This is a genomic window from Mesorhizobium sp. WSM4815, from assembly GCF_055811575.1.
Map to the genome: position 1 here is coordinate 666,339 of NZ_JBVVQS010000102.1, position 57,048 is coordinate 723,386.

Below are 57,048 nucleotides of genomic sequence, written 5' to 3' on the forward strand. Positions count from 1 at the left end.
GACCAAGCATATGGTCGCCCGGCCGATTGACTGATTCGATGCCGAGCAGACGATTTCCGGCATAGTGATAGATGGAGAACCGGTTCTCGTTGACGTCGCCCAGCACGACATGGCTGTCGCCGCCCGAAATCAGGCCGACCATCTGCAGCTTGATGTCACCGATATCGGACCAGAACCACGGCACCGCCGCAAAGGCGTCGGCGTGACCGAGGATGGTGCGCGCGGCGAGGCGCGCCTGGTCGGTGGCATTCTGCACCGATTCCAGCCGCACATCGCCGCCGGTGAGCCAGTGTCGGTAGGAGGCGGCGTCGCCGATGGCGAGGATTTCGGGCACCGACGTGCGCATCTGCTGGTCGACGCGGATGCCGTTGGCGATAGTGATGCCGGCGGCTTGCGCCAGTTCGACATTCGGCACGACGCCGATGCCGATGATGACCATCTGCGCCGGCAGCCGCTCGCCGGATGCGGTGATTGCCGCCGAGACATGGCCGTTCTCGCCTTCGAGCCGCGCAATCGTGGTGCCGGTGAGAATGCGCACGCCAGTCGCTTCCAGCCGCTGCCGCACGTGGCGCGCGATGATCGGCGCCACCGCCCGGCCGAGCAGCCGGTCGACCGCCTCGACCACGATGACCTTGCGGCCGGCCGCTGTGAGCGTCGCGGCGATCTCCAGCCCGATGAAGCCGCCGCCGAGGATGACGACATCCTCGCTCTGCGCGCTCAATTCGCGGATCAGGCGCGCGTCGGCGAGCGAGCGCAGCGACACCACGCCCGAAAAATCCGAACCCGGCAGCGACAGCATGCGCGGCCGCGAACCGGTCGCCAGGATCAGCCGGTCGAACGGCAGTGTGCCGCCATCCGATAGCTCCAGCCTGCGGCCGCCGACATCGATGCGATCGATGCGGACGCCCGGCCGGTAGTCGATCGCGCTGCCGGTATAAAAAGCCTCGCCGCGCAGCGGCTGCGGTCTGGCCTCCTGATCCTTGATGAAGGTCTTCGACAGCGGCGGCTTGTGGTAGGGCAGTTCGTCCTCATCGCTGATGAGGATCACGGGGCCGTCGTAGCCGTCCTCGCGCAGGCTGGCGGCCGCTTGCACGCCCGCATGACCCGCACCGACAATGACCACACCGTTTTTCATCGCAGCCCCAATTCCTCATCTCTCCTAGGCGTTATCCAAGTCTAGGACGTCTCGCCAAGTGGCGATTGTCTGACGCCGCCGCAAGACCACCCTTGCGGGTCGCACCCGGAATGGCGGTCTGTCAATCGTTCGTTCGACGGCGGCGCGGCAAATACGGCTAAAGTTGATACTTGCAGTTTAGAATAATTCTAAACTGTTGTTTCAATTGGCTTTTCTCTCTGAAATTGATTGACTTCCGGCACCTTCATCGCTTTATGGAAGCGTGCGCGTCAAGCGCATCCCTTTGATGTCTGGGCCTTGAACCCTTTCGATTGGAGGCATTTCGATGTCTTTCTTCCGCAAACCGCGCTATGCCGCGGCCTGTATCTCGCCCAATGGCATGGACCTGCCTTGGCGCCGATTGCCTGCCGACGCGCCTTTGGCGCCGGCATTTTCACTGAATTCCCGAGGGAGATGACAATCATGAGAGCGATGATCACGGCGCGATATGGCAGCAGGCTTGCAGCGATCGGCGCCACGGCGGCATTGACGGCGGCGATATTCGTGCTGCCGGCCAAGGCGGAAATCGATGCCAAGGCGGTCATCAAGACCTATTCCGATATTGCGCTCGCCAAATATGAGGATTCGCTGACCACGGCGCAGGCGCTCGACAAGGCCGTCGACGCGCTGCTCGCCAAGCCTTCGGTGGAAACGCTGACTGCCGCCCGCGAGGCCTGGAAGGCATCGCGCGTTCCCTATCAGCAGACCGAAGTCTATCGCTTCGGCAACGCCATCGTCGACGACTGGGAAGGCAAGGTGAACGCCTGGCCGCTGGACGAAGGCCTGATCGACTATGTCGCCGAGAACTACGGCACCGAGTCGGACGCGAATGCGCTGTACACCGCCAATGTGATCGCCAACAAGTCGATCGAGATCGACGGCAAGAAGATCGACGCCACCAATTTTACTCCCGAGTTCCTCTCCGGCACGCTGCAGGAAGCCGGCGGCATCGAGGCCAATGTGGCGACCGGTTATCACGCCATCGAATTCCTGCTGTGGGGCCAGGACCTGCACGGCACCGGCCCGGGCGCTGGCGAACGGCCCTATACCGACTACGACCTCGCCAACTGCACCGGCGGCAATTGCGATCGTCGGGCGCAGTACCTGAAGTCGGCGAGCGAGCTTCTGGTTTCCGATCTGCAGGACATGGTCAACGACTGGAAGGAAGGCGGCGCCGCCCGCAAGAACCTTGCAGATGGCGAGCCGAAAGCCGGCATCTCGACCATCCTCACCGGCATGGGCTCGCTGTCCTATGGCGAACTCGCTGGCGAGCGCATGAAGCTCGGCCTGCTGCTGCACGACCCGGAAGAGGAGCATGACTGCTTCTCCGACAACACCTACGATTCCCATCTCTACGATGCCGTCGGCATTCGCGCCGCCTATAAGGGCAGCTACACCCGCCTCGACGGCACCGTCGTCGAAGGACCGTCGGTATCCGACATGGTCAAGGAGGCCGATCCGGCGGTCGACAAGGAACTGTCGGACAAGCTAGATGGCACCGTCGCCAAGATGGAAGCCATCAAGGCGCGGGCGCTTGGCGGCGAGGCCTATGACCAGCAGATCGGCGAAGGCAATACGCAAGGCAACGCCACCGTGCAGGCGGCGATCGACGCGCTGGTCGATCAGACCAAGTCGATCGAGCGCGCCGTCGGCACCCTGAAACTCAATGCAATCGCCTTCGAGGGCTCGGACAGCCTCGATGAGCCGGACAAGGTGTTTCAGTAAGGCCTCCGGAGCCCGAACCGAAAGCCCAGGCTCCACCAAGAAAAATAAGCCACATGGCGCCGAGCACGCGCCGTCAGCCACACAGAGCAAATAATGCTGATCTGCCATTGCAACATCATCACCGAGAAGGAGATTGAGCAGACGATCGTCGGGCTGCTGGATCAGGATCCCTGGCAGCTTATCGTGCCGGCGAAGATCTATCATGCCATGCAGAAGCGTGGTCGCTGTTGCGGCTGCTTCCCAAATGTGGTCGAAACGATCATTCGGGTAACCGAAAATTACCACGCCCGCTCGGAGGCGAGCGGCGTGGATGTCGTTTCACACCTGGATCGCGTCAGAGGCCTGCGCGTCCAATACGGGAGCAGAACCCATGAAAGGCGAACAACAGATCATAGAGCGGCTTAACGAAGCTCTGTTTCTGGAACTTGGAGCAGTCAATCAGTACTGGGTGCATTTCCGGCTGCTGGAGGACTGGGGATACGCCAAGCTGGCAAAGAAGGAACGCGCGGAATCGATCGAGGAGATGCACCATGCCGACCGGCTCGTGGCCCGTATCATCTTCCTTGAAGGCCATCCGAACCTGCAGTCGGTAGCGCCGCTGCGCATCGGACAGAATGTCAAGGAAGTGCTCGAATCGGATCTTGCCGGCGAATATGACGCGCGCACTGCCTACAAACGGTCGCGCGAGATTTGTGACGAAGCAGGTGACTATGTGACGATGAAGCTGTTCGAGGATTTGTTGTCCGACGAGGAAGATCACATCGACTTCCTCGAGACGCAACTCGACCTGCTCGCCTCGATCGGCGAGGAAAAATACGGCCAGCTCAACGCAGCATCGGCCGACGAGGCGGATTAGGGACATGCGGGAATGCGGCGCCGCTTAGACTACTTGCGCCGCTTGCGGCGGGCCGAGGATTGCGGCCTGCCGCCCCAGCACAACCCGCGATACGGCTGGCTTCGCCGGCTTTCGCCTGCCGTGGTGGTCGCGCTGACCGCCTCGGCACTGGCCGGCGCGCCCGAACCGGCGGGTCTCGCCACCAGCCGTGCCGATCTGACGCCGAAGGATCTTTCGCGCGTCATTGCCATCACCAGGCCGACCCGGGATTTCTCCAAGCCCGAGCAGTTCGAGCCGATGCCGGGCGGCGCCGGCACGTCGCGGAAAGGCGCCAACAAGGACGCTTTCTCGCAATCTTCCGCCAATATCACTTTCGAGGAACAAGGCACCTTCAAACTCGGCAATGCTCTTTTCCGCAAGAACTGGGTGTCTTCGCCCTCGTCGACGCAGGCATCGGACGGGCTTGGTCCGCTGTTCAACGAGCGGGCGTGCCAGAATTGCCATCTGAAGGACGGTCGCGGTCATCCGCCGCAAGCCGACAGCGGCACCACCTCGATGTTCCTGCGGCTGGCGCGGCAGGCGAGCACCGAGGAGGAGAAAGCAGCGCTCGCCGCCCGCAAGGTGCTCAACTTCCCCGATCCGGTCTACGGCTCGCAATTGCAGGAACTGGCCGTTCCGGGTCTTCGCGGCGAAGGCAGGATGCGTGTCGTCTATCAGGAACAAAAAGTCACGCTGCCGGACGGCACCGTGGTTTGGCTGCGCAAGCCGAGCTATTCGGTCGATGATCTTGCCAACAGGCCGCTCGATCCGCACACCACGCTTTCACCGCGCTTGACGCCGCCGATGATCGGCCTCGGCCTGGTCGAGCAAATCGCGCCGGCCGACATTCTCGCCAGTGCCGATCCGGACGATCGCAACAGTGACGGCATCTCCGGCAAGCCCAACATCGTGCGCGACGGCCAGAGCGGCGAGCCGACGCTCGGCCGCTTCGGCTGGAAGGCGCAGACCCCTTCGATCCGCCAGCAGGCGGCGGACGCGTTCGCCGGCGATATCGGCATTTCGACGCCGGAAGTGCCGAACCACTGGGGCGATTGCACCGCGGCCGAAAAGAACTGCCTTGCCATGGCCAACGGCGTGCAGGGGCGCCTCGGCCCGGTCGAGGCGCCGCCGCCGGTTATGGACCTGGTCACCTTCTATTCTCAAAACCTCGCCGTGCCGGCGCGGCGCGATCTCGACAAGCCCGATGTGCTGGCCGGCAAGAAGCTGTTCTACGACATGGGCTGCATTTCCTGCCATACGCCGAAATTCGTCACCCGCCGCGGCACGCCCAACAAGGCACAGGCCTTCCAGCTGATCTGGCCCTATTCCGATTTTCTGCTGCACGACATGGGGCCGGGCCTCGCCGACGGGCAGGCGGTGGGCGATGCTACCGGGAGCGAATGGCGCACGCCGCCGCTGTGGGGCATCGGTCTTACCCAGACCGTCAACGGCAACAACTTCTTCCTGCACGACGGGCGGGCGCGCACGCTGACCGAGGCGATCCTGTGGCATGGCGGCGAGGGGCACAAGGCGCGCGACCGCTTTGCCGCCGCCGCCGCGCCCGATCGCGCCGCACTGATCAAATTCCTGGAGTCTTTGTGATGTCGAAGCGTCTGGCGTTTGTCCTGGTTCTCCCGCTGGTCCTCGCCGGCGCATTGCCGGCGTCCGCAGCGGTGAAGGCTTCCGACGTGATCCAGCGAGCGATCGACGGCTTTGTCCGCCCGGCCTATGCACGCCTGCAAGACCATGCCGACAGCCTGAGCAAGGCAGTGCGCACGCTGTGCGACGCGCCTTCGCAGGACCATCTCGATGCGGCGCGCGCCGAATTCTCCGGGACCGTGGATGCCTGGTCGGTCGTCGAGATCATCCGCATCGGACCGATCACGCAGAACAACCGGCTGGAACGCATGCTGTTTTGGCCGGATCGCAAGAGCATCGGCCTGAGGCAGGTGCAGGCGGCGTTGGCCAGTAAAGACCGGACCGCCGCCGATCCGGCCCATCTGGCGACAAAGAGCGTCGCCATGCAAGGGCTCGGCGCGCTGGAATTCGTGCTTTACGGCGATGGCGCCGAGCGGCTCGCCGGCAAGGACGATCCCTATCGCTGCGCTTACGGCGCGGCCGTCGCCGGCAACATCGAAACGATTGCCGCCGAGGTCAGCGACGCCTGGAACAAGCCCGACGGCTTTGCAGCACTTTGGGCCAATCCGGGGCCGCAAAACGCACTCTATCGCGACGGCACCGAAGCGGTGACCGAATTGGTCGGCGTCTTCATCAACGAACTGGAGATGGTCCGTGACGTGCGCCTGAAAGGTTTTCTGGGCAGTAGCCCGCAGGCCGACAAGCCGAAACAGGCGATCTACTGGCGTTCACAAAACACCGCGCGTTCGCTGACCGGAAATCTTTCGGGCATGGACGCTCTGTTCCAGGCTTCGCAGCTTGGCGACGCGCTGTCGCCCGATGCGCGCTGGATGGCGGAATCGATCCACATCCAGCTCGTCAACGGCGCCGCCGACGCCACCGCCATCAGAGGCCCGATCGACAAGGCGCTTGCCGATCCGGCGCTGCGCCAGAAGCTCGACCACTTCTCGCTTGTGACATCCAGCCTGTCGACCCTCATCGGCACCAGGCTAACCGCCGAATTCGGCCTGACCGCCGGGTTCTCGTCGCTCGACGGAGACTGATTCTGAAAACGTCGCTGATCGACCGCCGCGACTTCCTGAGGGCTGCCGGGGCAGGCTTTGTTGCGGCGATGGCGCCGTCGGCATGGGCGAAGACGCTTAGCACGGACGCCGTCTTCGCCACCGCTTTCGTCAAGCGCGACGGCAGCTATGGCGCGGCGATCCTGTCCGAGGCCGGCAAGGTGCTGCATGCCATCGACCTGCCCGCCCGCGGTCACGACGTCACCTTCGATCCGCTGTCGAAACGCTCGGTGGTCTTTGCCAGGCAGCCCGGCACTTTCGCGGTTGTGTTCGACCATACCGGCCGCGACGAGCCGCTGACCATTGCCAGCATCAGTGGCCGGCATTTCTTCGGCCACGGCGTGTTTTCGACCGACGGTGCGCTGCTCTACGCCACCGAGAACGATTTCGACAATGCCGCCGGCGTGGTCGGCGTCTATGACACGCGTGCGAAATTCAAGCGCGTTGGCGAGTTCCCGACCTATGGCATGGGTCCGCACGAGCTGCTGCTGCTCGGCGATGGCAGGACGATTGCCGTCGCCAATGGCGGAATCGAGACGCATCCCGATTATGGCCGCGCCGAGCTCAACATCGCGACGATGAAGCCATCTTATGTGCTGGTCGACCGCCTTACCGGCGACCTTGTCGAAAAGCACGAATTGCCGCCGGCGCTGCACCAGCTTTCGGTCCGGCATATGGATACCGACAAATCCGGCGCGGTCTGGTTCGGCTGCCAGTACAGGGGGCCGGGCGGCGATCGTCCGTTGCTGGTCGGCCGCGCCGCGCGCGGCAAGGCTCTGCAACTGCTCGACATGCCGCAGGACGTGCTGTCCGGCTTCAGGAATTACATCGGCTCGGTCGCCGCCAACCCTGCTGCCGGTACCGTCGCGGTGTCCTCGCCGGAAGGCAACTCGCTTGCCATCATCGATGCGGCCAGCGGCCGGATCGTCGCCACCAGCGCACTGGCCGAGGTCTGCGCCGTGGCGCCCGACGGGGCGAGCTTCATGGCGACGACCGGCACGGGGCAGATAGCCCAAGCCGGCGGCGCGACACGGTCCGAGCCGGACTATGTCTGGGACAATCACATGCTGCGCATCGACCAGGCCGCATAGTGCGGCACTGGTTCATTGACGGTTGTGGTCGCCGAGAGTTACCTCTTTTTGGGCGAGGTCGAAGCGAAGCCGCCAAACGATTTATGCATTATCCCCTTGCAGGGACGAGCCATGGCAGGCACAGGGAAATTGTCTTTCGAACCCCCTGTGCCCCAAGCGGGCGCTGCCAACCGGCCGTCTCATGAAGTTGCTTGCCATCGATTGTGCCGCCAATCTCTGCGCCGCCTGTGTCTACGACGCGGCGGCCGGGAAGGAACTCGGCCGCTCGGTGCTCGATCTCGGCAAGGGCCATGCCGAACATCTGATGGCTGTGATCGAAGAGGCGTTGACGACCGGCGGCACCGACTATGCCGGTCTTGGCGCCATCGCTGTCTCCACCGGCCCGGGCTCCTTCACCGGCCTGCGCGTCGGCGTCTCGGCGGCGCGGGGCCTGGCGCTGGCGCTGAAGATCCCGGCAATCGGGGTGACGACGCTGGAAGCGCTGGCGGCGCAGGCGAAAGAGACATTTCCCGGCCGCGCCGTGCTGGCCGCGCTCGACGCCGGCCGCGAGGAGACCCATGCAGCGCTTTACGACGAAGCATCCGTTTTGATTTATGGTCCCGCGGTGGCCACGCTTTCGCAAGCTGCCGCCATGGCGGTTGATGGGTTTCCGGTTCTGGCCGGCACCGCGGCCACGCAAATTGCTGCATCGGCGGGGCGCGCCTTCGACGTCGGCCCGACAAGCGCCACTACGGATATCGCAATCTATGCCCGGCTGGCCGCTGCCAAGGGTGAAGGCGAAAAGCCGAAACCGCTTTATCTGCGCGGAGCTGACGCCAAGCCGCAGGCCGGGTTTATCCTGTCCAGGAAGAAAGCCGGGAAGATAAACTGATGCGCATTCCTTTCCTCCAGCCGCGCCGCAGGGACTTTGCGCTCGAGCCGCTGACGGTCGCCGACAGTGCGGCCCTGTCGGTGCTGCATCGCGAGGATTTCGTCCGGCCGTGGAGTGATGACGAATTCGCCGCGCTGATCGAGCAGGACACGGTGTTCGGCTATGCCGCGCGCGAGACCGGCCAGGGTGCCAAGCCGCCGGTCGGTTTCGTGCTGGCGCGCCTGGCGGCCGGCGAAGGCGAGGTCCTGACTGTCGCGGTGGCGCGCTCCCATCGCCGCCAGGGCCTTGGCTGGCAACTGATGGATGCGGTGCTGCGCGAACTGCATGCGCAACGCGCCGAGGCGCTTTTCCTCGAGGTCGACGAGACCAACGTCGCCGCGATCGCGCTCTATCGGCGGCTGGGATTCCGCGAGGTCGGCAAACGTGCCAACTACTACAGATCGCCCGAGCACGGCCCGACCGGAGCGCTTGTCATGCGCCGCGATCTTCGCTAGCGCATCGGCCCGCAAATCGGAACCGATTCTCGGAAAGCACGATGCGCAGGTTGAGATGCGCAGATTAAAAAGCGCTAGAGCGTGCTTGGACGTCCAGTTGGACGCGTCGCTCTAGCCAGAACTCGGGACAGGGCCAAGAGCGGATGATCGGAAAAATCAGGATTTTCCTGGCGCTGGGCCTCGTTGTCGCAGGCTCGTTGATCCTCGTGCCGTTGCAGATCCTGTCGATGAAGACCGGCCTGTGGCGCGAGACGTTCATCCTGAAGATCTGGCACCGGCTCATCATCCGGGCGCTCGGCATGCGCATCCACGTCAAGGGGACCTTGTCCAATCAGCGCCCGTTACTGGTTGCGTCGAACCACGTTTCATGGACCGACATCATGGTGCTGGGGTCGATGGCCGACGTGACGTTCATCGCCAGGGCCGACATGGCCGGCTGGCCGTTGATCGGCATGTTGTCGAAGCTGCAGCGCACCGTTTTCATCGAGCGCGAGCGCAAACGTTCGTCGGGCGACCAGGCGAGCGAGATCGCCAGCCGCATGGCCAAGGGCGACGCCATGGTGCTGTTTGCCGAAGGTTCGACCAGCGACGGCAACATGATTTTGCCGTTCAAGAGCACGCTGTTCGGCGCCGCCTCGATGGCGATTTCGGAAGGGGCGGCCGAAACGGTCTTCATCCAGCCGGTGGCGATCGTCTATACGCGCCTGCACGGCGTGCCGCTCGGCCGCAGGCACCGGCCGATTGCCGCCTGGATCGGCGACGAGGATTTGATGCCGCATCTCAAGGTGCTGATGGCGGAGGGCGGGCTCGATGTCGAAGTGCATTTCGGCGAGCCGGTCGCCTTCTCCAAGGGCTCCAGGCGCAAGGAAACGGCCAGGCTGATGGAAAGTCAGGTGCGTGATATGGTGCAGGCGGCGCTCGCCGATCCGCGCCCGAGCCGGTAAGCCGGAAAAGCTCCAGCGCTTTGCGCGTCCAAAGGAGGCGCGGCGCTGTAAGGCAGAATCGTCTGTTTTTTGTCGGGGAAAGGCGTTAGAAGCCGCCAGATGGAATTGAACACGATCGAACGGGACGACATCGATACTGCGACCGAAACTGCGGTCGCGCCGCCTGCCGCGAGCCGGAAGGTCTTCGTCAAGACCTATGGCTGCCAGATGAACGTCTACGATTCGCAGCGCATGACCGACGCGCTGGCCGCCGACGGATATACTGCGACGGATGCGATCGGCGAGGCCGATCTGGTGCTGCTCAACACCTGCCATATCCGCGAGAAAGCCGCCGAAAAGGTCTATTCCGAACTCGGCCGCATTCGTGAGATGAAGGCCGAACGGGCTCGGGCCGGCCGCGAGATGCTGGTCGGCGTCGCCGGCTGCGTGGCACAGGCCGAGGGCTCCGAGATCATCCGCCGCTCGCCTTCTGTCGATCTGGTCATCGGCCCGCAGACCTATCATCGGCTGCCCGACGTGCTGGCACGGGTGCGCGGCGGCGAAAAGATCGTCGAGACGGACTACGCCATCGAAGACAAGTTCGAGCATCTGCCGCAGCCGAAGCGCGCCGAGATCATCAGGCGAGGCGTCACCGCGTTCCTGACCGTGCAGGAAGGCTGCGACAAGTTCTGCACCTTCTGCGTGGTGCCGTATACAAGAGGCTCGGAAGTGTCGCGGCCGGTGGCGCAGATCGTCGCCGAGGCCGAGCGGCTGGCGCAAGCCGGCGTGCGCGAGGTGACGCTGCTTGGACAGAACGTCAATGCCTGGCACGGCGAAGGCGAAGCCAAAGGGGGCAAGACCGAGGAATGGGGTCTTGGCCGCCTGCTGTTCCGGCTGGCCGAGATTCCCGGGCTGGCGCGGTTGCGCTACACCACCAGCCACCCGCGCGACATGGACGACGAATTGATCGCCGCTCACCGTGACTTGCCGGCGCTGATGCCCTATCTGCATTTGCCTGTGCAATCCGGCTCCGACCGCATCCTCAAGGCGATGAACCGCAGGCATACGGCAAAAGATTATTTGACGCTGCTCGACCGGATTCGCGCCGCACGGAGCGATATCGCGCTTTCGGGCGACTTCATTGTCGGCTTTCCCGGCGAGACGGATGCGGATTTCGAGGCGACGATGGACCTTGTCCGCCAGGTGAACTATGCCTCGGCCTTCTCGTTCAAATATTCGCCGCGCCCCGGCACGCCGGGCGCGGAAATGGCCGATCATGTGCCGGAAGCGGTGAAGGACGAGCGCCTGCAGCGACTGCAGGCGCTGTTGCTGACCCAGCAGCAGGAGTTCGGCGCCAGCCTGGTCGGCAGCACCATTGACACGCTGATCGAGAAGCCGGGCCGCCAGGCTGGCCAGAAGGTCGGCCGCTCACCGTGGCTGCAGCCGGTTATTGTTGATGAAAAGTCCGGCGAAATCGGTGAGATTATCCAGGTACGAATCACGAAGACGGGTTACAACAGCCTGTTCGCCGAATTGGCCTGAAGGTCTCGGCAGATGAGGAGAGACGGTTGAGCGCTGCGGAAGTGAAGAACCTGCCCCAGAACCTACCATCGGGGGCTTCGGATATGGCGCACATCGTTCTGACTTTCGACAACAACAAGCTTGCCAGCGCCCTTTATGGCCAGTTCGACGAGAATCTGGCCAGGCTCGAGCAGAAGCTTGGCGTCGATATCCGCTCGCGCGGCAACCAGCTGACCATCAAGGGCTCCGCCTCGGCCGCCGAGCAGGCGCGCCGCGCCCTGGATAATCTCTACGGCATTCTCCAGAAAGGCGCTGACATCGGCCAGTCGGACGTCGACGGCGCCGTGCGCATGGCGATCGCCGCCGACGACCAGCTGACGCTGCCGACGCTGGAGCGCAAGGGCAAGGTGTCAGCCGCCCAGATATCGACGCGCAAGAAGACGATCTATGCCCGCTCGCTCAACCAGGACGCCTATATGCGCGCGCTGGAGCGGTCCGAGCTCGTCTTCGGCATCGGCCCGGCTGGCACTGGAAAAACCTTCCTGGCGGTGGCGCATGCGGCGATGCTGCTCGAACGTGGCATGGTCGAGCGCATCGTGCTGTCGCGGCCTGCCGTCGAGGCCGGCGAGCGGCTCGGCTTCCTGCCCGGCGACATGAAGGAGAAAGTCGATCCCTATCTGCGGCCGCTCTATGACGCGCTTTACGAGATGATGCCGGCCGACAAGGTCGAGCGGGCGATTGCCGCCGAGGTGATCGAGATCGCGCCGCTGGCCTTCATGCGCGGCCGCACGCTGGCGCACTCCGCCGTCATCCTCGACGAGGCGCAGAACACCACGCCGATGCAGATGAAGATGTTCCTGACCCGTCTCGGCGAGAATTCGCGCATGATCGTCACCGGCGATCCGACACAGATCGACCTGCCGCAAAACACGAAATCCGGTCTGGTCGAGGCGCTCAGGATCCTCGATGGCGTCACCGGCATGGTGACGGTGCGCTTCAACGAAGGCGACGTCGTCAGGCATCCGCTGGTCGCCGAGATCGTCAAGGCCTACGACCGCGACGGCAAGCTGGCCCGGGGCCTGGGCGCCGAAGGCTGAAGATGCAGCCTTATGGCTGAGGACAAAAAATCTGTAGGCGGGGATCTTCCGGTCCCCGTCGACATCGATATAGCAGTCGAAGCGGGCGACTGGCCCGATGAGGCCGCGCTGACGCGGCTGGTCGATCGCGCCGTTGCCGCCGCGTTTGCCGAAACCGGCGCGGCCGGCCGTTCCGAGCTCAGCATCGTTTTTTCTGACGATGCCCACATCCGCAGTCTCAATGCGGGATGGCGCGGCAAGGACAAACCGACCAACGTCCTGTCTTTCCCGGCTTTTCCGCTCGCCAAGGGCCGTCCGCTGCCGCCCATGCTCGGCGACATTGTGCTGGCCTCCGAGACGGTCGCGCGGGAAGCCGCACTGGAAGACAAGCCTGTCGACAACCATATCACCCATCTCGTCATCCATGGCCTGCTGCATTTGCTGGGCTACGATCACGAGACCGACGCCGAGGCCGAAGAAATGGAAGCCGTCGAACGCGCAGCACTTGCAAGGCTTGCCATTCCCGATCCCTACGCGTAACTAAAAAGATCAAATGACCGGACGACGATGAACGACAAACCAGAGACTGCCGCCCACCCAGACGCCGGCAGTGCGACCAAGCCATCCGAACAGACGGAAGAGGACTCTAGTCCGAGTACCACGACCGGCAGCTTCGCCAGCGAGCCATCGCCTGCCGGTCCTTCCCTGTTCGATCGCGTGCTCGGGCTGTTCAGGCAGCGCAACGGCACCAGCCTGCGCGAGGAGATCGCCGACGCGCTTGCCGAAACGGCGAGCGATGCCGGCGCCTTTTCGCCCGGCGAACGGGCCATGCTCAACAACATTCTGCGCCTGCGCGAGGTTCGCGTCGAGGATGTCATGGTGCCGCGCGCCGACATCGAGGCGGTCGAGATCACGACGAACCTGGGCGATCTTCTGGGGCTGTTCGAGCAGTCCGGCCATTCCCGCATGCCGGTCTATTCGGAGACGCTCGACGACCCGCGTGGCATGGTCCACATCCGCGACGTGCTCGCTCACATCACCAAGCTGGCCCGCGTCAGAAAGAGCAGGACGACCAGGAAAGCCGCCCCTGCCACGCTTCTCGATCTCGCCAAGGTCGATCTCACGCGCACCATCGGCGACCTGACCCTGATCCGCCCGGTGCTTTTCGTGCCGCCGTCGATGCTCGCCTCCGATCTTATGGGGCGGATGCAGGCGATGCGCACTCAGATGGCGCTGGTCATCGACGAGTATGGCGGCACCGATGGTCTGGTCTCGCTCGAGGATATCGTCGAGATGGTGGTCGGCGACATCGAGGACGAGCACGACGAGGACGAGCCGATGATCACCCAGACCGGCGAGGGCGTGTTCGTCGTCGACGGCAAGGCCGAGATCGACGATGTCGCCAAGATGATCGGCGAGGATTTCGCCGCCGGCGAGCATGGCGAATATGTCGACACGATCGGCGGCATGATCTTCAACACGCTTGGCCGGGTCCCGGCCCGCGGCGAAGTGGTGCAGGCCATCCCGGGCTTCGAATTCCACGTGCTCGACGCCGATCCACGCCGCGTCAAGCGTGTGCGCATCGTGGAGACCCAGAAAGGTGAGCGCCGGCGGCGCGCCGTCCGCGCCGAGCAGGCTTGAAAGACGCCGCTCGCCAAGAGCCGGCTGACCAGTTTTACGGTGAACGGCAGTACAGGGCGCGATCCTGAAGGTCACGCCTGGACATTTTCCCAGACCGTACGCTCGGTTCCACGCGAGGGGGCTGAGCGGCTGGGCCGATCTGCAGATTGAAGGCTGGCACCGATAGTATCCTAGGTCTGAATTTCAGCAATGGGTGGGGAGCGGTCTCAAACTACATGGTTTGCGAACCAATTCGTCTGGACGCTGTCCTGAGTGCTAGGAGAATGTCTGATGTCGTGGAAACTCGATGAGACCGTGGAAACATCCGCGGGCGCTGTGGCAGCGGGTCAATTTGGTGGTGGACCCGCGCTTGTGCTGGCTCACGGCTGGCCGTGGTCTTCGTTCTCATGGCATCGGATTATTCCAGGCCTTGCAAGGCGGTATCGTGTCCACTGGTACGATATGCCCGGATACGGGCGATCCGAGAAAGGCGCGGAGCAGCGCACCTCACTCGATGTGCAAGGAGAAGTATTCGCCGAGATGCTCGGGCATTGGGACCTTGAGGAGCCCATCGTTGTTGCCCATGATTTCGGCGGAGCGACGACGCTACGGGCGCATTTGCTGCATGGCTGCGACTTCGAGCGGTATGTCCTGATGAATGTCGTCGCCATGCGCCCTTGGGGATCGGAGTTCTTCGATCATGTCGGTCGCCATGTGGATGCCTTTCTGGGCCTGCCGCCGCATATCCACAGAGCGGTCGTGGAAGCATATATCAAGGGGGCGATCGTAAATGACATCGCGCCCGGAGATTTCGAGAAACTTGTCGAGCCGTGGCTTGCCGAGGAGGGACGAGGAAGTTTCTATCGGCAATTCGCGCAAGCCGACGAAAAATATACTGCCGAGGTCGAGCCGGCGTTCGGTGATATCAGGTGTCCGGTAAAGATAATTTGGGGCAAGGACGATCCATGGATCCCGCTGGAGCGAGGCAAAGCGCTTCATGCTCTGATCCCTCAGGCATCCTTCGAAACATTACCTGGCGTCGGTCACTTGCCTCAGCTCGAAGCCCCGGATCTCGTGCTGGAGCGGCTGAACGCATTTCTATCACGCGCATTATAGTGATACACCGGCACGTGCGGTCTGCGCGACAATTCACATGCGACAATTATCTTGCCGGCGTCAGTCGCCCCACCTATCCAGCAGACCTAATCCGGCACGCTGGCTGAAGCATGGCCGTTTGGAGCGCGGACCGTGGCCTGATAAATCTTGCTCCGTGATTCGCACGACTCGGAAGCATTGATGAAGCGCCTGGCCGGCCGGATAATTCTGCTGTGGGGCTGGCGCCGCGCGCTTGTGGCGTTTCTTGCCGGTGCGCTGGCGGTTCTTGCCCAGGCGCCTTACGATTTCTTCGCCGTCTGTTTCGTTTCGTTTCCGCTGCTGGTCTGGCTCCTCGACGGCGCAACCGGCGAAGCCTCCGATGGCTGGTTCCGGCATTTGCGGCCGGCCTTCGCCGTCGGCTGGTGGTTCGGCTTCGGCTATTTTCTCGCCGGCCTATGGTGGATCGGCTCAGCACTTCTGGTCGAGGCCGACAGTTTCGCCTGGGCGCTTCCCTTCGCAGTGGTCGGAATTCCGCTGGCGCTCGCTTTTTTCTATGGCTTCGCGACAGCGGTTGCCCGGCTGCTGTGGAGCAACGACATCGGCCGCATCGCCGCCCTTGCCTTCGGCTTCGGCCTGGCGGAATGGCTGCGCGACTTTCTGTTCACCGGCTTTCCCTGGAATGCCGTCGGTTACGCGGCGATGCCGGTGCCCTTGCTTATGCAGAGCGTGTCGGTGACCGGCATGGTCGGCATCAACGCGCTGGCGGTCTTCGTCTTTGCCTTGCCGGCCCTGCTTGCGGCGCGCCGGCATGTCCGCCTGGGGGGTGCACTGGCTGCCGTTCTCGTCGCGGCCCATGCCGGCTTCGGCTATGTCAGGCTTGCTGCCAAGGTCGAACCCGCAACCCGCGCAATCGACGTCCGCATCGTGCAGCCGGCCGTCGACCTCAGCGAAAAGTGGGACCCTTCAGTGCCCGACCGGATCTTCGCCACGCTGCTGGGGCTTTCGGCCAAGGCGCCAGAGACTGGTCATGCCAAGCCGCAATTGATCCTGTGGCCGGAAACCTCCGTGCCGTTTTTTTTCGCCGAACGTCCCGATGCGCTGACCGCGCTGGGAGAGATGCTTGGCGACGGCCAGACGCTGATCGCCGGCGTCGTCCGGGAGGAAGGCGGGTCGGCGGAAGATGCCGACAGGCGGTACTACAATTCGGTGGTGGCAATCGACGACAAGGGTCAAATCGCCGATGCAGTCGACAAGGTTCATCTGGTGCCCTTTGGCGAATATCTGCCTTTTGCCGACCTGCTTGGCCGCTTGGGGCTCAAACAACTCGTCGCCGGGCCGACAACCTACGCGGCGGGCAATGAGCGGCACCCGATCGCGTTGCCCGGCGGCATCCGCGTGCTTCCGTTCATTTGCTACGAAGTCATTTTTCCCGATCTGGTGGCGGTTGACGCAACGTCAGCTGAGCTTATTGTGAATGTCACGAACGACGCGTGGTTCGGTGACACGCCGGGTCCGTACCAGCATTTCAGGCAGGCGCAGATTCGTGCGGTGGAGAACGGGGTGCCATTGTTGCGTGCAGCCAATAACGGCATTTCCGCTGTCGTCGATCCGCGCGGACACATCCTCGACGCGCTGGCAATCGACGCCCGCGGAGCCATCGATGTCCACGTGCCGATTTCCAATCGAGCCATCGTTTCTTCCAGCCAAAGACGCATTAATGGACTGATGATCATGTTGCTGTTCGCTCTCGCCGCTTTCACAATGAATGTAAGGCAACGGCTACGGGCGAATTGACAGTCGACACATTAGAAACTCATACTGTAACCGCCTGAAATTTCTCGAAGTCAGCACGTCGGTTCTGTTGGGGCACTGGCCGCCGGCTTCGTTTTGGGCAGAAAAAACACAAAAAGCCGGAAAAATTCGGCGAGGAAAAAATGGCAGAAGAAAACAAGAAGAAGCCGAATCCTATCGACATCCATGTCGGAAGTCGCATCAGGCTTCGTCGCAATATGTTGGGAATGAGCCAGGAAAAGCTGGGCGAGAACCTCGGTATAACGTTTCAGCAGATACAGAAATACGAAAAGGGTACCAATCGCGTTGGCGCCAGCCGTTTGCAGGCAATCGCCTCGATACTGGGTGTGCCTGTCGCCTTCTTTTTCGAGGACGCGCCGGGCCAGGAGGCCGTGGGCAACCGCGGATTTGCCGAGGATGCATCAATGGCTTCTGCCGTCGAATTCTGCGGCAGTGCTGAAGGTCTTCAACTCAACCGGGCCTTCGTCAAGATCACCGACGTGAAGATACGCCGCAAGGTTATCGAGCTTGTGAAGGCCCTTTCCTCCGACGCAGTCGATTGATTACGCAGATTGGTCTGGGTCGATTGATTGGCAGCCGTTGAAAAGTCGAAGATAGCGAAGCCGTCATTGCGGGCATGCAAATTCTTGCGACCTCGCGCATCGTGGAATTTACATCCCGCAGGTATGCCGGAGAGCGGATCGATTTTGCTCGACAGCCATGCTTAAAGTCTTTCTCATCAACGTGTTGAAGCTAAAGCACGTGCTGGAGCCAGGCAGGCTGGCGGCATCCTGCCGGCGGTCAAAGTGGTACAAGATAATGGCACCCACCGCTTGACGAGCGCTGCTCGGCACAGCTAACACGTGGCGCGCCAATCGGCAGCGTGCCGATGATTTTTCAAGAGGGGACACCCGTGACGCGGCAAAATTATCTATTCACCTCGGAATCCGTTGCCGAGGGTCATCCCGACAAGGTCTGCGACCGTATCTCCGACGAGATCGTCGATCTGGTCTATCGCGAGGCCAGAAAGACCGGCATGGACCCCTGGAAGGTCCGCGTCGCCTGCGAAACGCTGGCGACCACGAATCGCGTCGTCATCGCTGGCGAGGTGCGCGTCCCCGAGACCCTGCTCAAGAAGGACAAGGCCGGCAACATCCTGATGGATGCCGCCGGTCATCCGCTCGTCAATCCGGCGAAGTTCAAGTCGGCCGCCCGCAAGGCGATCCGCGAAATCGGCTATGAACAGGCCGGTTTCCACTGGAAGACGGCAAAGATCGAGGTTCTGCTGCACGGCCAGTCACCGGATATCGGCCAGGGCGTCGACAATGCCTCCGACCGGCAAGGCGAGGAAGGGGCTGGCGACCAGGGCATCATGTTCGGCTATGCCTGCCGCGAGACCCCGGATCTGATGCCAGCGCCGATCTACTACAGCCACAAGATCCTCGAACTGCTGGCCGCCGCGCGCCATGAAGGCAACGGCGATGCCGGCCGGCTCGGGCCGGACGCCAAGAGCCAGGTCACCGTCCGCTATATCGACGGCAAGGCGGCGGAAGTGACGCAGATCGTGCTGTCCACCCAGCATCTCGACGCCAACTGGGATTCGAAGAAGGTCCGCAACGTCGTCGAACCCTATATTCGCGAGGCGCTGGGCGACCTTAAGATCGCCGACAGCTGCAACTGGTACATCAACCCGACAGGCAAGTTCGTCATCGGCGGGCCCGACGGCGACGCCGGCCTGACCGGGCGCAAGATCATCGTCGACACTTACGGCGGTGCTGCGCCTCATGGCGGCGGGGCTTTTTCCGGCAAGGACACCACCAAGGTCGACCGTTCCGCAGCCTATGCGGCCCGCTACCTCGCCAAGAACGTGGTGGCGGCGAAGCTCGCCGATCGCTGCACCATCCAGCTTTCCTATGCCATTGGCGTGGCCCAGCCGCTGTCGGTCTATGTCGACCTGCACGGCACCGGCAGGGTCGATGAGGCAAAGCTCGAGCAGGCGCTGCGCACCGTGATGGATCTGTCGCCGTCCGGCATCCGCCGCCATCTCGATCTCAACAAGCCGATTTATGCCAAGACGTCGTCTTATGGTCATTTCGGCCGCAAGGCCGGCCGCGACGGGTCCTTCTCCTGGGAAAAGACCGACCTCGCCAAGGCTCTCAAGGACGCACTCGCCGAAGCGCCTGCCGAAGCAGTCGCGGCCTAGCCGCGGCGTCCATAGATCCGGAAGACATGGATCCGAAAGACCGGCCAAGCCGTGCGACCGAAGCATTTTTCGGTCGCCGGCGCGGCAAGGCCATCCGTCCGCAGCAGGCAGCGGCACTGGAAAGCGGTTTTAGCACTTACCGGCTTGATCTGACGGCCGGATCGCCGGCCGACTTGCGCAGCCTGTTCGAAGCCGATGTCCGCGCCATTCATCTCGAAATTGGTTTTGGTGGCGGCGAGCACCTGCTGCATCGGGCGACGGCGGCTCCTGAGACCGGTTTTGTCGGCGTCGAGCCTTTCGTCAACGGCATGGCCAAGATGATGATGGCGGTCAGGGAACGGCCGCTTGCCAATCTTCGGGTCTATGACGACGACGCCACGCGCCTGCTCGACTGGCTCCCGCAAGCCTCGCTCGACGGCATCGACCTTCTCTATCCCGATCCCTGGCCGAAGAAGAAACACTGGAAGCGCCGCTTCGTCAGTCCGGTCAATCTCGACCGTTTCGCGCGCGTGCTGAAGTCAGGCGGAAAATTCCGCTTTGCGTCCGATATCGATAGCTATGTGAACTGGACGCTGCTGCACTGCCGGGCACATGAAGCGTTTGCGTGGCAGGCTGAAGAGGCAGCCGACTGGCAGCGGCCCTATAAGGGTTGGCCGGGTACACGCTACGAGGCGAAGGCCGTTCGCGAAGGCCGGCGGCCAGCCTACCTCACCTTCGTCCGAAAATAGTCCTAATTCAAAGCGCGCCTAGCGCACTTTGCCGTCGACGAGGACCAGAGATGTCCTCGTCCCTGCGTCGCCGGACTTAGACTTAGAAGCGGCCGATCTTGTTGAAGGCGGCCGGATCCATGCCGAGATTGCGCAGATCGCGTGCGCGCGGCTTGCGGCCGGCTTCGACGGCGTGCGAAGCGGCGACGGCGCTGCCGAACACGGTGAAGAAATCGCCGATAGCCAAGAAAACCTTGCGGTTGGTCATGATTATGCCCTTTCGCCTGCTGCAATGCGTGATTGATTTTGTGCAACGCAACATAGATAGGCGCGTACTGGCTGATATCACAGGGACGTTGGCGCATGGCCGCCATGCGCCCTGTGCAACGCTGCCGCCCCCGACAGTTTCGCCCACCCTGCATGCGGACAATTCATCTGCTTACCGACACGGACTGCATGCGGACTTGAAACGACGGCTGCGATCGTCTATATCAGGCTCAAATTCTTGGTCGGTATGGCGAAGAGTGGGTCCACCCGGTCCCGCTCTTTTTTGTTACCTTCCGGCCGCCGACGAAGCGACAGGAATAGAATGACGGCAACGGTACCCGACAGCGACGACCGCATCATCCGCGAAAGCGGCATCGATGCGCGCATCGCGCTGATCGTGCAGCCGGTTCTGCGAGCCATTGGCTTCCGCCTTGTCAGGGTGCATCTGACGGGCCAGAACGGGCTGACGCTGCAGATCATGGCCGAACGCGAGGACGGCACCATGACCGTCGAGGATTGCGAAGAGGTCAGCCGGGCGGTGTCGCCGGCGCTCGATGTCGATGATCCGATCGAAAAGGCGTATCATCTCGAAGTGTCGTCGCCGGGAATCGACCGGCCGCTGGTCCGCAAGTCGGATTTCGCGACCTGGACGGGTCATCTGGTGAAGATGGAAACCTCGGTCCTCGTCGCCGACCGCAAGCGCTTCAAGGGCAAGATCGCCGAGAGCGACGCGGACGGCGTGCTGATCGAGCGCGACAAGGCGGCCTATGGCGAACAGCCGACGGTGCGTGTGCCCTACGATGCGATTGCCGAAGCACGGCTGATCCTGACCGACGACCTTATCCGCGACGCACTGTCGAAGGACAACAGGGCGCGCAAGGAAGCCAAGAAGCGCCGCGGCGAGCCCGAAGACGCGCCAGAGGGCGTGGAAGCGGGCGTAGAAGATGAAACCGAACAGGAAATGTGATTGGGCTGCCGGGCGCAAAGCCTCGGCAACAGGCTCGGGAGAAAAGAGATGGTTGTAAGCGCCAACAGGCTTGAACTGCTGCAGATCGCCGATGCGGTCGCGCGTGAGAAGTCGATCGACAAGTCGATCGTCATCGCCGCCATGGCCGATGCGATCCAGAAGGCGGCGCGCTCGCGCTATGGCCAGGAAACCAATATCCGTGCCGACATCAATCCGAATACCGGCGAGATGAAGCTGCAGCGGCTGATGGAAGTGGTCGAGAAGGTCGACGACTATGCGACGCAGATCGCCATATCCTCGGCGCGTGAGCGCAATCCCGACGCCCAGCTCGGCGACTTCATTGCCGAACAGCTGCCGCCGATGGATTTCGGCCGCATCGCCGCCCAGTCGGCCAAGCAGGTCATCGTGCAGAAGGTGCGCGAGGCCGAGCGTGACCGCCAGTACGACGAGTACAAGGACCGTATCGGCGAGATCGTCAACGGTACTGTCAAACGCGTCGAATACGGCAACGTCATCGTCGATCTCGGCCGCGGTGAGGCGATCATCCGTCGCGACGAGCTGATCCCGCGCGAAAATTACAAATATGGCGATCGCGTCCGCGCCTATGTCTATGACGTGCGCCGCGAGCAGCGCGGTCCGCAGATATTCCTGTCTCGCACCCATCCGCAGTTCATGGCGAAGCTGTTCACCATGGAAGTGCCGGAAATCTACGACGGCATCATCGAGATCAAGTCGGTCGCCCGCGATCCGGGTTCGCGCGCCAAGATCGCCGTCATCTCGCGTGACAGTTCCATCGATCCGGTCGGCGCCTGCGTCGGCATGCGCGGCAGCCGCGTTCAGGCGGTGGTCGGCGAATTGCAGGGCGAGAAGATCGACATCATTCCGTGGTCGCCTTCGGCCGCTTCCTTCATCGTCAACGCGCTGCAGCCGGCGGAAGTCGCCAAGGTCGTGCTCGACGAGGACGCCGAACGCATCGAGGTCGTGGTGCCGGACGACCAGCTGTCGCTGGCCATCGGCCGCCGCGGCCAGAACGTCCGGCTCGCGTCGCAGCTCACCGGCTGGGATATCGACATCCTGACCGAACAGGAAGAGAGCGAGCGCCGCCAGAAGGAGTTCGTCGAACGCTCGGCGCTGTTCATGGATGCGCTCAACGTCGACGAGATGGTCGGCCAGGTGCTCGCCTCCGAAGGCTTCACCAGCGTTGAGGAAGTCGCCTATGTCGATGCCGACGAGATCGCGTCGATCGATGGCTTCGACGAGGACACCGCCTCGGAAATCCAGGCCCGCGCCCGCGAATATCTGGAGAAGATCGAAGCCGAGCATGACGAGAAGCGCAAGGCGCTCGGCGTCAAGGACGAGTTGCGTGAGATTCCAGGCGTGACCACCGCCATGATGGTGACGCTCGGCGAGGACGGCGTGAAGACGATCGAGGATTTCGCCGGCTATGCGGCCGATGATCTGACCGGCTGGAAGGAACGCAAGGACGGCGAGACGAAGGTATTCCCGGGCGTGCTCGCCAATCACGGCGTGTCGCGGACCGATGCTGAACAGATGGTTCTGGCTGCTCGCCTCAAGGCCGGCTGGATCACCGAAGACGAGCTTGCAGCCGAAGACGTGCCGGCTGACGAAGCCGTTGGTGCGTGAGGTGAAACCGCATCGCACACAAGCCGCCCTTGGACGAGATGAACGATCGCACTTGCATCGTCACGCGCAAACAGGCCGAACCGGATGAACTGATCCGTTTCGTCGTCGGCCCGGATTCGGCCGTCGTTCCGGATATCAAGAAAAACTTGCCCGGACGCGGTTGCTGGGTGACTGCCGACCGCCTACATATCGACAAGGCGGCAGCGAAAAACCTGTTCGCTCGCGCCTTCAAGGCGCAGGTGACCGTGCCGACCGATCTCGGCGACATGGTTGACGGGCTGCTTTCCAGATACGCTCTGGGCATGCTCGGTCTTGCCCGCAAGGCAGGCGCGATCGCGCTCGGCGCCACCAAGGTCGAGAGCGCGGTGCGTGGCGGGCTGGCGCTTTTCGTGTTGCATGCGACCGAGGCGTCAGATGACGGCGTCCGCAAGATCAGCCAGGCGCGACGGGCAACCGTCCACCTCGGTGGCCCCGCCATCCTTGCCTACAAACTTTTCTCCGAGGCCGAGTTGAGCTTGGCATTGGGGGGTACAAATGTGATACATGCTGCCGTTCTCGCGGGAGACGCGGGCAGGGCGGTCCAGAAGCGCATGGTTGCGCTCGACCGGTATCGGGGCGGTTCCCCGGACGATCTGGCAATGCTTGCGGCCGTTGCTGACGAAGATGATGCCGCAGAGGATATGGAATGAGCGATACGAAATCGGGCGACGACAAGACGTTGAGTGTTACGCCGAAGAAGACTTTGACGCTGAAGCGCCCCGGTACGGAACAGGGCACCGTGCGCCAGAGCTTCTCGCATGGCCGCACCAAGGCGGTCGTGGTCGAGACCAAGAAGCGCAAGTTCTCGCTGCCCGGTGACAAGCCGGAGCCGGCTGCTGCCCCTGTGTCCGTCTTCACGCCGAAGCCACCGGTCGCGGCAGCGCCGGTTGTGCAGGAAGCGCCCAAGGCGCCGCCGCCTGCGCCGCCGGTCGAACGCGGCGGCATGGTGCTGAACCAATTGTCGCGCGATGAGATGGAGGCGCGCCGCCGGGCTCTGGAGGGTTCGAAGGTGCGCGACGTCGAGGATCGCCAGCGCGCCATCGACGAGGCCAAGCGCCGCGCCGAGGATGAAGAGCGCCGCCGTCGCGAGCGCGAGGAATCCGCGCGCCGCCAGGCCGAGGAAGAAGCCCGGCTGCAGGCCGAGGCCGAGTCCCGCCGGCGTGCCGAGGAAGAGGCGCGCCGCCGCGCGCCGCTGACCGCCGAACTGGCGACAGTCGACGACGAGGACATCAAGCCGAAGCGGACCGGCGCCGGCGCCCCGGTGCGCCGTCCGGTCACGCCGGAAGTGGCGCGTCCGGCCAAGCCGACCAAGGGCGAGGAAGATCGCCGCCGCGGCAAGCTGACGCTGAATGCCGCACTTTCCGATGAGGATGCGCGTGCGCGTTCGCTGTCGTCGATGCGTCGGCGCCAGGAGAAATTCAAGCGCGCGCTGCATAACGAACCGCGCGAGAAAGTCATGCGCGAAGTGATACTTCCCGAAACCATCACCATCCAGGAACTGGCGCAGCGCATGTCCGAGCGCGCCGTCGATGTGGTCAAGTTCTTCATGAAACAGGGCCAGATCCTGAAGCCGGGCGACGTCATCGACGCCGACACGGCCGAACTGGTCGCTACCGAATTCGGCCACACGGTTCGCCGCGTCGCCGAGTCCGACATCGAGGAAGGCCTCTTCAACATCGCCGATCGTCCCGAGGATCTCGAGCCGCGTCCGCCGGTGGTGACCATCATGGGCCATGTCGATCACGGCAAGACGTCGCTGCTCGATGCCATCCGCAACGCCAATGTCGTGTCCGGCGAGGCCGGCGGCATCACCCAGCATATCGGCGCCTATCAGGTCGAGAAGAACGGTAACAAGATCACCTTCATCGACACGCCTGGCCACGCCGCCTTCACGGCGATGCGCGCCCGTGGCGCTCAGGCGACCGACATCGCCATCCTGGTAGTGGCGGCCGACGACAGCGTGATGCCGCAGACGATCGAATCGATCAGCCATGCCAAGGCGGCCGGCGTTCCGATCATTGTGGCGATCAACAAGATCGACAAGCATGACGCCGACCCGCAGAAGGTGCGCTCGGAACTGCTGCGCCACGAAGTCTTCGTCGAATCGATGGGCGGCGAGGTGCTGGACGTCGAAGTGTCGGCGACCAAGGGCACCAATCTCGACAAGCTGCTCGAAGCGATCCTGCTGCAGGCCGAAATCCTCGACCTGAAGGCCAATCCGGACCGCACCGCCGAGGGCGTCGTCATCGAAGCCCAGCTCGACAAGGGCCGCGGCCCCGTCGCCACGGTGCTGGTCCAGACCGGCACGCTGATGCCTGGCGACATCCTCGTTGCCGGTAACGAATGGGGCCGGGTGCGCGCGCTGGTCAACGACCGCGGCGGGCAGATCAAGGAAGCGCCGCCGGCGATGCCGGTGGAAGTGCTCGGCCTGCAGGGAACCCCGCAGGCCGGCGACCGCTTCGCCGTCGTCAACAACGAGGCCCGCGCCCGCGAGATCACCGAATATCGCCAGCGTCTGGCGCGTGAGAAGGCGGTGGCCAAGCATGCCGGCCAGCGTGGTTCGCTCGAACAGATGATGTCGCAACTGCAGACGAGCGGGCTGAAGGAATTCCCGCTGGTCATCAAGGGCGACGTGCAGGGCTCGATCGAGGCGATCAGCGCGGCGCTGGACAAGCTCGGCACCGACGAGGTGCGTGCGCGCATCGTTCATGCGGGCGCCGGCGGCATTACCGAAAGCGATGTCTCGCTGGCGGAAACCTCGGGCGCCGCAATCATCGGCTTCAACGTTCGCGCCAATGTGCAGGCGCGTGCGGCGGCCGCGGCTGCAGGCATCGAGATCCGCTACTACTCGATCATCTACAACCTTGTGGATGACGTGAAGGCGGCGCTGTCCGGCCTGCTGTCGCCGGAGCGTCGCGAGACCTTCATTGGCAATGCCGAGATCCTTGAGATCTTCGACATCACCAAGGTCGGCAAGATCGCCGGCTGCCGTGTCACCGAAGGCAAGGTCGAGCGCGGTGCGGGCGTTCGCCTGATCCGCGACAACGTCGTCATCCACGAAGGCACGCTGAAGACGCTGAAGCGCTTCAAGGACGAAGTTGCGGAGGTTCCGGGTGGCCAGGAATGCGGCATGGCCTTCCAGAACTACGAAGACATGCGCGTCGGCGACGTCATCGAGTGCTTCCGCGTCGAGATGGTGACCAGGACGCTCTGAGTTCGAGCAACTTGAGTTCGAGCATTTACAGACCGGGCGGTGGTCGAAAGGCTGCCGCCTAAACCATGATCCCGAAAAGTGGTATCCGGTTTCGGAGAAGATCATGGTCAACAAAAAATAGAGCCTGATCCATTCCGATTTCTATCGGGATGGATCAGGCTTTAAAGCATATGAGACATGCGGCGCGGTCCCATCCCGTGCCTCACGATTTCAGGACAGAGAAAAATGCCCCGTTCAACCACGTCAGGTCCATCCCAGCGCATGCTTCGCGTCGGCGAGCAGGTGCGGCATGCGCTGTCGGAAACCTTGCAACGTGGCGAGATCCTCGATCCGCTGATCGAGAATTCGGTGGTTTCGGTCTCGGAGGTGCGCATGTCGCCCGATCTGAAGATCGCCACCGCTTTCGTCTCGCCGCTTGGCGCCAGTGATGCCGATGCGGTGGTCGAGGCGCTCAACAAGCATGCGAAATTCGTGCGCGGCCGCGTTTCCGGCGCGCTCCGGCAGATGAAGTACATGCCGGAATTCCGCTTCCGGCTCGACACCAGCTACGACAATTTCCAGAAGATCAACGAATTGTTGCACTCGCCCGAAGTGGCGCGCGATCTCGGCCCAGACGCCCAGATCGGCGACCAGAACAACGACAACGACAAGGACGAAAAATAGTGGCGCGTCGCGGCAAGAAGAAGGGTCGGCCGATCTCCGGCTGGCTGGTGCTGGACAAACCCGTCGGCATGGGTTCGACCGAAGCCGTCTCCAAGATCAAATGGCTGTTCCAGGCTGAAAAGGCCGGCCATGCCGGCACGCTCGACCCGCTCGCTTCCGGCATGCTGCCGATCGCGCTCGGCGAAGCGACCAAGACCGTCCCCTATGTCCAGGATGGCGCCAAGGTCTACCGCTTCACGGTCGCCTGGGGTGAGGAGCGTTCGACCGATGACCTCGAAGGGCCGGTGACGAAAAGCTCCGACCAGCGTCCGGCTGAAGCCGATGTGCTTTTGCTGATGCCGAAATACACCGGCGTCATCATGCAGACGCCGCCGCAATTTTCGGCCATCAAGATCGCAGGCGAGCGCGCCTATGATCTTGCCCGCGACGGCGCGACGGTCGACATTCCGGCGCGGGAAGTCGAGATCGGCCGCCTCGACCTGATCGAGCACAGTGCTGACAGCACCATTTTCGAGGTCGAATGCGGCAAGGGCACCTATGTCCGCTCGCTGGCCCGCGACATGGGCCGCGATCTCGGCTGTTTCGGTCACATCGCCGAACTGCGCCGGATCGAGGTCGAGCCGTTCACGCAGGAAGACTTCGTCGCCATCGCCGAGCTGGAAGCCGCCCGATTCGGCGAACAGCCCGATGAGGGTTCGGATTCAGCGGACACGGTGCCGGTCGACTTCGACGCCATCGACGCGTTTCTGGTCGACACGTCAGCCGCGCTCGACTGCCTGCCGCAGATCGCGATCAGCGACGACGCGGCAACAAAAATCCGCCTCGGCAACCCGGTCATCATCCGTGGCCGCGACGCGCCGGTGGAAGCCGAGGAAGCCTGCGCCACGGCGCGCGGCAAGCTGGTCGCCATCGGCGCCATCGAGCAAGGCATGTTCAAGCCGAAGCGGGTCTTTGCCGGCTGAGCCCCCTCGTCTAATCTCGATCAGAGGTACATTCGAGGGGCACATGGCAAAGGCCGAGACGATCAGGAAGCGGGCGCCGGTGACAGAACGGCGGCCGCCGATCGGCGCATCACCAGGCACACTGATCGCCGACCCTGCGGCGCGGCGCAGCGAACTGCGACTGACACTAATGTCGCCCGACAAATTCGAGACAATCGAAGATGCCAGCATCAACGACCTGAATGCTCATTGCAACGCATGGCCGGTCATCTGGCTCGATTGCACCGGTCTCGCCAACATCCCGCTGATCGAGGAGATCGGCCGGATTTTCAGCCTGCATCCGCTGGCGCTGGAAGACGTCGTCAACACCGGCCAGCGGCCGAAGGTGGACTTCTTCGAGGACCATGCCTTCGTCGTCGTCAGGATGATCGACGACGTCACCGCGCATCGCTACGAGCAGATCGCGGTCTTCTTCGGCAGGAACTTCGTCGTCACCTTCCAGGAGCGCGAAGGCGATCCGTTCGATCCCGTGCGCAAGCGCATCGAAAGCTCGATGCCCAACCGGCTGCGCTCACGCGGCGCCGACTATCTCGCCTATGCGCTGATCGACGCCATTGTCGACAGTTATTTCCCGCCGATCGAGACCGCCGGCGACTTGGTCGACAGCATCGAGGACCAGATGCTGCGCGCGGCGGACAGGCACCAGATGCGGCGGCTTCACGAGTTGCGGCGCGACGCCAACGTGCTGAAGGGGGTGCTTTGGCCGATGCGCGACGCGCTGGCGACGCTGATCCGCAACGACGTGCCCTACGTCAAGCCCGAGACCAAGATCTTCCTGAACGACACGCTCGATCACTCGCTTCGGCTCATCGAACTGGTCGAAACCCAGCGCGACATGCTGACCGGTCTGATCGAGATGCATCTGTCGCTGAGTCAGGCACGCACCAGCGACGTCATCAGCTATCTGACGATCGTCTCGGTGATCTTCATCCCGCTCACCTTTCTCGCTGGCGTGTGGGGCATGAACTTCGATCCCGAAGCCTCGCCATGGAACATGCCGGAGCTGAAGGCACAATACGGCTATCCGGCAGCGCTGGTGTTCATGGCCGTTGTCGCGCTCGGGCTTGTCGCCTTCTTCAGATGGAAGAAGTGGCTTTAGCCGAGGCGAAATCTTCGTTTGTGCAGCAAAAAGCCGGCTTGTGAATTGGGCTGGTGTTTTTGCCTGAATTGCCCTATATGCGCCGCAGCATCGTGCAATGCCACGTTGCTTGTACCGGCCCCTGCTGGACGACATCCCGGCCGAGGGCGTCCCGTTTCCTCAAACAGATAAGGAAAAACACGATGTCGATTACTGCCGAGCGCAAGAAGGAATTGATGGGTGAATTCGCAACCGCCAAGGGCGATACCGGGTCTCCGGAAGTCCAGGTGGCCATCCTTTCCGAGCGCATCAAGAACCTGACCGACCATTTCAAGGACCACAAGAAGGATAACCATTCCCGCCGTGGTCTGCTCGCTCTCGTCTCCCAGCGCCGCAGCCTGCTTGATTATCTCAAGCGCAAGGACGACGCGCGCTATCAGACGCTGATCGAGAAGCTCGGTCTGCGCCGTTGACGAATTGACCGGCGGGTTCTTTCGAGAGCCCGCCGGTCGCGCATTGGAGCAGTCCATTGCTCCAATGAAGGAAGTAGAGCGCCGCGCTTCGATTTGGACGCGCACATGGGACGCTCTGAAACTTTGAATTTGCGCAAGGCATTTCCGAGAGCCGCGGTTTTCGGGTCATGCGCAAGGCCAGTCGGATCGATTGGCCAGACCCGGTTTCGATATAGCACAGGGCCATTCGAAACCGCCCATGGACGGTCATGGGGCAGGATTGCAGGACGCTCGCGCGGCATCCGCGCCGGATTTACCCGAGCTTCCCGTTGTCTTGCCCGTGGCTGCCCGAGAAACGAAGCCAAGGGAAAGGGGCACTCGCGCACGGTGAAATGGCGCGGCCCTTTCCGCATATGAAGGACAAGACATGTTCAATCACCACAAAGTGGAAATCGAATGGGGCGGCCGTCCGCTCATCCTCGAAACCGGCAAGATTGCGCGCCAGGCTGACGGCGCGGTGCTCGCCACCTACGGCGAAACCAAGGTTCTCGCCACCGTCGTTTCGATGAAGGAACCAAAACCGGGCCTCGATTTCTTCCCGCTGACCGTCAACTACCAGGAAAAGACCTATGCCGCCGGCAAGATCCCGGGCGGCTATTTCAAGCGCGAAGGCCGTCCGAGCGAAAAGGAAACGCTGGTTTCCCGTCTCATCGACCGTCCGATCCGCCCACTCTTCGCTGACGGTTACAAGAACGACACGCAGATCGTTGTCACCGTCGTCCAGCATGATCTCGAAAACGACCCGGACATCCTGTCGATCGTCGCCACCTCGGCGGCTTTGACGCTGTCCGGCGTCCCTTTCATGGGTCCGATCGGCGGCGCCCGCGTCGGCTACATCAACGGCGAATATGTGCTCAATCCGCATGTCGACGAGATGCAGGAATCCAAGCTTGACCTGATCGTCGCCGGCACCTCCGACGCCGTGCTGATGGTCGAGTCCGAAGCCAAGGAACTCGGCGAGGATCTGATGCTCGGCGCCGTCATGTTCGGCCACCGGGGCTTCCAGCCGGTGATCGACGCCATCATCAAGCTGGCAGAAGTCGCCGCCAAGGATCCGCGTGACTTCACCGCGCCGGATTATTCGGCGCTTGAAGCCGAGATGCTGAAGATCGTCGAAGGCGAGCTTCGCGATGCCTACAAGATCACCGACAAGCAGAAGCGCTATGCCGCCGTCGACGCCGTCAAGGCGAAGGTCAAGGCTGCGTTCGCACCCGCCGAAGGCGAAGAAGCCAAGTATACGTCCGAGCAGATCGGCACCGTGTTCAAGGAGCTCCAGGCCAAGGTCGTGCGCTGGAACATCCTCGACACCGGTTCGCGCATCGACGGCCGCGATCTGAAGACGGTTCGCAAGATCGTCTCCGAAGTCGGCGTCCTGCCGCGCACCCACGGCTCGGCGCTGTTCACCCGCGGCGAGACCCAGGCGCTGGTCGTCGCCACGCTCGGCACCGGCGAGGACGAGCAGTATGTCGATTCGCTGACCGGCATGTACAAGGAAAAGTTCCTCCTTCACTACAACTTCCCTCCCTATTCGGTCGGTGAAACCGGTCGCATGGGTTCGCCCGGCCGCCGCGAAATCGGCCACGGCAAGCTCGCCTGGCGCGCGATCCGCCCGATGCTGCCGACATCGGACCAGTTCCCCTACACGCTGCGCGTCGTCTCGGAGATCACCGAGTCCAACGGCTCGTCGTCGATGGCTACCGTCTGCGGCACCTCGCTGGCGCTGATGGATGCCGGTGTGCCGCTGGCCAAGCCGGTCGCCGGCATCGCCATGGGTCTGATCAAGGAAGGCGAGCGCTTCGCGGTGCTCTCCGACATCCTCGGCGACGAGGACCATCTCGGCGACATGGACTTCAAGGTTGCCGGCACCGCCAACGGCATCACCTCGCTGCAGATGGACATCAAGATCGAGGGTATCACCGAGGAAATCATGAAGATCGCGCTGGATCAGGCCAAGGACGGCCGCCAGCATATCCTCGGCGAAATGGGCCATGCGCTGTCCGGCGCGCGCTCCGAACTCGGCGAATTCGCGCCGCGCATCGAGGTCATGCACATCCCGACCGACAAGATCCGCGACGTGATTGGCTCGGGCGGCAAGGTCATCCGCGAGATCGTCGAAAAGACCGGCGCCAAGATCAACATCGAGGACGACGGCACGGTCAAGATCGCTTCGTCCAACGCCAAGGAGATCGAGGCGGCGAAGAAGTGGATCCACACCATCGTCGCCGAGCCGGAAGTCGGCGAAATCTACGAGGGCACGGTCGTCAAGACCGCCGACTTCGGCGCTTTCGTCAACTTCTTCGGTCCGCGTGACGGCCTCGTCCACATCTCGCAGCTCGCCAATGATCGCGTCGCCAAGACTTCGGACGTCGTCAAGGAAGGCGACAAGGTCTGGGTCAAGCTGATGGGCTTCGACGAACGCGGCAAGGTCCGCCTGTCGATGAAGGTCGTCGACCAGGCCACCGGCAAGGAAATCGCCCGCGACAAGAAGGCCGACGGCGAAGAAGACGCCGCCTGAGCGATCTGACCGAACAATCGAAGCGGGCGCGCCGACAGGTCGCGCCCGCTTTCATTTTCTGGTCAAGCCAGCTGCACTTCGAGATCGAAAAATGTCCGCTGAGCCGCTGAAGACACTGTTCCATCCGTTCGAGGCGGAGGCTGTTTCCTTGCCGCGTAAGGGCGAGCGTGTCCTCTTTCTGGGCGCTGAGCCGGGCTTCCGCCTGCCCGAAGGTTTTGATGCAGCACTGCATCTTGTGCAAGGCTTCCGGCCGCACTTTCGCGCGCTGCAGGCGGCCGGTTTCACCGTCACGCCGCGCCTGGAGGGCGAAGGTTTCGATGCGGCATTGGTGCTTGCCGGCCGCCATCGCGGGCAGAACGAATTGCGCATCGCCGAGGCGATTGAGCGTGTGCGGCCGGGCGGATCGATTGTCGTTGCCGGCGCCAAGGACGATGGCATTGCCAGCCTGCGCAAGCGCATCGACGAGCTTGTGCCGCTCGACGGCCATTTGCCGAAACATCACGGCATCGCCTTCTGGTTTCATCGACCTGCCGATGCTGCGGTCGCGGCAGCGCTTCGCGCTGCCAATCCCGCCCTTCTGGTCGAGGATCGGTTCCGCACCGCACCAGGCATGTTTTCTTTCGATAAGATCGATGCAGGTTCGAGATTGCTGGTCGACAATCTCCCCGGCGACCTGCGTGGCAGCGTTGCCGATTTCTGCGCCGGCTGGGGCTATGTGGCGGCCGAGGTCGCCGCCCGCTCACCTGGCATATCGGCGCTCGATCTCTACGAGGCCGAGTTCGATGCGCTGGAGGCGGCGAAATTCAATATCGGCAACACAGCGGCGGAACCCAACTTCTTCTGGATCGATCTTTTGAGCGAGCCGGTCGAGCGGCGCTATGACGCCATCGCCATGAACCCGCCCTTCCATCGCAGCCGGGCGGCCGAGCCCGAGATCGGCGCCGGCATGATCCGCGCCGCGGCAAAGGCGCTGAAGCCGGGCGGTCGGCTGTTCATGGTGGCGAACCGCCAGCTTCCCTACGAGCCGGTGCTGGCGGCCGCCTTCTCCAGCCATGCCGAGATCGCCCGCGACGGCATGTTCAAGATTTTCGCGGCGCGCCGCTGAAGGCGGAGTTCACGGGACCAATGCATGTCGCGCAAAAGTGCGCAGCGGTTTTGCGATAACGACATGCATAAACAAGAACTTAAAGCGCGTCGCATGAATCCATTCAAACGCGACGCGCTTTAAGGCATCTTCTGCGGCCGAAATTAAATTACTCTCGTCCGCTGTCGGTCCGCTTCAGCTCGTCGAGCGCCGGCATCGAGACGATGTGGTAGCCGGAATCGACATAGTGGATTTCGCCGGTGACGCCCGACGACAGGTCGGACAGCAGATAGAGCGCGGAACCACCGACTTCGTCGATGGTCACTGTGCGGCGCAGCGGCGAGTTGCGCTGCTGGTAGGAAAACATGTGGCGTGCGTCGGAAATCCCGGCGCCGGCCAGTGTCCGCACCGGTCCGGCGGATATGCCGTTCACCCTGATGCCGCGCGGGCCGTAGTCGTTGGCGAGATAGCGGACGCTGGCTTCAAGCCCGGCCTTGGCGACGCCCATGACGTTGTAGTTCGGCATGACGCGGACCGAACCGGCATAGGTCAGCGTGATCATCGAGCCGCCGTCCCTCATCAGCGCGGCCGCATGACGGGCGACCTCGGTGAAGGAGTAGCAGGAGATGACCATGGTGCGGACGAAATTGTCGCGGCTGGTGTCGGCGTAAAGGCCTTTCAGCTCGTTCTTGTCGGAAAAGCCGATGGCGTGGACGACGAAGTCCAGGCCGCCCCAGGCCTCGCCCAAGGTCTCGAAGGTAGCGGCAACCGATGCGCTGTCCTCGACGTCGCAAGGCACGACCAGCGAGGAGCCGAGCTTGTCGGCGAGCGGCTTGACCCGGCGCCCGAAGGCTTCGCCCTGATAGGTGAAGGCGAGTTCCGCCCCATGTTCGGACAGTTTCCGGGCGATGCCCCAGGCGATCGAATGGTCGTTGGCGACACCCATGACAAGCCCGCGCTTGCCCTTCATCAATCCGTCCATGGTCGGCTGTCCTTATGCGGAATAGCGCTGGAAAATCAGCGTTGCGTTGGTGCCGCCGAAACCGAACGAGTTGGACAGGACGGTGTCGATCCTGGCATCGTCGATGCGCTCTCGCACGATCGGCATGCCCTCGAATTCCGGATCGAGCTGCTCGATGTGGGCGCTCTCGCCGATGAAGCCGCCTTGCATCATCAGGATCGAGTAGATCGATTCCTGCACGCCGGCCGCACCCAGCGAATGGCCGGTCAGCGATTTCGTCGAGGTGATGAACGGCATGTTTTCGCCGAACACCTCGCGGATCGCGCCCATTTCCCTGGAATCGCCGACCGGCGTCGAGGTGCCGTGCGTGTTGATGTAGTCGACCGGCGAAGAGACGGTCGCCAGCGCCTGCCGCATGCAGCGCACCGCGCCTTCGCCCGAGGGCGCCACCATGTCGTAGCCGTCCGAGGTCGCGCCATAGCCGACGACCTCGGCGTAGATCTTGGCGCCGCGCGCCTTGGCGTGCTCGAGCTCTTCCAGCACCAGCACGCCGGCGCCGCCGGCAATGACGAAGCCGTCGCGATCGACGTCATAGGCGCGCGAGGCAGCCGATGCTCGGTCGTTGAACTTGGAGGACATGGCGCCCATCGCATCGAACAGGTCCGACATCGTCCAGTCGAGGTCCTCATGGCCGCCGGCGAAGACCATGTCCTGCTTGCCCCACTGGATCAGTTCGTAGCCATTGCCGATGCAATGCGCCGAGGTCGAGCAGGCCGAAGAGATCGAATAATTGACGCCGTGGATCTTGAACCAGGTGGCGAGCGTCGCCGAAGCGGTCGACGACATCGCCTTCGGCACCGCGAACGGGCCGATGCGCTTGGGGCTGCCGTTCTTGAGCGTGGTTTCAGCGGCTTCGACGATGGTTCTGGTCGATGGTCCGCCCGATCCCATGACGATGCCGGTGCGCTCATTGGTGATCTCGTTCTCGCCAAGTCCAGCGTCCACGATTGCCTGGTCCATGGCGACATGGTTCCAGGCCGCACCTTGCGACAGGAAGCGCATGGCGCGGCGATCGATCAGCGCCGAGGGGTCGAGCGTCGGCGCTCCCCAGACCTGGCAGCGGAAGCCGTGTTCGGCGAAGGAATCGGAGAAGCTGATGCCGGATCTGGCATCATGCAGCGAGGCCTGCACCTCGTTGGCATTGTTGCCGATCGACGACACGATGCCGAGGCCTGTCACTACGACCCGTCTCATTCGCAACTCCTTCCAGCGCATGAACCCGAAACCTGCCGGACCGAAACCTGCCGGACAAGAATGCGCAAATTAAGTTCTACAGCTTCCTTTGCGCCTCCCGCGGACTCGCCGCGCTGCGCAGGCGCCGGTCAGGCGGCGGCCGATTGCTTGGACAGACCCACCTTGAGATCCGTTGCTGCGTATATGGGTTCGCCATCCGCCTTCAGCCAGCCGTCGGCGATACCCAGCACCAGCCGGCCGCGCATCACGCGCTTGAAATCCACGCCATATTCTACCTTCTTGACCGACGGCGTCACCATGCCTTTGAATTTCACTTCGCCGGTCGACAGCGCCATGCCCTTGCCCGGCTCGCCGAGCCAGCCAAGGTAGAATCCCGTCAATTGCCACATGGCGTCGAGGCCCAGGCACCCCGGCATGATCGGGTTGCCGATAAAGTGGCAGGCGAAAAACCACAGGTCCGGCTTGATGTCGAATTCGGCGCGGATGAAGCCCTTGTCGAAGGCGCCGCCGGTCTCGCTGATTTCGGTGATGCGGTCGAACATCAGCATCGGCGGATAGGGGAGCTGGGCGTTTCCAGGTCCGAACAGCTCGCCGCGGGCGCAGGCAAGCAGTTCCTCGTAATCGTAGCTGGATTTCGAAACCGCCATCAGTCTCCGTCCCCAATAATCGTCCGGGCGGTAGCGCGCCCTTGTCGTTGGTTTCCTAACACAATCTATTTCCGGCCGGAAACCGGCGTTTGCGCTTAACCTGCCCGCCTGCCGGGGTCAATGCGCGCTATTGATCGTATTCGGCCGACAGAATATATGTCGGGTTATGTCCAGGTTCGGTCAATGTTGGTTTTTTGCCGCTCTGGGCAGCTCTTGAGGCGAAACTTGAGCTTGGACGGATAGATGGATCTGGGCTGCCGGAAGGAAAATGTCGCTGTGGACAAGCGGGTTCGCGAAGCTGGCCTGAGGCCGACGCGTCAGCGCATTGCGCTGGCCGATCTGCTTTTTGCCAAAGGCGACCGCCATCTGTCGGCCGAGGAACTGCACGAGGAGGCGATCGCCGCCGGCGTGCCGGTATCGCTCGCCACCGTCTACAACGCCCTTCATCAATTCACCCAGGCGGGCCTTCTGCGCATCCTGGCCGTCGAGGGGTCGAAGACCTACTTCGACACCAACACCTCCGATCACCATCATTTCTACATTGAGGGCGAAAACAGGATTTTCGACATCGCCAGCGGTCCTGTCACGGTTTCCAACCTGCCGGAGCCACCGGAGGGGATGGAGATCGCCAATGTCGATATCGTCGTGAGGCTGCGCCCGAAACGCTGCGAGTGATCGGCGCTTTTACGCATGTCGTTATCGCAAAACGCGCACTTTTGCGCGACATGCCCGTCATCCCGAACCGACATGAAGAGGTCAGTCCTTGACCCGTTCGCCCGGATAGGCGCCCCAGACCAGCGACTGGGCGAGCCAGCCGGTGTGGCCACTGAAGGTCATTTCGCACCACTGGCCGTCACAAGACTTGATCGTGCCCATGGCGCCAGGCTCGACGATTGCGACGATGCCGGCATCCTTTTGCGGGTCGTCGAGTAGGTTGATTCGGGCATCTTTGCCGCGCTGCCAGGGTGCTACGATCGCCGTGCGGCGACCGGAAAGCAGCGACTGGTTGATCCAGCCTTCCGAGCCATCGGCATCGCGCACACGACGCCAGGTGTCGAATTCCTGGATGATCTCCATCGGCAGGCCGGGCTTCATATACATCCAGTCGACGGAATAGTTGACGCCTGGTCCGACGCGGGAGTTGACGCGGCCGGCTTTCAGGCTGACGAAGCGCGGCAGCGGCAGGCCGCTCGGCCCGAGCGTGACGCTCTGGGTCGGTGCTGCCGCATTCTGTGCCGCCACATCCGGGGAATAAAGCAAAGCGCCGAGAAATGCTGCGCTGAGGGCCAGGCGGAGCGACGCGAAACCAGACACTTTCGTTCCCTTTCGGCGCCGGCTCATCGGCCCTGGCGCCCCTTTTTCTTTGTCTTCGGCGGAACCTCTTGTTACATGGAGAACTGGCACCGCGACCGGCCTGCAGTTTCGCCTGTCTTGGTTAAAGAGGTCTCAACGAGGTCGGGTTCGAGGAAACAATGGTAGGCAGAAAAAGGCCCCTCGTCGTCATCACGCGCAAGCTGCCCGACCCGGTCGAGACCCGCATGCGTGAGCTGTTCGACGCCCGGCTGAATGTCGAAGACCGGCCGATGACGCAGCCGGAACTGGTCGCGGCGGTCAAGGAAGCCGACGTGCTGGTGCCGACCATAACCGATCAAATCGACGCGGCGCTGATCGCCCAGGCCGGCGACAACCTCAAGCTGATCGCCAATTTCGGCAACGGCGTCGACAAGATCGACGTGTCAGCGGCAGCGAAGAAGGGCATTACCGTCACCAACACGCCGAACGTTTTGACCGAAGATACCGCCGACATGACCATGGCGCTGATGCTGGCGGTGCCGCGGCGGCTGGCGGAAGGCGCCAATGTGCTGACCGGCGACAAGAAATGGGCCGGCTGGTCGCCGACCTGGATGCTCGGCCGGCGTATCTGGGGCAAACGCCTCGGCATTGTCGGCATGGGCCGCATCGGCACCGCCGTCGCCCGACGGGCCAAGGCCTTTGGCCTGTCGATCCACTATCACAACCGCCATCGCGTGCTTGCCGCGGTCGAGGATGAGCTGGAGGCGACCTATTGGGAAAGCCTCGACCAGATGCTTGCCCGCATGGACATCATATCGGTCAATTGTCCGTCGACGCCGGCGACCTTCCATCTGCTTTCGGCGCGGCGGCTGGCGCTTCTGCAACCGTCCGCTTACATCGTCAACACGGCGCGCGGCGACATCATCGACGAGGACTCTCTGGTCAAGCTGATCCAGGACGGCAAGATCGCCGGCGCCGGGCTCGATGTCTATGAGCATGAGCCGGCGCTGAACAGCAAATTGCTGAAGCTCGCCGCCAAGGGCAAGGTCGTGCTGTTGCCGCATATGGGATCGGCGACGCTCGAAGGCCGCATCGACATGGGCGAGAAGGTGATCATCAACATCCGCGCCTTCTTCGATGGCCATCGGCCGCCGGATCGCGTGCTGCCGCTGCGGACGTGACCGGCTACCATCGTAAGTTAGAGTAGGCTTACGAAAGCACCTTGCGCATGGTGATCGAGGTCGGTCGGTCATAGCCACTGTGCGCCGTCCGTTCCGTTTCGCGAAAGCCGAGGCGGGCAAAGGCCGCGTGATTCGCGGTCAATTCGATCCGCGTCTGAAGCTCGATCGCAGACTTGCCGCGGTTGCGGGCAAAATTCTCGACAGCTTGCATCAGCCGCCTGGCAATGCCTTGTCCCTGAAAGTCCGGTTCGACCGCGAGCTTTCCGACATAGAAATCGTTGGCCCGCTCCAGGACAAAAACGCAGCCGACAATCCTGCCGCCCTTCAGCGCCGCAAAGCCCGTCTCTTGCCGGACCTTGTCCCGGAGATTTTCGACCGTGAGCCGATGCGCCGAGGATGGCGGATCGATGACGCCGTCCATGGCAGCGAAGGCGCGCATAATCAGCGCCAGCACCTCGTCCCAACGGTCGAAATCGGCCGGAAGCTGCGCGACGGAATCCAGGCTGCCCAAAATCTAGCTGCGCCTGTAGCGGATCGTGTCGAAGCGCGCTGCCAACGCATCGTAAAGCAGCAGCCGGCCGACCAGCGGCTCGCCGATGCCGGCGATCAGCTTGATCGCCTCCATGGCCTGCAGCGTGCCGACGACGCCGGTCAGCACGCCGAGCACGCCGGCCACGGCGCAGGATGGCATCAGGCCCGGCGGCGGCGGTTCCGGAAACAGATCGCGATAACTCGGATTCGGCCTGCCGTCCGTGCCGGTCTCGAACGGTTTCAGTACGGTCACCGAGCCGTCGAAGCGGCCGACGGCGGCATGGACCAGCGGCCGCTTTTCCGCAGCGCAGGCGTCGGCCACCGCATAACGGGTTTCGAAATTGTCGGAGCCGTCGACGACGATGTCATAACCGGCGACAAGGGCAGGGGCGTTGTCCGCCGTCAGTCTGAGATTGTGCAGTTCCACGGCGACGTTGGGGTTGATGCGGGCGATCGCCGCCTTGGCGCTGTCGGTCTTTGCCATGCCGACAGCGCCGGTGCCGTGGATCACCTGCCTTTGCAGGTTCGACAGCGAGACGCTGTCGTCGTCGACGATGCCGAGTGTGCCAACGCCGGCTGCGGCAAGATATTCAAGCACCGGCGCTCCCAGCCCGCCGGCGCCGATGACCAGGACGCGAGCCCGCTTCAGTCGCTGCTGGCCGGCGCCGCCGATCTCGGGCAGCACGATGTGGCGGGCGTAGCGTTCGAGTTCTTCGTTGGTGAGCGCGGTGGTGATCATCGCCAGACCATATAGGGGGTGAATAGTGAATGGTGAATGGTGAATAGTGAGTGGTGAGTAGCTGGTAGCAAGTAGCGGGGGACAGTGGACAGTGGACAGTGGACAGTGAAGTGAGGGTGCACTCACTACCATTCACCATTCACCATTCACCATTCACCATTCACCATTCACCATTCACCATTCACCATTCACCATTCACCATTCCCTACTCCCTACTCACTACCCCATGATCGACGGTCAAAAACTGCGCGCGTCCGTTGAGACTGGAAAACAGCGCCGCATCGGTCCCGGTCATGAAAGCCTGGCAATTCAGCTCTTCGAGGATCGAGAACAGCGCGGCGCGTCGGCCCGCGTCGAGATGGGCGGCGATCTCGTCGAGCAGCAGGATCGGCGTCATGCCAGACATCTCGCCGGTCAGCCGGGCGTGCGACAGGACCATGCCGACCAGCAGCGCCTTCTGCTCGCCGGTCGAGCAGAGTTCGGCCGGCATCGCCTTTGGCCGGTGCCGTACCACGAGATCCGACCGGTGCGGCCCGTCGAGCGTGCGCCCGGCGGCGCGGTCGCGATCGCGCGCTTCGGCAAGAGTGCGGCGGAACCGCTCCTCGACATCGACAGCCGCGCTGGTTGCGACCTCGCTTTCCAGTGCGCCGGACAGGCCGATGTCGGCTTGCGGAAACGGACCGGAGCTTGGCAGCCTGTCGATCATGGCGGCGAGCAGGCGCACCAGTTCGGCACGCGCCGCGGCAATCGCCACACCAGTTTCGGCCATTTGCGTCTCGATCGCATCGAACCAGGCGCCGTCGCGCGAGCCTTCGGCGAGCAGTCGATTGCGGCCGCGCATCGCTTTTTCGTAGTCGAGCGCGCGCTGGCCGTGGCCCGGATCGATCGCCATCACCTGCCGGTCGAGAAAGCGCCGCCGATCTGCGGCCGGCCCGGTGAACAATGCATCCATCGCCGGTGTCAGCCAGACGACGCGCAGCCATTCCAGCATGTCCTCCGCCGAGCGCGCCGCCGCGCCGTTGATCCGCACCCGCCGGCCGCTCTCGGCGGCGTCGCCGCCTGCGATGCCGGTGCCGATCTCGACCGGGCCGTCCGGCCCATCGAGCCGGGCATGGATGGCAAAGCCGCCGTCGCCGCCTTCGCGCGCCACGTCGGCATAAGGCGCACGGCGCAGGCCGCGCCCCGGCGTCAGCAGGGAAATCGCCTCCAGCAGATTGGTTTTGCCGGCACCATTGTTACCGGAAAAAACCACAGGGCCGGGATCGAGATCGATCGACAGTGTTGTGTAATTGCGGAAATTGGTAAGCGAAAGCTTACTTATGTGAGTCTGCTGATCGCGCTCAGGCTGCTTCGCAACTCCGGTCATGACAGCAAGATGGCCTCGTTCCGGCCTAAAGCGCGCCGCGTTTGACCGGCCTCATGCGACGCGCTTTAGGTTGTTGTTTTATGCATGTCGTTATCGCAAAACCGCTGCACACTTTTGCGCGACATGCATCAGACCCGCATCGGCATCAGCACGTAGAGCGTGGTTTCGTCGGCCATGTCGTGGATCAGCGTTGGCGAGCCGGCATCCGCCAGCATGAATTTTGCCTCGGTGCCGGTCAACTGGGCGGCGACGTCGAGCAGATATTTGGCGTTGAAGCCGATTTCGATCGCGTCGGACGAATAATCCGCGGCCAGTTCCTCCGTGGCGCTGCCCGAATCCGGATTGTTGACAGCAAGCGTGACCTGGCCTTCTCCAATCGAAAGCTTCACCGCCCGGCCGCGTTCGGACGAAATGGTCGAGACGCGGTCGACGGCGGCGGCGAAACTCTGGCGGTCGATGATCAGCTTCTTGTCGTTGCCGGTCGGGATCACCCGCTGATAGTCCGGGAAGGTGCCGTCGATCAGCTTCGAGGTCAAGACGACGCTGCCGATGGTGAAGCGGATCTTGGTGTCGGACAATTCGGTGGTCACCGCGATATCAGGGTCATCGACGAGCTTTTGCAGTTCGCTGACCGTCTTGCGCGGAATGATGATGCCCGGCATGCCTTCCGATCCTGCCGGCGCGTCGATCTCGGCGCGCGCCAGCCGATGGCCGTCGGTCGCTACCGAGCGCAGCTTCAGCCTGCCGTCGGCGTCATGCGTGTGCAGGTAGATGCCGTTCAGGTAGTAGCGCGTCTCTTCGGTGGAGATGGCGAATTGGGTCTTCTCGATCAGGCCCTTGAGCGCGACCGAATCGAGCCGGAAGATATGCGAGAACGATCCGGCCGAAAGCTCCGGGAAATCGGATTGCGGCAGGCACTGGAGGCGGAAGCTCGAGCGGCCCGAGGTCACCGTCATGGCGTTGCCGTCCTCGTCGGTCTTCAGCATCACCTCCGCGCCGTCGGCGAGCTTGCGCACGATGTCGTAGAGCAGATGCGCCGGAACCGTCGTCGCCCCGCCGCGCTCGACCTTGGCGGGCGTGGCTTCGGTCACTTCCAGGTCGAGGTCGGTCGCCTTCATTTCAAGGGTGGCGCCTTCGGCGCTCAGCAGCACGTTCGACAGGATCGGTATGGTGTTGCGCCGCTCGACCACGCGATGAACGTGGTTGAGCGACTTCAGGAGATTTGACCGTTCCAGGATAACACGCATGACGAAACAGGCTCGCTTGAATGAATGAGCGGGTCTCCGGCAAGCGGCAACCCGCGAAAGGTCTGAACAGGCTCAGAATCTGCACAAACTGACAGGAAAAAACCGGTGAACGCAAGCCCGTGCTGACGGTTCGGGCCGGTTACACGGGCTTTCCCAGGATAAAACTGGGCAAGCCCGCAAGCCAATGCTCGTCGCCCAAAAGTATGCCCTCGGGTCAGGCCCGAGGGTGCGCAGCGGTTTTGCGGCAACGACGTGCATAAGGACGAAGATAACAAGCGCGTCGCGGCCATCCAGACGCGACACGCCTTTGTTTTTCAGGCCGGTCAGGCCTGGTCGTTGATCAGTCTTCTCAGCAATTCGAGTTCCTGCGCCAGCGTGTTGTCGACGCCTGAAAGATCCTCGATCTTGCGCACGGCGTGCAGCACCGTCGTATGGTCGCGGCCACCGAAACGCCGCCCGATCTCCGGCAAGGAGCGCGGTGTCATCACCTTCGACAGGTACATGGCGACCTGCCGCGGCTTGACGATGGTGCGGGTGCGCCGGTTGGACAGAAGTTCCGTCTTCGACACATTGTAGTGGCGCGCGACGATGCGCTGGATGTCCTCGATGCGCACCCGCTTCGGCTCGCCCGAACGATAGATGTGGCCGAGGATCTCATCGATGCGGTCGATGGTGATCTGCGGTTCGAACGACTGGCGGAACAGAAGCTGGTTAAACGCACCTTCGAGTTCACGCCCGCTGCCGGTCACCGTGCGGGCGACATGGTTGAGGATCTCCTCCGAGATGTCGAGCGATTGATCGTCGGCCTTGGCGGTGGCAAGGCGCAGCTTGAGCATGCCGATCCGCATGGCGAAATCCGGTGCCGACATTTCGAGCGCGACGCCGCCGTTGAGGCGCGAGCGGACGCGGGGCTCCAGTGATTCCAGTTCCGACGGCGGCCGGTCGGCGGCGACCACCACCTGCTTGGCGCTGTCGAGCAGCATGTTGATCAGATGGCAGAATTCATGCTGGATCGACTTGCCTTGCAGGAACTGCATGTCGTCGATGATGAGGAGGTCGATGTCGCGCAATTGTTCCTTCAGCGTCAGCGCGTTGTTGTCGCGGATCGCGGTGGCAAACCGCCACATGAAATATTCGGCCGTGAGATAGACGACGCGCGATTTCGGATTCTGCTTCAGCGATTCCGCCGCGATCGCCTGCAGCAGGTGCGTCTTGCCCAGCCCCACCGTCGCGTGCAGAAACAGCGGATTGAAGCGCACCGCGCTCGACTGCGATTCCGCCACCGCCTTGGCGGCGGCGAAGGCCACCCGGTTCGACGGTCCCTCGATGAAGGAGCCGAACGTGTAGCGCGGGTCAAGCGGCGAACCGAGCACATTGTGCCGGAACTCGGTCTCGGCAGGCATTCCCGGGCGAGGTGCCGGTACCCGCTCCACCCTGCCGGGGGCCGCTGTTCCCGCGGCCAGCGCCGTTTGCGCTTGCCTGGTCATCTTGCGCGCCGGGGCCACTTCGGGCTCGACGCCGTTGCGCCCCGGGCGGGTAGCGGTGCGCACGACGATCTCGATCTTGAGGATTTCAGGATCCTCGTGTTTCCACAGCTCGGCGATGAGGTCGAGGTAGTGGCCGTTGATCCACGAGCGCAGGAAGGCGGTGGGCACCGAGATGCGGACAATGCCCCGGGACGCCTCGGCGACCTTCATGCGCCCGAACCAGCTCGAATAGACTTCGGTTCCCAGACGCGCCTTCAACTGGGCCTTGACCCGGTCGAACTTTTGTTCCGCGTCGATGGAAGCCGACATAGCGTCCCCTCCGGTTAAGGTCCCAGGGAATGGGAGGTCGCCCGTAAGCTCCCTTTCGATGCCGCTCTGCATGATCGAGTTCCTTGTCCTTTTGTACCTTTTTCCGCCGGGAATGCGCCTCCTGCATCCATGTTTCCGGCGACCGTGTCCTCACAGCGACACCATCGCCGCCGCCGGCAGCTGATGTCGCCTCATTGTCGGGGAACCGGCGCCGGCTCCTCGGAGCCAGCCCGCTTTGGTCATGTCAGGGCAATACAATTCCGCCCGGCGAAACGCCGGCGCGTGATTGATCTGCCATGTACAATTACGCCATTCCCCTACCGTATCGAAAAGGCAAACCAAACCCGTACGCGGAGATGATCCGCGTCATGAATTCTGCCATTTTGTGCTGGCCGATTCAGGCTGGGTTAAGGGCCAACGGCCCGTCCCTCTCGATAGACAGACCTTAGCGAAATCGCTGTGGATAGGGCAAGGCCACGACTAACGGATTTTTAAGGAATGTGGTTAGCGCAAACCGGTTCGGAGCCTGCGTTGCACTGGCTTGTTTTGACAAACCCATTGTGATTCAAACCCTTTTCCGGCGAATGTGAAAAAGGCCGCGTCGCGCGAAATTTTATCAAATAATTTTCTTGACAGGCAATTGTCCCCCATCCCTCGCACCCGATGTGAACAAGCTGTGGATGACCGTCCGCAACCGTTTGAAAAATATAGGTGATTTTCGACAGTTGATATTTTCGCCGTGAACGCTTTCAGCGGCTGCGCCTGTCAGCCGGCATGTATATGCCGGCAAAGCAATTCGAACTTCGAAATCGTGCGGGGTGTTGCTTGCGGGCTTTCTTTTTAAGTACTTGCCGGCAAACGAAAAAACCCGGCACGAGCGGCCGGGTCTGAAAAGGACAAGTTTAGTAAAGGTATATCAGCCCGGATATCCGGGTTAGGCCGACAACACCTTGAGGCGCTGGGCCAGGCGCGACACCTTACGGGATGCCGTATTCTTGTGCACCACGCCCTTGCTCGCGGCGCGCATCAATTCCGGCTCAGCCACCTTGAAAGCAGCCTGCGCGGCCGCCTTGTCGCCCGAGGCGAGCGCCTCTTCGACCTGGCGGATGTAGGTCCGCACGCGCGAGCGGCGGTTCTTGTTGATCGCCGTACGGCGGGCGATCTTGCGCGTTGCCTTTTTGGCCGAGGAGGTATTGGCCATGATGCCTCTCTTCTGATCTGGTGGGCGCATGCGGGATGCCGCAAGGCGCAAAAAATAAACGGGCAGCCACAGGGCCGCCTCGGTTGGTGCGGCTTATAGTTCAGCTTTTCCGGCGCGTCAACGCTGCTTCGCCTTCTTTTTGGGCCGCTGCTGTCGCTCGCTCCCGGCTGATGTCGTCGCCATCTACCAGTTCGAGAAATTTGGCTAGCGGTTCGAGAAATTTGGCTTCCGCTTATCGACAAAGGCCGCCATGCCTTCCTTCTGGTCATCGAGTGCAAACAGTGAGTGAAACAGCCGGCGCTCGAACCGCAGCCCCTCGGCCAGTGTCGTTTCATAGGCGCGGTTGACGGCCTCTTTCGCCATCATCACCGACGGCAGCGAAAAATCGGCTATCTTGGCCGCCGCCTTCAACGCCTCCTCGAGCAATTCGCCAGCGGGCACGACACGCGACACCAGGCCGCAACGCTCGGCTTCCGCCGCATCCATCATCCGTCCGGTCAGGCACATGTCCATCGCCTTCGACTTGCCGACGAAACGGGTCAGGCGCTGCGATCCGCCCATGCCCGGCATGACGCCGAGCGTGATCTCGGGCTGGCCGAACCTGGCGTTGTCGGCGGCGATGATGAAATCGCACATCATCGCCAGTTCGCAGCCGCCGCCGAGCGCATAGCCGGCCACCGCCGCGATGACGGGCTTGCGCACTCGGGTGAGCTCTTCCCAGCCGATAAAGAAATCCTGCACATAGGCGTCGACAAAGGAGATCGCCTGCATTTCCTTGATGTCGGCACCTGCCGCGAAGGCTTTTTCGGAGCCGGTGATGACCATCGCGCCGATGTCGGCATTCGCGCAGAAGCCGTTCACGGCCACGACCACGTCCGCCAGGACCTGCGAGTTCAGCGCATTGAGCGCCTTCGGCCGGTTCAGCGTGATCAGCCCTACCTTGCCGCGGGTTTCGACGATAATCGTTTCATAGGCCATGACTGTATCTCCTCACTAGGTCATCTCCTTGCATCAGGCATCGTTCACCCTGGCACCTGGCGTACACCCCCACCTAAGTCACAACTGACAGCTCCGGCAATAGAAGGTGGAACGCCCGCTTTGCACGATGCGCTCTATATGGCCGCTGCAGCCGTGCTTGGAGCAGGGCTCGCCCTCGCGATCATAGACCGCGAACGAATGCTGGAAATAGCCTAGGGACCCGTCGGTCTGCACATAGTCGCGCAGCGACGATCCGCCGGCGGCGATCGCATCGGCGATCACCGCGCGGATTGCTTCGGCCAGGGCGTCGCGCTGCTGTTTGGCCTTCTTTCCAGGCTTTGCGATGGTGCCTGCCTCGCGCAACGGCGACAGGCCGGCGCGCCACAACGCCTCCGACACATAGATATTGCCGAGCCCGGCGATCAGCCGCTGATCGAGAAGTGCTGCCTTTAGCGGCGACTTCCGGCCTTTCAGCAGCGAGGCGAGCAGCTCGCCGTCCAACGCATTGCCTGTCGGCTCGACGCCAAGCCCCGCCAGCATCGGATGCGTGTCAGGCGCTCCTTCGGAAAACAGCATGAAGCCGAAACGGCGCGGATCGTTGAAGGTCACCCGGGACCGGGCGCCTTGGGGAGAGACGACATGGAAGACGACATGGTCGTGTACCGCGCTTTTCGGGCGCTCATGATAGAACGCGCCCAGCATTTCGCTGCTGTCGGGCATTTCGCTGCCATCAGACGTTTCGATGCGGAACGAGCCTGACATGCCGAGATGGCAGATCAGCACCGGACCGCCTTCCAGGTGCATCGTCAGGTATTTGGCCCGGCGGCCGAGCGCCGTAATCGTCTTGCCGGTCAGCCTCTCCAGGAATTTTTCGGGAAACGGAAAGCGCAGGTCGGGCCGGCGCGCCTCGACGCGGGCGATGCGGGCGCCTTCCAGAACCGGCTGCAGGCCCCGCCGCACCGTTTCGACCTCAGGCAACTCAGGCATGGCCGCCTATCGCTGTGTAGAAGGAGGTGCCGTGACGGCCGCGAGCCAACCAAAGATGCTCGGCGACGGTTTCACCGATGTCGGCGAACGTCGTTCTCAACCCGATGTCGCCGCCAAAGCCCGGTCCGGTGCCGATCACCGGAATGCGTTCGCGCGTATGATCGGTGCCGTGCCAGGTCGGATCGTTGCCATGGTCGGCCGTGAGGATGAGAAGGTCGCCTTCCCTCAGCCGTGCAAGCGCCTCCGGCAGCCGCCGGTCGAAGGCCTCGAGCGCGGCGGCATAGCCGGCAACGTCGCGCCGATGGCCGAACTCGGTGTCGAAATCGACGAAATTGGCGAAGACGAGATCGCCGTCGCCCGCGTCGTCCATCGCGCCGAGCGCTTTGTCGAACATCGCCATGTTGCCGGCGGCCTTGCGCACTTCCGAAATGCCGCGATGGGCGAAGATGTCGCCGATCTTGCCGACCGCGATGACCCGGCTGCCGCGCGCCGTCAGCCGGTCGAGCAGGGTCGGTTCGGGCGGCGGCACCGAATAGTCCCGGCGGTTGTGCGTCCGTTCGAAGCTGGCGGCGGTTTCGCCAATGAAAGGCCGCGCGATCACCCGTCCGATGTTCAGGGGATCGACCAGCCTGCGCACCACCTTGCAGAATTCGTAGAGCCGCTCCAGGCCGAAGTGAACTTCATGCGCGGCGATCTGCAGGACGGAGTCGACCGAAGTGTAGCAGATCGGCTTGCTGGTGCGGACATGCTCCTCGCCGTACCGCTCGATGATCTCCGTGCCCGGAGCATGGCAATTGCCGAGAATGCCCGGCACCTTTCCTTCGCGAATGATCGCTTCGGTCAGGTCGGCTGGAAAGGCGGGAACTGTGTCCGGGAAATAGCCCCAGTCGAAGCGGACCGGCAAGGCGGCGATTTCCCAATGGCCTGACGGCGTGTCCTTGCCGCTGGAAATCTCCTGCGCCGCGCCGTGGAAGGCTGAGGCAAGCAGGCCGCCGCTGTCGAAGCAGAATCCTGTCGCGGTTTTCGCCGCGCGCCCCAGGCCGAGCGAGAGCATGTTGGGTACGAAAAGCGGGCCTTTGCGCAGCCCCTCGCGATCCGCCCGGCCTTCCGCGCAGGCTTCAGCGATATGTCTGAACGTGTTGGAACCGGTGTCGCCATAGCGGTCGGCGTCGGCCGCGCCGCCGATGCCGAAGGAATCGAGAACAAAAAGGAAGGCGCGCGCCATTGCAGGGGTTCATTATTATCGTTTGTCTGTCCGCCCAGACATAGGCGGCCGCGCGGGCATTGGCAATTCGGAACCAGACGGCTGTGTGCACATCCGGGCGCGATGGTAGAATTGTCACCGGCATCGGCGTGGATCGACGAAAACGAGAGGGAACTCACATGCGACATGCAAGGCATCCGCGGCTATCGTGCGCCTTGTGTCAGGCCGATAGCAATGGCGATCGGGCGCCGTCGTTCAGCAGGTGTCGCAGGTAATCGTCGGGCTCCTGCGGGGCCTGAGATAATAAGTTTCGCCCATCGATATCGAGTTGAAAGCCGAACTGAAGCCAAGCCGCTTTTCACTATCCGCCGACCAGGTGATGATCGGCTCGTATCCCAGATTGCTTTCGACGCGAACGAGAAACGTGCCCTTGACCTCGAGCTGCGGTGCAACCGTGGTGACGGAGTTTTTGGCGGCGCCGGCGCTGAAGGCATCGCCGACCATCTTGCGTGACCAAGCGACCAGCACCCGCGGCGTCGGCTCGTTCGTGACCTCTATTGCGGTGATGGTGATTTCCGGGGTCGATCGGTTGTACGGCTGAAGGGTGGAGTTGCCGATCTGCATGATCGCATCGAGTTCGGCCGGCGTGACGGTCTGCTGCTGGGTGACGAGATCCGCCACCATGCTGCCGATGCGACTGACCTTCTTGTTGGTCTCGATGGCTTGCGAGGCTTCCATGGTCAAGAAGTACATCATCAGCAGGACGGGCACGATGAAGGCAAACTCAACCGCCGCGACACCGCGGCGATCACGGCAGAACCGTATGGCTTTCGCGCATATCCCAGCGGTCCTCATATGTGCCCCCGCACGCCCCATGCTATCGTCCTTTTCCCACGCAGCGGTTTGCATTTTCAGTCGTCGAACGGCTCGTTCTTCCAGGTCATCGATGCGAAATGCAGCGTGTTGCCGTCTTTCAGATTGGCCATCGACTTGGCCATGAAATCGGTCATGACGGGCCATTTGTAAAAAACCCGCAGCATGTTTATCGATTCAGCCAAGCCCGGGGATACCGTAAAAGTCGAGGGGGTCGTACCGGTCAACGCGATTTCGCCGTCTTGGATATTGAAGCCCGCCTGGGCCGCAGCGGCGAAGCTCGGATACGCGCGCAGATCCACTTCCAATCCCGGGCAGTCCTTGGCGACCATGATCTCCAGCCGGCTGCAGATCATGGACTTCAGCGTCGCCTCGGTCACGTTGGCCTGCCTTATCTGGCCAGTCCGCAGCTGGCGCGCGACATCGTCGGTGATATTGGCCATCACCTCTTGCCCGGCAAATGAAATGCAGCTCTCCAGTATGGCAAAGACGAGGAGCGCAAATGGCACCGCAAGCATCGCGAACTCCAGAGCGGTGCTGCCGCGCCGGTCGCCAAGGAAGCGCGCTGAAAGGCTTGATCGTCCTGCTTTGCTCATGTCCCGTGCCTGCCGATCCCTTAGGGGGTGTCGGGCAACATTAGCGCAAACCCATTGAAGTGCGGTTTTGATGATCGTTAAATTCGAAGGGGAGGTTTTAACAGGCCGATAACCGAAGCGGCTTTTTCAGCGAGACGAAACGGTCGGGTCGCTTACTGGCCGGCGCTCATCTCGGCTTCCGAGGTCTTCTCCGCCTCGCTTTTATATGAGCTTTCGCAATACGGCGTGCACGACATGGTCTGTATTTCGGCGCGTCGATAGATGCGCACCGAGGACGCGTCCTGTCGCACGACGGTGATCTGCTCGTCGACGATCGGACGGCCCTCCTGATCGAGGACGACGAGATTGGTGACGCCGAAGCCCTTGCCCGTCAGCACGATCGTCGAAGCATCCTGCACCGAGGCGTCGGCGATCGCCGGATTGCCGACGACGATCGTATCGGCAACGCGCGACAATTTGACGATCTTCGCCTGGTTCATGGTGACCTCGATGCCGGCGCCGGCCTTGGCCGGCACGATAAGAGCCGTGGCGGCAAGCAGCGCGGCAAACGGAAAGGACGATCTCGGCCCGGTCATTGAAGCGCTCCACGGCGGCAATTTGCTCAACGGAACATGAACGAGATTGGTGAAGCAAGGGTTAAGCGGAGGGGAGCTGTGAAGATGTAGGCTCGGCAGTTTGATCGCCTGGGAGCTGGGATCGCCAGGAGCGGCCCGCCCTCTCCTAGTTCCTCTGCACAGGCCACCATGCCTTCGTCATCCCAGGGTCTGCGCCGCGTCGCTTCGCTCCTTGCTTCGCCCTAGGATGACGAAGTCGTGGTGGTTTATGCCAATCGCCAGCGTTGGAGATTTGGCTGCCCGACCGGCCGGCAGCGAAGGTCCACAGCACTTTCAGCGGCGAATCTCAGTGGCAATCGCAAACCTCCAGGATTAGCCGAAACACCCCTCGCTTCGTCATCCCAGGGCGGAGCAGGAGCGAAGCGACGTCGCGGAGACCCTGGGATCCATGCCGTTACATCAGCCGAGGAATGCAACGGCCCAGGATAAATGCCGTGATCCTTCGCGCCCCCTCTGTCCTGCCGGACATCCCCCACGAGGGGGGAGATCGGCAGCTTCGCTGACAGCGCCTATTTATCAACGTTGGACATTAGCGAAAGCCGCAATCACGGCCAATCTCCCCCCAAGTGGGGGAGATGCCAAGTTGTTGGCAAAGAGGGGCAGGACAGAGGGGGGCGCCTCGCTCCGCCATCACGGTTCTGCACCGTCGCCAAGTTGCGCCTTTCGCAGCCTGCCGTTCCTGTCGAATCCATGGGCGTGACTTAGTCTGCGGTTAACCACGCAATGTCATCGAAGCCGGAAAGGAATCGGTAAGGCTGTTTATTAAGTCGATCGAAAGAGCTTCTCGATAGATTGGCAGTATCCGATCAGCCAACAGAGAAGTTGACGGAATTGCTGTAACACCTGGAGTAGGAGCTCTCGAATGTCTAATCTCATTGCACGTTTTGTGAAGGGCGAATCCGGCGCGACCGCCATTGAATACGGTCTGATCGCCGCTCTCATCGCGCTCGCCATCATGGTCGGCGCCGGCCAGCTCGGTACCGCGCTGGACACCAAGTTCAAGAATATCGGAACCGCGGTGACCAACGCCCCCGTCGCCCCCACCACCCCCTAAGGCAGCTAGCGGCGCTCAGCTGTTTCCAGATAAGGGCCGCCGCACTGGCGGCCCTTATCTAATCGTATCGGACCATTTGAAATTTTGGCCTCACCAATCGTTAATCGGACATGCCTAGGCTGGGGCCAGGCACAGTTTGACCACAGGCGCCGCGCCCATGCTTGAAGCCCTGATCTTCGTTGTCTTTCCGTTCTGCATGCTTTTCGCCGCGATCTCCGACATGCTGTCGATGACGATCGCCAATCGCGTGCCGGTGCTGCTTGTCGCCGTCTTCGCCCTGGTCGCGCCGCTGACCGGCATGGACTGGGCAAGCTATGGCTGGCATTTTGCCGCCGGCGGCCTGGTCCTCGCCGTGACCTTCGGGCTGTTCGCGCTCGGCGGCATGGGCGGCGGCGACGCCAAGCTGCTGGCCGCCAGCGCCGTCTGGATGGGGCTGAACATCCACCTCGTCGAATACCTCCTGGTCTCGACAGTCATCGGCGGCCTGCTGACGCTCGCCATCCTCGTCTATCGGAAATCGCCGCTTGCCGCCGTCACAAGCCACAATCCGTTTTTCCGCCATTTCGCCGACGAGACATCAGGCGTTCCCTATGGCATTGCGCTTGGCATTGGCGGCCTACTCACCTTTCCGGCTTCCCCGTTGATGGCATGGGCGCTCGCAAGCCTGGCGGCCTGATTCTTCCCGCGTCAGGCCTGCCTTTCACATTCGATTTGGCGTTTAAACAGGCGGCTTTGGCCGCCTTTTTTGCGGTCCGGACCGATGCCTCAAATTTATGTAAACCTTAAATTAATCACGATCGTAAGTATTAAATTAACCTTGTTTTGACGATTGCCGCTGCATGGTCCGGCTTGGCTAGTTTGTTTGCCAAGGACGAGGTTCGGACAGATGCCAGCATCCCGACTGATCATTCTGGGCGTGGCGGTCGCCGCGGCGGGTGGCGCAGGATATGTCGCAAAAAACATGGTGGCGACGCCGCCGCCTCAAATCGTCGATTCCGGCCCCGAGGCGCCGGCAATCGCGCTGCAGGACGTGCTTGTCCTGTCCGGCGACGTTCCGATGGGCAGTCCGCTGGAGAACAACATCAGTTGGCAGTCCTGGCCGGCCGACGGCATCAACGCGAATTTCATCACCCGCGCCGCGGAGCCCGATGCGTTGGAGAAGCTGAAAGGCGGCGTCGCCCGTGTGGCGATGTATGCCGGTGAGCCGTTGCGGCGCTCCAAGCTGATCGGCGAGGGACAGAGCTTCATGTCGTCGATCCTGCCCTCCGGCATGCGGGCCGTCGCCACAGCCGTATCGGCCGACACGTCGGCCGGCGGCTTCATTCTTCCCAACGATTTCGTCGACGTCATCATGACCCGCAGGGCCGATCCGGCAGCCGGCGGCAGCGGCTTTACCACCGAGACCATCCTCAAGAACATTCGCGTCCTGGCGATCGACCAGACCATCCAGGAGGACGAGGAAGGCAAGCGGACCAGGGTCGGCCAGACCGCGACGCTGGAACTGACACCGCAGCAGGCGGAAATCATCACCGTCGCCCAGCAGATGGCGGATCGCCTGACATTGGCGCTGCGGTCGATCACCGACACCCAGGAGAAGAATCTGGGCGAGGCCGACTATCTCGTTTCCGGCAATGGGCGGCGCGGAACAGTGCGCCTGATCAAGTCGGGCGAAGTTTCCGAAGTGGGAGCAAGGCAATGAGGCTAAACGCTGGACTGCCGGTCACACTGGCTGCGGCTCTCGGCCTGTTCCTGCTTGGAACGAATGCACATGGCCTCATCGAGGCGAATGCGGCAGGCGCCGAGGTGTCGGCTTCGACCGCCACCCAGCGCGTCAAGCTCGGTCTCAACAAATCGGTGGTCATCGACCTGCCGAGCGATGCCTACGATATTCTCGTCGCCAACCCGGCGGTCGCCGATGCGGTGACCCGCACCGCCAGGCGCATCTATCTCTTCGGAAAGGCGGTCGGCGACACCAACATCTTCGTCTTCGGCCCTAATGGCGAACAGATCGTCAGCCTCGACCTGGCGGTCGAACGCGACGTCGCCGGACTGGAAGACTATATCAGGCGCTTCATACCGTCATCGAGCATCACGGTCGAATTGCTGAACGACAACGTCGTCCTGACCGGAACCGTGGACACTCCGCTGGATGCCAAGCGCGCGGAACAGCTGGCCACCATCTTCGTGTCCGGCGGTGAAGCGACCACGGGACAGTATTCGCAGACCGCCTCCGGCGGCTCGGCCGAAGCCGGTGTCGACATCGACAATCCGGATTCCGAGCGTCGCGTCAGCCAGATCGTCAACCTGCTGCAGATCATCGGCGACGACCAGGTGACGCTGAAAGTGACGGTGGCCGAAGTCAGCCGCTCGGTGATGAAGCAGCTCGGCGTCAACCTGATCGGCAGCGGCAGCAGCAATGGCATCAGTTGGAGCGCGTTGAGCGACAATTTCACCGGCCTGGGCAAGTCGCTGTCGAACTCTGGCCTGGCTATCGGCACCTCGACGCTGGACGCCTATATCAACGCCATGGAGCAGTCAGGCGTCATGAAAACCCTGGCCGAGCCGACGTTGACGGCTGTATCCGGCGAGAAGGCGACCTTCAAGGTCGGCGGCGAGTACAATATGGTGACCGGCGTTTCCCAAGCTGTGTCCGACGATAACCAGACCGGTGTGAAGACGTATGACATCGAGAAGCTCGAATACGGCATTGGCCTGGAATTCCAGCCGGTGGTGCTGTCTCCCGGCCGCATCAGCCTGAAGGTCAGGACGTCGGTTTCCGAGCCGACGACCGAGGCATCGGTATCCTTATCCGAGGGTGTAACAAGCCCCGGCACGAACGTCCTGTCGCTCCGTAAACGCTTGGCCGACACGACGGTGGAGCTGCCTTCCGGCGGCTCGATGATGATCGCCGGCCTGGTACGGGATGACATCAGGCAAGCCGTCAACGGCCTGCCTGGGCTGACCAAGATTCCGGTGCTCGGCACGCTGTTCCGCAGCCGGGATTTCGTCCGCAACGAGACCGAGCTGGTCATCATCATTACGCCCTATCTGGTGAAGCCGGTGACGCGCAACGCCCTTGCCAAGCCGGACGACAATTTCAACGCCGCCAGCGATGGCGCCGGCATGTTCCTTGGCCGTGTCAATCGCGTCTACGGCACCATGCAGACCGACAAGCCCAACGGCCGTTACCACGGCGTCGTCGGCTTCATCTACAAGTAAGGGGGAAGCGGACATGTCTCGGTCGCCATTGAAGCCAAGGACAATCATCGCAGCGATGCGGTCCGGCCGGTCGCGGATCAGCCAGCCGGTCGTTCCGCTCCTGGCGGTTGCGGTCGCCGCATTGCTGGCGGGCTGCGCCAACCGGGACAGCATCACGGTCGGCGCTGTTCCGGACGACTATCGCACCAACCATCCGATCGTCATTGCCGAGAAAAACCAGAAGATCGACCTTCCGGTCGGCGCCGGCGATCGCGGCATGACCGGGTCGCAGCGCGACACGCTTCTCGGCTTCCTGGATGGCTATGACAAGAGCGCCGCTCCGACCTTGACGATCTCGATCCCGAGCGGTTCGGCGAACGAGATCGCCGCGACCGCGGCCGGTCGCGATTTCGCCAGGCTTGCGATTGCCAGCGGCATCAGCCGCAGCCGGATCGTCATCACCACCTACCAGTCGGCTTCGCCCGAAGCGTCCGCGCCGATCCGCGTCGCCTATGTCACGGTGAAGGCGCAGACCGGCAGATGCGGACGCTGGCCCGAAGACCTGCTGCAGACCTCGGAAAACAAGCACTATGCCGATTTCGGCTGCTCGTATCAGAACAATCTTGCCGCCCAGATCGCAAACCCTACCGATCTGCTCGGGCCCCGCAAGCAATCCGTTATCGACGCAGAAAATCGCAGCGGGGTGATCGACGTCTACCGCGAGCGAGGCATTTCGGACGAGTTCCTCGGCAATTCGGAAGTCGAGTATTGAGCTTGAGCCGCGCCAGTCACGGGAAGACAAGTCACGGAAAGAAATGACAATGAGCAATCTTGCCTACGACACGGGGTTAGACGGCGGCGAAAGCTCGCAGCAGGATGTCGCCGCCATGCAGGCGCTGCGGCCGATTCCGCGCATCTCGATCCAGGCATTTTGCGAGACCGAGGGCGTTGCCAATCCGATCGAGCGCGCCGGCGAGGATCGCCGCATGGCCAAGGCCCATCTGAAGGTCCATATGGGCGGCATCGCCACCGCCATCGAGTTCTACCAATCGGCGCCGACGCCGAACCTGATCCTGCTGGAATCGCGCAGCGAGCCGAAGCAATTGCTCGAGCAGCTGACGCAGCTCTCCGAATACTGCGATCCGACCTCGAAGGTCGTGGTCATCGGCCACTACAACGATGTCGGGCTCTATCGCGAGCTCATCCGCTCCGGCATTTCCGAATATGTCATCGCGCCGGTATCGATGGCCGATATCGTCAGCGTGATTTCGACGATTTTCGTTGATCCGGAAGCCGAGCCGATCGGCCGCTCGATCGCCTTCATCGGCGCCAAGGGTGGCGTCGGCTCCTCGACCATTGCCCATAATGTGGCCTGGGCGATGTCGTCGCTGTTCAAGTCGGAAGTGGTTGTCGCCGACCTCGACCTGGCTTTCGGAACCGCCAACATCAATTTCGATCAGGATCCGGCGCAAGGCATTGCCGAAGCCGTTTTCTCACCGGAGCGCCTCGACGAGGTCTATCTCGATCGGCTGCTTGCCCAGTGCGCCGAGCACCTGTCGCTGCTTGCAGCGCCTTCAACGCTCGATCGGGTCTACGATTTCGACCCGGAGGCTTTCACCCAGCTTATCGACACGGCGCAGCGCAGCGTGCCGCTGCTGGTGCTCGATGTTCCGCACGTCTGGACGGGCTGGACGAAGAACATACTGGTCAAAGCCGACGAGATCGTGATCACGGCGACGCCGGAGCTGGCCAATCTGCGCAACACCAAGAATCTGGCCGACATGTTCAAGCGGCTTCGCCCGAACGATCCGCCGCCGAAGCTGATCATCAACCAGGCCGGAGTGCCGAAGCGCCCGGAGATTTCGTCGTCCGACTTCGCCGATTCGCTCGGCCTGTCGCCGATGTCGGTCATTGCTTTCGAGCCGCTGCTGTTCGGAAACGCCGCCAACAACGGGCGCATGCTCGGCGAAATGGATGCCAGGAACCCGGTTGTCGGCATTATCAACGAGATTGCGCATGTGCTGACCGGGCGCAGCGAAATCAAGGCAAGAAAGAAAGCGGGCCTCGGCAATCTCCTTGGCAAGCTCTCGCGCGGCAAGAAGTGATGCTTCCGGAGCGGAATTGGTAATCGATCATGTTTGGTAAAAGAGGCAGCGACGACGGCAGCCGGTTCACCCCGGAATTCCGTCAGCCGGCACCTGCGCCTGCCGCGCCGGCGGCAAAACCTGCGGAAACGGCGGTTCTCGCCAAACCCGCACCGCCGCCGTCATCCGGCACGCCTGGCGTGTCTGCCGCGCCGCCCGCACGCCGTGCTGTCGAGGCGCCGCCATTGGCGCCGGAGCCGAAAAAGCTCCAGCGCCAAAAGAGCGAAACCTACTACGACACCAAGAGCCAGGTCTTTGCCGCGCTCATCGACACCATCGACCTGTCGCAGCTCGCCAAGCTCGATCCCGAAAGCGCGCGCGAGGAAATCCGCGACA

At 62.6% G+C, this 57,048-nt stretch carries 55 protein-coding genes (2 of these 55 running past the window's edge); 37 read left to right on the forward strand and 18 right to left on the reverse strand.

The features are described from left to right. A protein-coding gene (locus AC0L2B_RS31930) for an NAD(P)/FAD-dependent oxidoreductase (RefSeq protein WP_473748175.1) crosses the window boundary here: on the reverse strand, positions 1-1,135 show its 5' portion. The gene continues 119 nt to the left of window position 1, outside the view; only the first 1,135 of its 1,254 coding nucleotides appear in the window; it begins with the start codon at positions 1,133-1,135; its stop codon lies off the left edge, out of view. Positions 1,136-1,606: 471 nt separating this feature from the next. Between AC0L2B_RS31930 and AC0L2B_RS31935 the strand changes: the two genes are divergently transcribed. From AC0L2B_RS31935 to trmB, 18 genes are all read left to right on the forward strand, one after another. Continuing rightward, positions 1,607-2,899, forward strand: a complete 1,293-nt coding sequence (locus AC0L2B_RS31935) for an imelysin family protein (protein WP_473748279.1) — start codon at positions 1,607-1,609, stop codon at positions 2,897-2,899. Between the two features lie 93 nt (positions 2,900-2,992). Then, the gene (locus AC0L2B_RS31940) at positions 2,993-3,304 is read left to right on the forward strand and encodes a (2Fe-2S)-binding protein (protein ID WP_023802096.1); all 312 of its coding nucleotides are present in this window, start codon (positions 2,993-2,995) and stop codon (positions 3,302-3,304) included. Next, positions 3,270-3,755 carry a bacterioferritin gene (gene bfr, locus AC0L2B_RS31945; protein ID WP_128247973.1) on the forward strand — a complete coding sequence of 162 codons (486 nt, stop codon included), beginning with the start codon at positions 3,270-3,272 and terminating at the stop codon, positions 3,753-3,755. Before AC0L2B_RS31940 ends, bfr begins: the two co-directional genes overlap by 35 nt. A 12-nt stretch (positions 3,756-3,767) precedes the next feature. Beyond that, positions 3,768-5,375, forward strand: a complete 1,608-nt coding sequence (locus tag AC0L2B_RS31950) for a di-heme oxidoreductase family protein (protein WP_473748176.1) — start codon at positions 3,768-3,770, stop codon at positions 5,373-5,375. Next, positions 5,375-6,454, forward strand: coding sequence for an imelysin family protein (locus tag AC0L2B_RS31955; protein ID WP_473748177.1), 1,080 nt, complete (start codon positions 5,375-5,377; stop codon positions 6,452-6,454). Before AC0L2B_RS31950 ends, AC0L2B_RS31955 begins: the two co-directional genes overlap by 1 nt. Positions 6,455-6,456: 2 nt before the next feature. Continuing rightward, entirely contained in the window at positions 6,457-7,563 is a 1,107-nt protein-coding gene (locus AC0L2B_RS31960) for a DUF1513 domain-containing protein (RefSeq protein ID WP_473748280.1), read from the forward strand. A 181-nt stretch (positions 7,564-7,744) separates the two neighbouring features. Next, positions 7,745-8,434 (forward strand): tRNA (adenosine(37)-N6)-threonylcarbamoyltransferase complex dimerization subunit type 1 TsaB, encoded by a 690-nt coding sequence (gene tsaB / locus AC0L2B_RS31965; protein WP_473748178.1) that lies wholly within the window; start codon positions 7,745-7,747, stop codon positions 8,432-8,434. Beyond that, entirely contained in the window at positions 8,434-8,928 is a 495-nt protein-coding gene (gene rimI / locus AC0L2B_RS31970; RefSeq protein WP_023802102.1) for a ribosomal protein S18-alanine N-acetyltransferase, read from the forward strand. Before tsaB ends, rimI begins: the two co-directional genes overlap by 1 nt. Positions 8,929-9,071: 143 nt before the next feature. Further along, positions 9,072-9,872 carry a lyso-ornithine lipid O-acyltransferase gene (gene olsA / locus AC0L2B_RS31975; protein ID WP_023802103.1) on the forward strand — a complete coding sequence of 267 codons (801 nt, stop codon included), beginning with the start codon at positions 9,072-9,074 and terminating at the stop codon, positions 9,870-9,872. Positions 9,873-9,971: 99 nt separating this feature from the next. Continuing rightward, positions 9,972-11,393 carry a tRNA (N6-isopentenyl adenosine(37)-C2)-methylthiotransferase MiaB gene (miaB, locus tag AC0L2B_RS31980; RefSeq protein ID WP_473518119.1) on the forward strand — a complete coding sequence of 474 codons (1,422 nt, stop codon included), beginning with the start codon at positions 9,972-9,974 and terminating at the stop codon, positions 11,391-11,393. 83 nt (positions 11,394-11,476) lie between these two features. Then, positions 11,477-12,469 (forward strand): PhoH family protein, encoded by a 993-nt coding sequence (locus AC0L2B_RS31985; RefSeq protein ID WP_287305617.1) that lies wholly within the window; start codon positions 11,477-11,479, stop codon positions 12,467-12,469. 12 nt (positions 12,470-12,481) lie between these two features. Next, a complete protein-coding gene (gene ybeY, locus AC0L2B_RS31990) occupies positions 12,482-12,988 on the forward strand; it encodes an rRNA maturation RNase YbeY (protein WP_473748179.1) in 507 nt (168 codons plus the stop codon). 27 nt (positions 12,989-13,015) lie between these two features. After that, the gene (locus AC0L2B_RS31995) at positions 13,016-14,089 is read left to right on the forward strand and encodes a hemolysin family protein (protein WP_128247969.1); all 1,074 of its coding nucleotides are present in this window, start codon (positions 13,016-13,018) and stop codon (positions 14,087-14,089) included. A gap of 270 nt (positions 14,090-14,359) precedes the next feature. After that, a complete protein-coding gene (locus AC0L2B_RS32000; protein WP_473748180.1) occupies positions 14,360-15,184 on the forward strand; it encodes an alpha/beta fold hydrolase in 825 nt (274 codons plus the stop codon). Between the two features lie 180 nt (positions 15,185-15,364). After that, positions 15,365-16,957 (forward strand): apolipoprotein N-acyltransferase, encoded by a 1,593-nt coding sequence (lnt, locus tag AC0L2B_RS32005; RefSeq protein WP_473748181.1) that lies wholly within the window; start codon positions 15,365-15,367, stop codon positions 16,955-16,957. Positions 16,958-17,097: 140 nt separating this feature from the next. Then, on the forward strand, positions 17,098-17,517 hold the full coding sequence (locus AC0L2B_RS32010; protein ID WP_473748182.1) for a helix-turn-helix domain-containing protein: 420 nt from the start codon (positions 17,098-17,100) through the stop codon (positions 17,515-17,517). 326 nt (positions 17,518-17,843) lie between these two features. After that, the gene (gene metK, locus AC0L2B_RS32015) at positions 17,844-19,157 is read left to right on the forward strand and encodes a methionine adenosyltransferase (RefSeq protein ID WP_473748183.1); all 1,314 of its coding nucleotides are present in this window, start codon (positions 17,844-17,846) and stop codon (positions 19,155-19,157) included. 26 nt (positions 19,158-19,183) lie between these two features. Further along, positions 19,184-19,885, forward strand: a complete 702-nt coding sequence (trmB, locus tag AC0L2B_RS32020) for a tRNA (guanosine(46)-N7)-methyltransferase TrmB (RefSeq protein WP_473748184.1) — start codon at positions 19,184-19,186, stop codon at positions 19,883-19,885. An 82-nt stretch (positions 19,886-19,967) separates the two neighbouring features. Here trmB and AC0L2B_RS32025 read toward each other — a convergent pair whose 3' ends face one another. Further along, the gene (locus tag AC0L2B_RS32025) at positions 19,968-20,132 is read right to left on the reverse strand and encodes a hypothetical protein (protein ID WP_473748185.1); all 165 of its coding nucleotides are present in this window, start codon (positions 20,130-20,132) and stop codon (positions 19,968-19,970) included. A 321-nt stretch (positions 20,133-20,453) separates the two neighbouring features. Between AC0L2B_RS32025 and rimP the strand changes: the two genes are divergently transcribed. From rimP to AC0L2B_RS32075, 10 genes are all read left to right on the forward strand, one after another. After that, positions 20,454-21,098, forward strand: coding sequence for a ribosome maturation factor RimP (gene rimP, locus AC0L2B_RS32030; protein WP_091599995.1), 645 nt, complete (start codon positions 20,454-20,456; stop codon positions 21,096-21,098). 48 nt (positions 21,099-21,146) lie between these two features. Beyond that, entirely contained in the window at positions 21,147-22,742 is a 1,596-nt protein-coding gene (gene nusA / locus AC0L2B_RS32035) for a transcription termination factor NusA (protein ID WP_473748186.1), read from the forward strand. A 38-nt stretch (positions 22,743-22,780) separates the two neighbouring features. Beyond that, on the forward strand, positions 22,781-23,431 hold the full coding sequence (locus tag AC0L2B_RS32040; RefSeq protein WP_091599993.1) for an RNA-binding protein: 651 nt from the start codon (positions 22,781-22,783) through the stop codon (positions 23,429-23,431). After that, complete coding sequence (gene infB, locus AC0L2B_RS32045) at positions 23,428-25,995, forward strand: translation initiation factor IF-2 (RefSeq protein WP_473748187.1); 2,568 nt, start codon at positions 23,428-23,430, stop codon at positions 25,993-25,995. Before AC0L2B_RS32040 ends, infB begins: the two co-directional genes overlap by 4 nt. Positions 25,996-26,220: 225 nt before the next feature. Next, complete coding sequence (rbfA, locus tag AC0L2B_RS32050) at positions 26,221-26,658, forward strand: 30S ribosome-binding factor RbfA (protein WP_473748188.1); 438 nt, start codon at positions 26,221-26,223, stop codon at positions 26,656-26,658. Next, positions 26,658-27,620, forward strand: a complete 963-nt coding sequence (gene truB / locus AC0L2B_RS32055) for a tRNA pseudouridine(55) synthase TruB (RefSeq protein ID WP_473748189.1) — start codon at positions 26,658-26,660, stop codon at positions 27,618-27,620. Before rbfA ends, truB begins: the two co-directional genes overlap by 1 nt. Before the next feature lie 43 nt (positions 27,621-27,663). Beyond that, positions 27,664-28,758, forward strand: a complete 1,095-nt coding sequence (gene corA, locus AC0L2B_RS32060) for a magnesium/cobalt transporter CorA (protein WP_473510217.1) — start codon at positions 27,664-27,666, stop codon at positions 28,756-28,758. 77 nt (positions 28,759-28,835) lie between these two features. Next, positions 28,836-29,210: a 30S ribosomal protein S15 gene (gene rpsO / locus AC0L2B_RS32065; protein WP_274609416.1), complete on the forward strand. Its 375-nt coding sequence runs from the start codon at positions 28,836-28,838 to the stop codon at positions 29,208-29,210. 406 nt (positions 29,211-29,616) lie between these two features. Next, on the forward strand, positions 29,617-31,764 hold the full coding sequence (gene pnp, locus AC0L2B_RS32070) for a polyribonucleotide nucleotidyltransferase (protein WP_023802123.1): 2,148 nt from the start codon (positions 29,617-29,619) through the stop codon (positions 31,762-31,764). 91 nt (positions 31,765-31,855) lie between these two features. Continuing rightward, a complete protein-coding gene (locus tag AC0L2B_RS32075; RefSeq protein WP_473748190.1) occupies positions 31,856-32,869 on the forward strand; it encodes a class I SAM-dependent methyltransferase in 1,014 nt (337 codons plus the stop codon). Between the two features lie 148 nt (positions 32,870-33,017). Here AC0L2B_RS32075 and fabI read toward each other — a convergent pair whose 3' ends face one another. The 3 genes from fabI to fabA all read right to left on the reverse strand — a co-directional run bounded on the left by fabI (position 33,018) and on the right by fabA (position 35,710). Beyond that, the gene (fabI, locus tag AC0L2B_RS32080; RefSeq protein WP_473532909.1) at positions 33,018-33,830 is read right to left on the reverse strand and encodes an enoyl-ACP reductase FabI; all 813 of its coding nucleotides are present in this window, start codon (positions 33,828-33,830) and stop codon (positions 33,018-33,020) included. Between the two features lie 12 nt (positions 33,831-33,842). Then, positions 33,843-35,063, reverse strand: coding sequence for a beta-ketoacyl-ACP synthase I (gene fabB / locus AC0L2B_RS32085; protein ID WP_473748191.1), 1,221 nt, complete (start codon positions 35,061-35,063; stop codon positions 33,843-33,845). Positions 35,064-35,191: 128 nt separating this feature from the next. Beyond that, on the reverse strand, positions 35,192-35,710 hold the full coding sequence (gene fabA, locus AC0L2B_RS32090; RefSeq protein ID WP_023802127.1) for a 3-hydroxyacyl-[acyl-carrier-protein] dehydratase FabA: 519 nt from the start codon (positions 35,708-35,710) through the stop codon (positions 35,192-35,194). A gap of 243 nt (positions 35,711-35,953) precedes the next feature. On the opposite strand from fabA, the gene irrA reads away from it, so the two are divergent. Next, complete coding sequence (gene irrA / locus AC0L2B_RS32095) at positions 35,954-36,385, forward strand: iron response transcriptional regulator IrrA (protein WP_023802128.1); 432 nt, start codon at positions 35,954-35,956, stop codon at positions 36,383-36,385. A gap of 81 nt (positions 36,386-36,466) precedes the next feature. Here the strand turns inward: irrA and AC0L2B_RS32100 are convergent, their stop codons facing one another. Beyond that, positions 36,467-37,024, reverse strand: coding sequence for an SH3 domain-containing protein (locus AC0L2B_RS32100; protein WP_027151699.1), 558 nt, complete (start codon positions 37,022-37,024; stop codon positions 36,467-36,469). A gap of 158 nt (positions 37,025-37,182) precedes the next feature. On the opposite strand from AC0L2B_RS32100, the gene AC0L2B_RS32105 reads away from it, so the two are divergent. Then, entirely contained in the window at positions 37,183-38,184 is a 1,002-nt protein-coding gene (locus AC0L2B_RS32105; RefSeq protein WP_023802130.1) for a 2-hydroxyacid dehydrogenase, read from the forward strand. Between the two features lie 28 nt (positions 38,185-38,212). Here the strand turns inward: AC0L2B_RS32105 and AC0L2B_RS32110 are convergent, their stop codons facing one another. The 12 genes from AC0L2B_RS32110 to AC0L2B_RS32165 all read right to left on the reverse strand — a co-directional run bounded on the left by AC0L2B_RS32110 (position 38,213) and on the right by AC0L2B_RS32165 (position 50,277). Further along, complete coding sequence (locus AC0L2B_RS32110) at positions 38,213-38,695, reverse strand: GNAT family N-acetyltransferase (RefSeq protein ID WP_473610887.1); 483 nt, start codon at positions 38,693-38,695, stop codon at positions 38,213-38,215. A 3-nt stretch (positions 38,696-38,698) separates the two neighbouring features. Next, positions 38,699-39,454, reverse strand: coding sequence for a molybdopterin-synthase adenylyltransferase MoeB (locus AC0L2B_RS32115; RefSeq protein WP_473610889.1), 756 nt, complete (start codon positions 39,452-39,454; stop codon positions 38,699-38,701). 205 nt (positions 39,455-39,659) lie between these two features. After that, entirely contained in the window at positions 39,660-40,820 is a 1,161-nt protein-coding gene (gene recF, locus AC0L2B_RS32120; RefSeq protein WP_473748192.1) for a DNA replication/repair protein RecF, read from the reverse strand. A 128-nt stretch (positions 40,821-40,948) separates the two neighbouring features. Further along, on the reverse strand, positions 40,949-42,067 hold the full coding sequence (dnaN, locus tag AC0L2B_RS32125) for a DNA polymerase III subunit beta (RefSeq protein WP_473610891.1): 1,119 nt from the start codon (positions 42,065-42,067) through the stop codon (positions 40,949-40,951). Between the two features lie 323 nt (positions 42,068-42,390). Next, on the reverse strand, positions 42,391-43,863 hold the full coding sequence (dnaA, locus tag AC0L2B_RS32130; protein WP_023802135.1) for a chromosomal replication initiator protein DnaA: 1,473 nt from the start codon (positions 43,861-43,863) through the stop codon (positions 42,391-42,393). A gap of 934 nt (positions 43,864-44,797) precedes the next feature. Further along, a complete protein-coding gene (gene rpsT, locus AC0L2B_RS32135; RefSeq protein ID WP_023802137.1) occupies positions 44,798-45,064 on the reverse strand; it encodes a 30S ribosomal protein S20 in 267 nt (88 codons plus the stop codon). Positions 45,065-45,268: 204 nt separating this feature from the next. Then, a complete protein-coding gene (locus AC0L2B_RS32140) occupies positions 45,269-46,042 on the reverse strand; it encodes an enoyl-CoA hydratase (protein WP_473748193.1) in 774 nt (257 codons plus the stop codon). Positions 46,043-46,120: 78 nt separating this feature from the next. Then, positions 46,121-47,029 (reverse strand): bifunctional DNA-formamidopyrimidine glycosylase/DNA-(apurinic or apyrimidinic site) lyase, encoded by a 909-nt coding sequence (mutM, locus tag AC0L2B_RS32145; RefSeq protein ID WP_473748194.1) that lies wholly within the window; start codon positions 47,027-47,029, stop codon positions 46,121-46,123. Continuing rightward, positions 47,022-48,254, reverse strand: a complete 1,233-nt coding sequence (locus tag AC0L2B_RS32150) for a phosphopentomutase (RefSeq protein WP_473748195.1) — start codon at positions 48,252-48,254, stop codon at positions 47,022-47,024. Before AC0L2B_RS32150 ends, mutM begins: the two co-directional genes overlap by 8 nt. Before the next feature lie 234 nt (positions 48,255-48,488). Beyond that, entirely contained in the window at positions 48,489-49,109 is a 621-nt protein-coding gene (locus AC0L2B_RS32155) for a TadE/TadG family type IV pilus assembly protein (RefSeq protein WP_473748281.1), read from the reverse strand. Between the two features lie 35 nt (positions 49,110-49,144). Further along, positions 49,145-49,702, reverse strand: coding sequence for a TadE/TadG family type IV pilus assembly protein (locus AC0L2B_RS32160; protein WP_023802142.1), 558 nt, complete (start codon positions 49,700-49,702; stop codon positions 49,145-49,147). Between the two features lie 152 nt (positions 49,703-49,854). Further along, positions 49,855-50,277 (reverse strand): pilus assembly protein N-terminal domain-containing protein, encoded by a 423-nt coding sequence (locus tag AC0L2B_RS32165; protein ID WP_473584982.1) that lies wholly within the window; start codon positions 50,275-50,277, stop codon positions 49,855-49,857. A gap of 901 nt (positions 50,278-51,178) precedes the next feature. Between AC0L2B_RS32165 and AC0L2B_RS32170 the strand changes: the two genes are divergently transcribed. From AC0L2B_RS32170 to AC0L2B_RS32200, 7 genes are all read left to right on the forward strand, one after another. Then, entirely contained in the window at positions 51,179-51,370 is a 192-nt protein-coding gene (locus tag AC0L2B_RS32170; protein WP_473748196.1) for a Flp family type IVb pilin, read from the forward strand. 157 nt (positions 51,371-51,527) lie between these two features. After that, positions 51,528-52,046, forward strand: coding sequence for an A24 family peptidase (locus AC0L2B_RS32175; RefSeq protein ID WP_473748197.1), 519 nt, complete (start codon positions 51,528-51,530; stop codon positions 52,044-52,046). A gap of 210 nt (positions 52,047-52,256) precedes the next feature. Next, the gene (gene cpaB, locus AC0L2B_RS32180) at positions 52,257-53,069 is read left to right on the forward strand and encodes a Flp pilus assembly protein CpaB (protein ID WP_473748198.1); all 813 of its coding nucleotides are present in this window, start codon (positions 52,257-52,259) and stop codon (positions 53,067-53,069) included. Continuing rightward, positions 53,066-54,589 carry a type II and III secretion system protein family protein gene (locus AC0L2B_RS32185; protein ID WP_473748199.1) on the forward strand — a complete coding sequence of 508 codons (1,524 nt, stop codon included), beginning with the start codon at positions 53,066-53,068 and terminating at the stop codon, positions 54,587-54,589. The genes cpaB and AC0L2B_RS32185 overlap by 4 nt, the downstream gene beginning before the upstream one ends. A 13-nt stretch (positions 54,590-54,602) precedes the next feature. Continuing rightward, positions 54,603-55,340: a CpaD family pilus assembly protein gene (locus AC0L2B_RS32190; protein ID WP_473748200.1), complete on the forward strand. Its 738-nt coding sequence runs from the start codon at positions 54,603-54,605 to the stop codon at positions 55,338-55,340. Positions 55,341-55,389: 49 nt separating this feature from the next. Beyond that, a complete protein-coding gene (locus tag AC0L2B_RS32195; RefSeq protein ID WP_208602567.1) occupies positions 55,390-56,673 on the forward strand; it encodes a CpaE/TadZ family protein in 1,284 nt (427 codons plus the stop codon). Between the two features lie 29 nt (positions 56,674-56,702). Beyond that, positions 56,703-57,048, forward strand: the start of a protein-coding gene (locus AC0L2B_RS32200; RefSeq protein WP_473510190.1) for a CpaF family protein. 1,169 nt of this gene lie beyond the right edge of the window; the window shows 346 of its 1,515 coding nt (coding positions 1-346); its start codon is at positions 56,703-56,705; its stop codon lies off the right edge, out of view.

Coding starts and splice junctions, on each gene's coding strand:
- AC0L2B_RS31935 (WP_473748279.1), top strand. CDS start 1,607: ATGATCACGGCGCGATATGGCAGCAGGCTTGCAGCGATCGGCGCCACG.
- AC0L2B_RS31940 (WP_023802096.1), top strand. CDS start 2,993: ATGCTGATCTGCCATTGCAACATCATCACCGAGAAGGAGATTGAGCAG.
- bfr (WP_128247973.1), top strand. CDS start 3,270: ATGAAAGGCGAACAACAGATCATAGAGCGGCTTAACGAAGCTCTGTTT.
- AC0L2B_RS31950 (WP_473748176.1), top strand. CDS start 3,768: ATGCGGCGCCGCTTAGACTACTTGCGCCGCTTGCGGCGGGCCGAGGAT.
- AC0L2B_RS31955 (WP_473748177.1), top strand. CDS start 5,375: ATGTCGAAGCGTCTGGCGTTTGTCCTGGTTCTCCCGCTGGTCCTCGCC.
- tsaB (WP_473748178.1), top strand. CDS start 7,745: ATGAAGTTGCTTGCCATCGATTGTGCCGCCAATCTCTGCGCCGCCTGT.
- rimI (WP_023802102.1), top strand. CDS start 8,434: ATGCGCATTCCTTTCCTCCAGCCGCGCCGCAGGGACTTTGCGCTCGAG.
- olsA (WP_023802103.1), top strand. CDS start 9,072: ATGATCGGAAAAATCAGGATTTTCCTGGCGCTGGGCCTCGTTGTCGCA.
- miaB (WP_473518119.1), top strand. CDS start 9,972: ATGGAATTGAACACGATCGAACGGGACGACATCGATACTGCGACCGAA.
- AC0L2B_RS31985 (WP_287305617.1), top strand. CDS start 11,477: ATGGCGCACATCGTTCTGACTTTCGACAACAACAAGCTTGCCAGCGCC.
- ybeY (WP_473748179.1), top strand. CDS start 12,482: ATGGCTGAGGACAAAAAATCTGTAGGCGGGGATCTTCCGGTCCCCGTC.
- AC0L2B_RS31995 (WP_128247969.1), top strand. CDS start 13,016: ATGAACGACAAACCAGAGACTGCCGCCCACCCAGACGCCGGCAGTGCG.
- AC0L2B_RS32000 (WP_473748180.1), top strand. CDS start 14,360: ATGTCGTGGAAACTCGATGAGACCGTGGAAACATCCGCGGGCGCTGTG.
- lnt (WP_473748181.1), top strand. CDS start 15,365: ATGAAGCGCCTGGCCGGCCGGATAATTCTGCTGTGGGGCTGGCGCCGC.
- AC0L2B_RS32010 (WP_473748182.1), top strand. CDS start 17,098: ATGGCAGAAGAAAACAAGAAGAAGCCGAATCCTATCGACATCCATGTC.
- metK (WP_473748183.1), top strand. CDS start 17,844: ATGATTTTTCAAGAGGGGACACCCGTGACGCGGCAAAATTATCTATTC.
- trmB (WP_473748184.1), top strand. CDS start 19,184: ATGGATCCGAAAGACCGGCCAAGCCGTGCGACCGAAGCATTTTTCGGT.
- AC0L2B_RS32025 (WP_473748185.1), bottom strand. CDS start 20,132: ATGACCAACCGCAAGGTTTTCTTGGCTATCGGCGATTTCTTCACCGTG.
- rimP (WP_091599995.1), top strand. CDS start 20,454: ATGACGGCAACGGTACCCGACAGCGACGACCGCATCATCCGCGAAAGC.
- nusA (WP_473748186.1), top strand. CDS start 21,147: ATGGTTGTAAGCGCCAACAGGCTTGAACTGCTGCAGATCGCCGATGCG.
- AC0L2B_RS32040 (WP_091599993.1), top strand. CDS start 22,781: ATGAACGATCGCACTTGCATCGTCACGCGCAAACAGGCCGAACCGGAT.
- infB (WP_473748187.1), top strand. CDS start 23,428: ATGAGCGATACGAAATCGGGCGACGACAAGACGTTGAGTGTTACGCCG.
- rbfA (WP_473748188.1), top strand. CDS start 26,221: ATGCCCCGTTCAACCACGTCAGGTCCATCCCAGCGCATGCTTCGCGTC.
- corA (WP_473510217.1), top strand. CDS start 27,664: ATGGCAAAGGCCGAGACGATCAGGAAGCGGGCGCCGGTGACAGAACGG.
- rpsO (WP_274609416.1), top strand. CDS start 28,836: ATGCGCCGCAGCATCGTGCAATGCCACGTTGCTTGTACCGGCCCCTGC.
- pnp (WP_023802123.1), top strand. CDS start 29,617: ATGTTCAATCACCACAAAGTGGAAATCGAATGGGGCGGCCGTCCGCTC.
- AC0L2B_RS32075 (WP_473748190.1), top strand. CDS start 31,856: ATGTCCGCTGAGCCGCTGAAGACACTGTTCCATCCGTTCGAGGCGGAG.
- fabI (WP_473532909.1), bottom strand. CDS start 33,830: ATGGACGGATTGATGAAGGGCAAGCGCGGGCTTGTCATGGGTGTCGCC.
- fabB (WP_473748191.1), bottom strand. CDS start 35,063: ATGAGACGGGTCGTAGTGACAGGCCTCGGCATCGTGTCGTCGATCGGC.
- fabA (WP_023802127.1), bottom strand. CDS start 35,710: ATGGCGGTTTCGAAATCCAGCTACGATTACGAGGAACTGCTTGCCTGC.
- irrA (WP_023802128.1), top strand. CDS start 35,954: ATGGATCTGGGCTGCCGGAAGGAAAATGTCGCTGTGGACAAGCGGGTT.
- AC0L2B_RS32105 (WP_023802130.1), top strand. CDS start 37,183: ATGGTAGGCAGAAAAAGGCCCCTCGTCGTCATCACGCGCAAGCTGCCC.
- AC0L2B_RS32115 (WP_473610889.1), bottom strand. CDS start 39,454: ATGATCACCACCGCGCTCACCAACGAAGAACTCGAACGCTACGCCCGC.
- recF (WP_473748192.1), bottom strand. CDS start 40,820: ATGACCGGAGTTGCGAAGCAGCCTGAGCGCGATCAGCAGACTCACATA.
- dnaN (WP_473610891.1), bottom strand. CDS start 42,067: ATGCGTGTTATCCTGGAACGGTCAAATCTCCTGAAGTCGCTCAACCAC.
- dnaA (WP_023802135.1), bottom strand. CDS start 43,863: ATGTCGGCTTCCATCGACGCGGAACAAAAGTTCGACCGGGTCAAGGCC.
- rpsT (WP_023802137.1), bottom strand. CDS start 45,064: ATGGCCAATACCTCCTCGGCCAAAAAGGCAACGCGCAAGATCGCCCGC.
- AC0L2B_RS32140 (WP_473748193.1), bottom strand. CDS start 46,042: ATGGCCTATGAAACGATTATCGTCGAAACCCGCGGCAAGGTAGGGCTG.
- mutM (WP_473748194.1), bottom strand. CDS start 47,029: ATGCCTGAGTTGCCTGAGGTCGAAACGGTGCGGCGGGGCCTGCAGCCG.
- AC0L2B_RS32150 (WP_473748195.1), bottom strand. CDS start 48,254: ATGGCGCGCGCCTTCCTTTTTGTTCTCGATTCCTTCGGCATCGGCGGC.
- AC0L2B_RS32155 (WP_473748281.1), bottom strand. CDS start 49,109: ATGGGGCGTGCGGGGGCACATATGAGGACCGCTGGGATATGCGCGAAA.
- AC0L2B_RS32160 (WP_023802142.1), bottom strand. CDS start 49,702: ATGAGCAAAGCAGGACGATCAAGCCTTTCAGCGCGCTTCCTTGGCGAC.
- AC0L2B_RS32165 (WP_473584982.1), bottom strand. CDS start 50,277: ATGACCGGGCCGAGATCGTCCTTTCCGTTTGCCGCGCTGCTTGCCGCC.
- AC0L2B_RS32170 (WP_473748196.1), top strand. CDS start 51,179: ATGTCTAATCTCATTGCACGTTTTGTGAAGGGCGAATCCGGCGCGACC.
- AC0L2B_RS32175 (WP_473748197.1), top strand. CDS start 51,528: ATGCTTGAAGCCCTGATCTTCGTTGTCTTTCCGTTCTGCATGCTTTTC.
- cpaB (WP_473748198.1), top strand. CDS start 52,257: ATGCCAGCATCCCGACTGATCATTCTGGGCGTGGCGGTCGCCGCGGCG.
- AC0L2B_RS32185 (WP_473748199.1), top strand. CDS start 53,066: ATGAGGCTAAACGCTGGACTGCCGGTCACACTGGCTGCGGCTCTCGGC.
- AC0L2B_RS32190 (WP_473748200.1), top strand. CDS start 54,603: ATGTCTCGGTCGCCATTGAAGCCAAGGACAATCATCGCAGCGATGCGG.
- AC0L2B_RS32195 (WP_208602567.1), top strand. CDS start 55,390: ATGAGCAATCTTGCCTACGACACGGGGTTAGACGGCGGCGAAAGCTCG.